General features: G+C 62.1%; 42 protein-coding genes, 2 tRNA genes and 3 pseudogenes (2 of these 47 only partly in view). 27 read left to right on the forward strand and 20 right to left on the reverse strand.

The window, feature by feature from the left end:
• The 3 genes from atpD to METAC_RS27090 form a co-directional block, all read right to left on the reverse strand.
• Positions 1-225: the 5' portion of a F0F1 ATP synthase subunit beta gene (gene atpD, locus METAC_RS0109255; RefSeq protein ID WP_026606801.1), read on the reverse strand. The gene continues 1200 nt to the left of window position 1, outside the view; only the first 225 of its 1425 coding nucleotides appear in the window; it begins with the start codon at positions 223-225; its stop codon lies beyond the left edge, outside the window.
• A 336-nt stretch (positions 226-561) separates the two neighbouring features.
• Entirely contained in the window at positions 562-1047 is a 486-nt protein-coding gene (locus tag METAC_RS27085; RefSeq protein WP_245257455.1) for a transposase, read from the reverse strand.
• 197 nt (positions 1048-1244) lie between these two features.
• A complete protein-coding gene (locus METAC_RS27090; protein ID WP_026606803.1) occupies positions 1245-1673 on the reverse strand; it encodes a transposase in 429 nt (142 codons plus the stop codon).
• On the opposite strand from METAC_RS27090, the pseudogene METAC_RS23045 reads away from it, so the two are divergent.
• Positions 1668-1994, forward strand: a pseudogene (locus METAC_RS23045) (DUF7146 domain-containing protein); the annotation flags it as partial. The gene METAC_RS27090 and the pseudogene METAC_RS23045 sit on opposite strands and share 6 nt — an antisense overlap.
• A gap of 424 nt (positions 1995-2418) precedes the next feature.
• Positions 2419-3314 (forward strand): annotated as a pseudogene (locus tag METAC_RS23050) (DUF2493 domain-containing protein); the annotation flags it as partial.
• A gap of 413 nt (positions 3315-3727) precedes the next feature.
• Here the strand turns inward: METAC_RS23050 and METAC_RS0109285 are convergent.
• Entirely contained in the window at positions 3728-5356 is a 1629-nt protein-coding gene (locus tag METAC_RS0109285; RefSeq protein ID WP_198017196.1) for a substrate-binding domain-containing protein, read from the reverse strand.
• Positions 5357-5647: 291 nt separating this feature from the next.
• Here METAC_RS0109285 and METAC_RS0109290 point away from each other — a divergent pair, with 291 nt between their 5' ends.
• Positions 5648-6352 (forward strand): hypothetical protein, encoded by a 705-nt coding sequence (locus METAC_RS0109290; protein ID WP_156898160.1) that lies wholly within the window; start codon positions 5648-5650, stop codon positions 6350-6352.
• 61 nt (positions 6353-6413) lie between these two features.
• Here the strand turns inward: METAC_RS0109290 and METAC_RS26415 are convergent, their stop codons facing one another.
• On the reverse strand, positions 6414-7844 hold the full coding sequence (locus METAC_RS26415; RefSeq protein ID WP_026606808.1) for a hypothetical protein: 1431 nt from the start codon (positions 7842-7844) through the stop codon (positions 6414-6416).
• Positions 7845-8072: 228 nt separating this feature from the next.
• Here METAC_RS26415 and METAC_RS0109300 point away from each other — a divergent pair, with 228 nt between their 5' ends.
• The 4 genes from METAC_RS0109300 to METAC_RS23055 are packed head-to-tail and all read left to right on the forward strand — an operon-like array spanning position 8073 to position 16877.
• A complete protein-coding gene (locus METAC_RS0109300) occupies positions 8073-9872 on the forward strand; it encodes a S1 family peptidase (RefSeq protein WP_026606809.1) in 1800 nt (599 codons plus the stop codon).
• A gap of 10 nt (positions 9873-9882) precedes the next feature.
• Complete coding sequence (locus METAC_RS0109305) at positions 9883-11121, forward strand: hypothetical protein (RefSeq protein WP_026606810.1); 1239 nt, start codon at positions 9883-9885, stop codon at positions 11119-11121.
• A gap of 33 nt (positions 11122-11154) precedes the next feature.
• Entirely contained in the window at positions 11155-14256 is a 3102-nt protein-coding gene (locus tag METAC_RS0109310; RefSeq protein WP_036255433.1) for a virulence factor SrfB, read from the forward strand.
• Between the two features lie 47 nt (positions 14257-14303).
• Positions 14304-16877, forward strand: a complete 2574-nt coding sequence (locus tag METAC_RS23055) for a virulence factor SrfC family protein (protein ID WP_051335484.1) — start codon at positions 14304-14306, stop codon at positions 16875-16877.
• 409 nt (positions 16878-17286) lie between these two features.
• Here the strand turns inward: METAC_RS23055 and METAC_RS23060 are convergent.
• The 3 genes and pseudogenes from METAC_RS23060 to METAC_RS0109330 form a co-directional block, all read right to left on the reverse strand.
• Positions 17287-17817 (reverse strand): annotated as a pseudogene (locus METAC_RS23060) (IS21 family transposase); the annotation flags it as partial.
• 164 nt (positions 17818-17981) lie between these two features.
• Positions 17982-18058, reverse strand: a tRNA-Met gene (locus METAC_RS0109325).
• Positions 18059-18161: 103 nt separating this feature from the next.
• Positions 18162-18545, reverse strand: a complete 384-nt coding sequence (locus METAC_RS0109330) for a DUF3574 domain-containing protein (RefSeq protein WP_084143958.1) — start codon at positions 18543-18545, stop codon at positions 18162-18164.
• Positions 18546-18802: 257 nt separating this feature from the next.
• Between METAC_RS0109330 and METAC_RS0109335 the strand changes: the two genes are divergently transcribed.
• The 5 genes from METAC_RS0109335 to METAC_RS0109360 all read left to right on the forward strand — a co-directional run bounded on the left by METAC_RS0109335 (position 18803) and on the right by METAC_RS0109360 (position 28281).
• Positions 18803-20107: an SGNH/GDSL hydrolase family protein gene (locus tag METAC_RS0109335; RefSeq protein WP_198017197.1), complete on the forward strand. Its 1305-nt coding sequence runs from the start codon at positions 18803-18805 to the stop codon at positions 20105-20107.
• Between the two features lie 367 nt (positions 20108-20474).
• Positions 20475-23798: a carbamoyl-phosphate synthase large subunit gene (carB, locus tag METAC_RS0109340; RefSeq protein ID WP_026606814.1), complete on the forward strand. Its 3324-nt coding sequence runs from the start codon at positions 20475-20477 to the stop codon at positions 23796-23798.
• A 281-nt stretch (positions 23799-24079) separates the two neighbouring features.
• Positions 24080-24553: a transcription elongation factor GreA gene (greA, locus tag METAC_RS0109345; RefSeq protein WP_026606815.1), complete on the forward strand. Its 474-nt coding sequence runs from the start codon at positions 24080-24082 to the stop codon at positions 24551-24553.
• A 505-nt stretch (positions 24554-25058) separates the two neighbouring features.
• Entirely contained in the window at positions 25059-26000 is a 942-nt protein-coding gene (locus METAC_RS0109355) for a family 2A encapsulin nanocompartment shell protein (protein ID WP_026606816.1), read from the forward strand.
• Positions 25987-28281 (forward strand): family 2A encapsulin nanocompartment cargo protein cysteine desulfurase, encoded by a 2295-nt coding sequence (locus METAC_RS0109360; protein WP_026606817.1) that lies wholly within the window; start codon positions 25987-25989, stop codon positions 28279-28281. The genes METAC_RS0109355 and METAC_RS0109360 overlap by 14 nt, the downstream gene beginning before the upstream one ends.
• A 43-nt stretch (positions 28282-28324) precedes the next feature.
• Here METAC_RS0109360 and METAC_RS23065 read toward each other — a convergent pair whose 3' ends face one another.
• Positions 28325-28888 carry a phospholipase D-like domain-containing protein gene (locus METAC_RS23065; protein WP_051335485.1) on the reverse strand — a complete coding sequence of 188 codons (564 nt, stop codon included), beginning with the start codon at positions 28886-28888 and terminating at the stop codon, positions 28325-28327.
• Between the two features lie 176 nt (positions 28889-29064).
• On the opposite strand from METAC_RS23065, the gene METAC_RS0109370 reads away from it, so the two are divergent.
• Positions 29065-29589, forward strand: coding sequence for a hypothetical protein (locus METAC_RS0109370; RefSeq protein WP_026606818.1), 525 nt, complete (start codon positions 29065-29067; stop codon positions 29587-29589).
• 60 nt (positions 29590-29649) lie between these two features.
• On the opposite strand, the gene METAC_RS0109375 is transcribed toward METAC_RS0109370, so the two are convergent.
• The 3 genes from METAC_RS0109375 to METAC_RS0109390 all read right to left on the reverse strand — a co-directional run bounded on the left by METAC_RS0109375 (position 29650) and on the right by METAC_RS0109390 (position 32722).
• On the reverse strand, positions 29650-30027 hold the full coding sequence (locus METAC_RS0109375; RefSeq protein ID WP_026606819.1) for a DUF779 domain-containing protein: 378 nt from the start codon (positions 30025-30027) through the stop codon (positions 29650-29652).
• A 21-nt stretch (positions 30028-30048) separates the two neighbouring features.
• Positions 30049-31569, reverse strand: coding sequence for an aldehyde dehydrogenase (gene adh, locus METAC_RS0109380; RefSeq protein ID WP_026606820.1), 1521 nt, complete (start codon positions 31567-31569; stop codon positions 30049-30051).
• A 184-nt stretch (positions 31570-31753) separates the two neighbouring features.
• Positions 31754-32722, reverse strand: coding sequence for a bifunctional enoyl-CoA hydratase/phosphate acetyltransferase (locus tag METAC_RS0109390; RefSeq protein WP_026606821.1), 969 nt, complete (start codon positions 32720-32722; stop codon positions 31754-31756).
• Positions 32723-33101: 379 nt separating this feature from the next.
• Here METAC_RS0109390 and METAC_RS23070 point away from each other — a divergent pair, with 379 nt between their 5' ends.
• The 3 genes from METAC_RS23070 (at position 33102) to METAC_RS26795 (ending at position 36419) form a co-directional block, all read left to right on the forward strand.
• The gene (locus METAC_RS23070) at positions 33102-34430 is read left to right on the forward strand and encodes a cytochrome-c peroxidase (RefSeq protein WP_198017198.1); all 1329 of its coding nucleotides are present in this window, start codon (positions 33102-33104) and stop codon (positions 34428-34430) included.
• Positions 34431-34440: 10 nt separating this feature from the next.
• A complete protein-coding gene (locus tag METAC_RS0109405) occupies positions 34441-35571 on the forward strand; it encodes a metallophosphoesterase family protein (RefSeq protein ID WP_026606823.1) in 1131 nt (376 codons plus the stop codon).
• Between the two features lie 170 nt (positions 35572-35741).
• Positions 35742-36419, forward strand: a complete 678-nt coding sequence (locus METAC_RS26795; RefSeq protein WP_198017199.1) for a c-type cytochrome — start codon at positions 35742-35744, stop codon at positions 36417-36419.
• Between the two features lie 278 nt (positions 36420-36697).
• On the opposite strand, the gene METAC_RS23075 is transcribed toward METAC_RS26795, so the two are convergent.
• A complete protein-coding gene (locus METAC_RS23075) occupies positions 36698-37327 on the reverse strand; it encodes a phosphatase PAP2 family protein (protein ID WP_245257456.1) in 630 nt (209 codons plus the stop codon).
• Between the two features lie 491 nt (positions 37328-37818).
• Between METAC_RS23075 and METAC_RS0109425 the strand changes: the two genes are divergently transcribed.
• Together METAC_RS0109425 and METAC_RS0109430 are read left to right on the forward strand one after the other, a co-directional pair.
• Positions 37819-38964, forward strand: a complete 1146-nt coding sequence (locus METAC_RS0109425; protein WP_026606826.1) for a hypothetical protein — start codon at positions 37819-37821, stop codon at positions 38962-38964.
• Positions 38965-39156: 192 nt separating this feature from the next.
• Entirely contained in the window at positions 39157-40053 is an 897-nt protein-coding gene (locus METAC_RS0109430; protein WP_026606827.1) for a helix-turn-helix transcriptional regulator, read from the forward strand.
• A gap of 98 nt (positions 40054-40151) precedes the next feature.
• Here METAC_RS0109430 and METAC_RS23080 read toward each other — a convergent pair whose 3' ends face one another.
• A complete protein-coding gene (locus METAC_RS23080) occupies positions 40152-41348 on the reverse strand; it encodes a transporter (protein WP_156898161.1) in 1197 nt (398 codons plus the stop codon).
• Between the two features lie 680 nt (positions 41349-42028).
• On the opposite strand from METAC_RS23080, the gene nifK reads away from it, so the two are divergent.
• From nifK to METAC_RS0109465, 5 genes are all read left to right on the forward strand, one after another.
• A complete protein-coding gene (gene nifK / locus METAC_RS0109445; RefSeq protein WP_026606828.1) occupies positions 42029-43588 on the forward strand; it encodes a nitrogenase molybdenum-iron protein subunit beta in 1560 nt (519 codons plus the stop codon).
• Between the two features lie 307 nt (positions 43589-43895).
• The gene (locus METAC_RS0109450; protein WP_026606829.1) at positions 43896-44879 is read left to right on the forward strand and encodes an LLM class flavin-dependent oxidoreductase; all 984 of its coding nucleotides are present in this window, start codon (positions 43896-43898) and stop codon (positions 44877-44879) included.
• A 243-nt stretch (positions 44880-45122) separates the two neighbouring features.
• Complete coding sequence (locus tag METAC_RS25175) at positions 45123-46130, forward strand: LLM class flavin-dependent oxidoreductase (RefSeq protein WP_026606830.1); 1008 nt, start codon at positions 45123-45125, stop codon at positions 46128-46130.
• A gap of 106 nt (positions 46131-46236) precedes the next feature.
• A complete protein-coding gene (locus tag METAC_RS23090; protein WP_026606831.1) occupies positions 46237-46548 on the forward strand; it encodes a hypothetical protein in 312 nt (103 codons plus the stop codon).
• 191 nt (positions 46549-46739) lie between these two features.
• Positions 46740-47492: a YkgJ family cysteine cluster protein gene (locus METAC_RS0109465; protein WP_026606832.1), complete on the forward strand. Its 753-nt coding sequence runs from the start codon at positions 46740-46742 to the stop codon at positions 47490-47492.
• A 122-nt stretch (positions 47493-47614) separates the two neighbouring features.
• On the opposite strand, the gene METAC_RS0109470 is transcribed toward METAC_RS0109465, so the two are convergent.
• The 3 genes from METAC_RS0109470 to modB form a co-directional block, all read right to left on the reverse strand.
• Positions 47615-48631 (reverse strand): TroA family protein, encoded by a 1017-nt coding sequence (locus tag METAC_RS0109470; RefSeq protein WP_026606833.1) that lies wholly within the window; start codon positions 48629-48631, stop codon positions 47615-47617.
• Positions 48632-48717: 86 nt separating this feature from the next.
• Positions 48718-49821: a molybdenum ABC transporter ATP-binding protein gene (gene modC / locus METAC_RS0109475; protein WP_026606834.1), complete on the reverse strand. Its 1104-nt coding sequence runs from the start codon at positions 49819-49821 to the stop codon at positions 48718-48720.
• Entirely contained in the window at positions 49818-50537 is a 720-nt protein-coding gene (modB, locus tag METAC_RS0109480; RefSeq protein WP_084143553.1) for a molybdate ABC transporter permease subunit, read from the reverse strand. The genes modC and modB overlap by 4 nt, the downstream gene beginning before the upstream one ends.
• Positions 50538-51086: 549 nt before the next feature.
• Here modB and METAC_RS0109485 point away from each other — a divergent pair.
• On the forward strand, positions 51087-51317 hold the full coding sequence (locus METAC_RS0109485; RefSeq protein ID WP_026606836.1) for a hypothetical protein: 231 nt from the start codon (positions 51087-51089) through the stop codon (positions 51315-51317).
• Between the two features lie 655 nt (positions 51318-51972).
• Positions 51973-53034 carry an Ntn hydrolase family protein gene (locus METAC_RS23095; protein ID WP_051335489.1) on the forward strand — a complete coding sequence of 354 codons (1062 nt, stop codon included), beginning with the start codon at positions 51973-51975 and terminating at the stop codon, positions 53032-53034.
• A gap of 136 nt (positions 53035-53170) precedes the next feature.
• Here METAC_RS23095 and METAC_RS0109495 read toward each other — a convergent pair.
• The 3 genes from METAC_RS0109495 to METAC_RS23100 all read right to left on the reverse strand — a co-directional run bounded on the left by METAC_RS0109495 (position 53171) and on the right by METAC_RS23100 (position 55454).
• Positions 53171-53246, reverse strand: a tRNA-Ile gene (locus tag METAC_RS0109495).
• Between the two features lie 140 nt (positions 53247-53386).
• Positions 53387-53983 (reverse strand): ActR/PrrA/RegA family redox response regulator transcription factor, encoded by a 597-nt coding sequence (locus tag METAC_RS0109500; RefSeq protein ID WP_026606837.1) that lies wholly within the window; start codon positions 53981-53983, stop codon positions 53387-53389.
• A gap of 124 nt (positions 53984-54107) precedes the next feature.
• The gene (locus tag METAC_RS23100) at positions 54108-55454 is read right to left on the reverse strand and encodes an ActS/PrrB/RegB family redox-sensitive histidine kinase (RefSeq protein ID WP_342446945.1); all 1347 of its coding nucleotides are present in this window, start codon (positions 55452-55454) and stop codon (positions 54108-54110) included.
• A 418-nt stretch (positions 55455-55872) separates the two neighbouring features.
• Between METAC_RS23100 and METAC_RS0109510 the strand changes: the two genes are divergently transcribed.
• Entirely contained in the window at positions 55873-57174 is a 1302-nt protein-coding gene (locus METAC_RS0109510) for a polyhydroxyalkanoate depolymerase (RefSeq protein WP_026606838.1), read from the forward strand.
• Positions 57175-57333: 159 nt separating this feature from the next.
• Positions 57334-57671, forward strand: partial view of a M48 family metallopeptidase gene (locus METAC_RS0109515; RefSeq protein WP_026606839.1) — the 5' end (the start) only. 457 nt of this gene lie beyond the right edge of the window; the window shows 338 of its 795 coding nt (coding positions 1-338); its start codon is at positions 57334-57336; its stop codon lies off the right edge, out of view.

Raw genomic sequence — 57671 nt, forward strand, 5'->3', positions numbered from 1 at the left:
CCGAACTTTCGTGTTGCGGGCAAGCCCCGCCGTCATTTGCATGGCGATGCTGCGGACGGTCTCGGGATCAACATGGCTATGCACTTCAAGAATCAGCGCTTTTGGCCGGTCCCATTCTACGACCAATGCTGTATTGATCGGCGGCAATACGCCCCCGTCAAAGTTCACGTCTACGACTGCGCCTCGGACCGAAACGACTGAACCCACTGACGCAATAGGATCCATCGCGTGTCCAAAATCATGTTCTCGAGTAGCGAATCCGATCCCAGCGAGGCGGATCATACCCTAAACCCAAAAATAGCATATTCGCGATGTCCGTTCACGACGCTGCTATCCTGACCCACTAGGTTCGTATTTTATACCAGCCCCCTAAAACGATATATTGATCCAGCTCAATCTTTGTTGACGCCTGCAACGTCCGACGGTTCGGCATGCGCCTTAGCCCATCTAAGTCTATCCGTCAGCTTAAGTACACGCGCCCGGATCTGGATCCTCGCATTTGTCAACAGGACTTCGCGGGCCATTTTTCGGCTCTGACGCATATTTGCTAAAGGCGATCAGCTACCCCGCGGCGATCAGTCGGGCTTGAAGCAGATCGATCTTGGCGCGCCCGTACGTCTGGCATTTGATGAGTTTCAGACGAGTGATCTTTCCCTCCGTCTGTCCATTGGACCAGGGCGAGATGATCGCATCTCGGATAGCGGCGCGATCTTTCTCAACACCATTGGCGAAAGATCCAACAAGGGTTCCCTTTCCAGCTTCGAGCCACGCATCCAGCTTGGCAGCCGCCTTTGATCGGATCATGGACTGGAACTCCATGATGTTCTCGTGAGCGACAACCAGATCCTGGACATTTCCTTCAATGGCCGCTGCCAGAATGGCTTCAGACTTTGTCAGGTCGTCACGGGCTGACGTCATTAGACGGGCGATGATCCGAGCTGACGGCGTTCGCGCCAGCGCGTTTTGACCCGCCTTTTCTGCAAGCCGTCGGCGCTGCGCCCATTGCGACACCACGCCGCTCCGCCCGGGAAAGCCCGCCGCACGCATGTCGCGCCAAAGCGCCAGCGCATTGCGCTCCCCTTGCTCCCAGCGATCTTTCAGCCAGGGCGACCAGCTATCCAGCGAACTGGGCCTTGTCCGGAAGACATCCGTCCGCTGGCCGCGCAGGACGTCCCGAACAAGCTTGCGGCTGTGTCCCGTCTCCCTCACGATTTGCCTGATGGCGGCGCCTTGCTTCGACATTTTCAGAATGGCCTCATTGTCTCCTGCCGACGCAGATATCCCTCGTACTGGAGGCGCTCAGCACAGGTGAGAAGCTTGGGGTCGATGACGCTGCTGCCAATGACCCTCCTGATCTGCCGCATAGATTTGCCGACCGCATCGAGAAAGGCTCGGCTCGAGTTCTCCAAGAGATGCCAACGATCCGCGACTTGCTCAGCATGCGGCAAGGCTTTGGCGATGGCCTCGCCGTAGCCGCCGCCCCGGTCTCGGGCGACCGTAACTATTGAAGGCCGCTCAGCCAGCCACGCCCGAGAGGTGTCCAGCGCGCGATCTGGCAATAACGTCACGGGGCGACGGCGCTCAAGATCGCAGACGATCGTTCCATAGGTCTGACCTCGACGAAACGCGAAGTCGTCAATGCCGAGGCCCGGCCCAAGGATCGTCCAACGCAAGCACCAGCCGGTTCGCCGGAATCGGCGCGGCGGCTTTTCGCCATGGCACAGGCGATCGCCGGCACAATCGTGGAAACCTATTTGCGCAAACGGGGCATCATGGCTTTACACGGAACCAAAAGCCTCCGCTTTCATCCCCGCTGCTACTATCGCCCGGACGCCTATTCATCGACCGAGACTTGGCCGGCAATGATCGCGGCGGTCACCGACCTTGATGGCAATACCACAGGGGCGCATCGCACCTGGCTCGACCCGTCGGGGCGGGATAAAGCTCCAATCGACACGCCGCGGCGCGCGATGGGCAATCTCCTGGGCAACGCGGGTGCAGATCGCTCCCGAAGACGTCGCCAGCTTCATGGAGCTGCCAGCAAAGGCCGGAACGGAGAGATGAGGCAAGCTGCGGCGCAGATCTCATGTCGCTTCGGATCGTGACGCAGCCTCCCTGTTTTGTCGGAGAGGACCGCGCCCACGGCCATCCCAGATGGCGATCGGGCGGCAAACGGCCCGGCCTGGCAATGGCTGCACCCGATTCTTTTCCGCCGCGCGGCGAGCCGCGCTTTGCATCGCAAAGCAAAACAATCGGGCTTCGCCATCCTACGCTGACGCTTCGGCCCTCCGCTTCGCTGCGGGTGCAGGTCTGGTCCGCCCACCGCCTTTCGTCGCCATGAAGGCCGCGATGGGCGAGGCCGATCCGACGAAGGAACGCACCCATGACCACAAACCACGACGATGCCGGCTTTGAGCCGCCGAATCCCCGACCGAACACGTCCTCTCTGAACTCCAGCTCTACGGCTATCGCCCTTTCCAGGACGAGCCCGACCCGAGGCCGCTGCCCGACGCGCAGGTGATCGCCGGCAGCATCGCCGATATTTTCGACGCCCTCGTTGTCGCCTTGGGCAACACGCGCCTCGAGCCTGACCTGGAAGATCTGCTCTGGTCGACCGTCAATCTCTTCCACCGCGCCGTGGGCCGGATCGAGCGCGAACTCGACGACAACGAGCAGGCGCAGCGGCGCAGCCAGAAAGAGCAGGACGGCTCGGAAATCCGCTCGATCGAGCTCGAGCGCCTTGCCGCCCAGGGCATGACGCTGATCGAACGCCGCGACGCCATGGAATTTTTCCGCGACCAGGCCGCCGACCAGTTCGAGCGGCACATCGGCTCATCCTGGCGGCCACGCTCGGGATCGATGGTCAATCGCCGCGCGCTCACTTCGGCGATGATCGACAGCCGGGATTTCCTCGTCGCTAGGCGCCGGGCCGAAAACGAGGTGCTATTGCCCGCAGGACCCAAGATCGCCTTCACCGGCGGGCTCGACTTCAACGATCATCGCGCGATCTGGGACAGACTCGACAAGGTCCTTGCCAAGCATCCCGACATGGCGCTGCTGCACGGCGGCAGCCCGAAAGGCGCCGAGCGCATCGCCGCCTGCTGGGCCGACAATCGCAAAGTCCCACAGATCGCCTTCAAGCCCGACTGGACCAAGCACTCCAAGGCCGCCCATTCAAATGAAACGACGCGATGCTCGAAGTCCTGCCGATCGGGGTCATGGTCTTCCCTGGCACGGGCATTCAGGAAAATCTCGCCGACAAGGCGAGGAAGCTAGGAATTCCAGTTTGGAAGTTCGCCGACGGCGGCGCGTGAGGGCCGCCAGCTCGCAAGTCAAACGGACTGATAGGCTCAAAGCCCGTCCCCCTTTTGGCGCTAGGGCAGGAGTTGAAACGAAGGGAAGCTTGGCTAAACACGCGATTGATGACTGCTCGGCGCCCATGTACGTCGTTCACGAGCCTAACTACCCCTTCTCAATACCGGTCGTTCGTTCAACGGGTTCCTGGCCTAATGGGACCCGCCTCAGAAGCCTCGCGATCGCCACGGTCGAAGGGCTCGGTTTGACCCGAAACGTACCGTGTGATTGCTAGATCGTGCTCTCCCCCGACGATTTTGCGCCTGAGGTCTTGAAATCGCCCATCGCCGAGAAATTTCGTTCGGGGACCGGCGGCGCGAGCCGATACGCCCACGTCCGTTGGCCGCGCTACATCATCAGCCAGGCAGCATTCCTACTCGATCCAGACCTCGACCCGACGGTTCTTGGCCTTGCCGGCGTCATCGTCGTTGCAAGCGACCGGCGCGAGATAGGACAGCGACTTGATATTTGCGCGGGGCACCGACACATTTTGCTGGACCAGAAGCCGCGCCACAGATTCGGCGCGCCGCGCCGCCAAATCGTCATTTGTAGCCCAGCCGCCATCTGAATCGGCGAAGCCGACCAGGAGGAATTTGCGCCGACTATTTTCCGGGGCGGTCAAATAACGCGCCAATCGTTCGATATCCTGGAGCGCGCGATTGTCGAGATCCGCGCTGGCGTGGCGGAAGCGGAACTCCATGGTCGTGCGGCGCATGTGCGTCATGGCTTGGGCGAAACCGCGCAACGGCGTCGATGGAATCGTCTTGTCTGTGCCAAGGCCGAGGGTCGGTTTGTCTTGAACGCTCTTGGCCCAGTCCTGTTGCGCCTGGGGAGGCTGAAATTCAATCGCCAGACTGACGAATTCATTGTCAGCGATGATCGGCTGCGCGTCGTCGGACAGGGCAAAACGCAGGATATTGGAGGCTTCCGCCACGCTTGGAGTTCCCGCCGTATAGAGGAACAGGCGGCGCGCCAGCGGATATTCTTCGCTCTTCACCGCGAATCGCGTGGCCGAACTGGTCAGGCCGCAGGCTGAGTCAATATCGAGCGCGCGATTGCCCTTGCCGACATAAGGCAAGGCGATGAAGCCGATGCCGCCAGGATCCTTGCCCGCGCCCTCCACAAGCAATTCGCTGGATTCGAATTTTTTCGCCTCGGGCGAAATTTTGAGATTGAGCGGATCGAGGACCAGGGATTTGAAAGTGTCGAACGTCCCGGATTTGTCGTCGCGCCGGTAGAGGACAATCGGCAGATCGGCGCCGCCGACATCGCGCCAATTGGTGATCTGGCCAGCGAAAACTCGCCCGATCTGCTCCAGCGTCAGTTTCCGCACCGGATTTTGCGGATTGACGATCACCGCCAGGCCGTCCAGCGCCAGAACATGCTCGTTTTCCTGAGCATAAGCGTCGATATTCAAGGTTTGCTTCAGCAAATCGGCTTCTTGTTGTTTGAGCTGGCGCGAAGCCATGCCGATCTGAGCCTTGCCCTCGGCCAAGCCTTTCGCCGCGGTGCCTGAGCCGTGCGATTGGAAATCGATCACCGCCTTGGCGGCGGAGCCGTTGACGAGAGTAATCTCCATTTCTTCCGGCTTGCCCAATTTGGTCACCGGCGCCGCGCCATAGGCCTTGCGCGCATAGGCTTCGATCAGGGAGGGCATGAGCCGCTCACCAATCGTGTTTGACCCGTGAATGCCGAATTGCGCCGCCGCGGAGATTGGCGCCGGCCCTGAATTGGGCGGAAGTTGCGGCGCCGGCACGCAATTGCAGGGATCGACATTGACGCTGCAGACCTTTGTCGCCGGATATTCGAGCGGCGACGCGGCCCCAGGCACATAGAGCAGGAATTTGCCGTCCTTGGTCTCGAAGCGTTCGGCGCCGACCTTCGTGCCGTCGGTGAAACAAAAAATTGTCTTGGCCGTCTGCGCCGCGCCCGGTGACAGCGCCATGGCGTAAACCGCGAAAGCCAGAACTGAGGCGCGGACGAAAAAGTAATTGGGCGTCATTTGCGCCTCCAAATACCGGGCGCTTCGCCCGACCATTCTGGGGATATTGCGAGTGGTTTCGTGAATGGCCAACGAAAAATTCTTCAGCGACGGTATTGGCCAATTACTACGTTTCGATGACGTCGATCATATCTTTAGCGCCACTACTCAAGGGGTCCGCAATAGCGTATCTATAGGGGAGAGCCGGGGCGGCGGCCGAGCGTGGCGCGGTGGCTTGATTTGTCCCCCGGCCAAGCCGTTTGCGACCGCCGCAGAGCCGAGGACGTCGATCGCGAGAGGGGGAGCCAGGCCGTGCCATCCGTCGCCTCCAGACGGTTCATTTGGGCGCTTGCCGCCGTTCTACTCTTAGCCGTCGGCTTCGTATTGTTGCGAGCCTGCGATCTCGAGATTTTCCCTCTTTACGGGCATAGATATTGCGCTGCTCCGCGCTCCGAGGCCCTTGCGGCGGAACGTTCACGCAATGCGGCCATGCAGGCGGAATTGCGCCAGGCGGAATTGACCTTAGCGCAAAAACCGAAATGCGCGCAGCCTCAGCCCCTGCCCCTGCCCCTGCCCCAACCCCAACCGCACCCGCTGGACCCGGAGAAACTGAAAGTGCCGAAGAAACTCTCCGAATTGCGCGGCTGTTGGGAATCCGTGCGCGGCGACATCTCGATCGTCTCCGATGACGCCGAACAACGGCCGATCGGCAAAGTCCGCGAGTGCTATTGTTTTGGCGGCAATGGCCGCGGCATCATCAAATTGCTCTACACCAACGGCGTGAAATGCCGGGCGCCGATCATGGCGCGGCTGGACAGCGACAAATTGCGCATGGCCTATCCGAAATTTAGCTGCCTGTTCGTTGGCAAGGACTGGGGCTTGGTGCCGGCCGACATCACCTGTGAAAACGGCGACGATCCGAACGGCGCCACATGCACCACCTATGGCCATGGCCAGACCCGGTCGGTGACGACGGAGCAATATCGGCGCGTCGAGCAAGATCATTGCGGAAATTGACGTCATGCCTTCGGTGTTTTGGATTGGCGTTTGATGGAGCGGGTTCAGTCTAATCGGGCCGCTAGCGGCCGGCGCATCCCGACGACAACTCGCGGGTGATAGTCAGCGAAATAGCTTCGCCGCAGCCCGGATATTGCATCTGAATCGCGCGCTCGGTCTCGGTGACGCGGCCATTGGCGACCAATTGCGCATTGCCGCCGACCGAAGCCACTACCGTGCCGGCGCCGTCCATGGCGCCTTCCCATTGCATCGTGACCGGGGGCATGCCGGCCGATAGCCGGCCCTCATGCACCCAGCGGATGCGTCCGGAGCAGACAGAGACATGGATCGCCCTCTGCCGCGTCATGCCGCAAGCCGCCGATTCCGACGCTATTGCGAGATATTCGCCATCCTTCAGGGGCGGCGGCCCGGAGCGGCGCAGATGGTCGGAATCCGGTGAGGGCGTGAGATTTTCGCACCGAATCCTGGCCTGGTTGAGATCGTCGCGCGCCTGTTGCGCATGGACCCCATTTGCGAATTTCTGAGTGTAGTCGACATAGCAGGTCGGGGCGACGCACGCCGCCGCCGCGGCGGCGCATTGCCGCGCGCGAAGAAAGGCTTGGCTCTCGGCGGCGCAGGCGGCGGCTGCCTTGTTTGCCAGCCCCTCGAGCTCCGCCCGCGCCGGCCCCTGGGGGAAACGGCGCCGGTAGGGCTCGAAACAGGCCATGTCCTCATCGCAGACCAGACCGGCGGCGGTCTCACTGGAATCGCATTCCTGCGCCTGGCGCGCCGCCTCCTTGTCCTCCGGCTCGACCGGCTGGTGGGCGGGATCGAGCTTCGGAATTGCCGGCGGCGGACAGTCGCGCACCAGAATGGAGCAGCGCAAATCGCGCGACAGCGTTAATCCGCCGGCCGCCGCCGCCAGGATCAGCGCCAAGCCTCCGGCCGCATACCAGCGCCAACGCTCGCGCGGCGCGGCTTCCCTTCCGTCCTTTTGCTCCGCCTTCGCCTCAGCCTCTCTCTCGAGGGTCTGATCGTCGATTTTGATCTCGTCCGCCTTCTGAGGCGCGGCCTGACCGGTCGGCGGCTTTGGCTCTGGCTTCGGCGTCTCGTCCGCCCCGCGCGCGGCCGGTTGCGAGACCAGGGGCGGCGACCGCGCGCCGGCCAATAGGGTCAAAGTCGCAGCCCGCCCGCTGGTCATCAGCGGCGTGGCGTTGGCCCAATAGCCGGTTTCGACCAGCCCGACGTCCTCCGCGCTGACCTCGATCTGATCGTCCTCCATGAGATGATTGACGACGTCCGGTCCGACCTGATAGCCGAAACCGCCTTTGGGCGCGGCGACCCGCACGGCATTGAAATAATGCGGCTCGCGCTCGAACGCGCCGCTCGGCCCGAGATAGGCGCCCTGCGCCACCTGCATCGAACGCACGGCCAGACTTAGGGACGGGCTTTCCATCTCCCGGTCGAACACAAGAATCGCATAGCCGGGTTGACCGCCCTCGAAAACACGCAAGACTTAAACTCCCTGCGACAGGCCGCCACGGTGCGCCGCCGAGGCGACCATCACGATTTCGCCATGTTTTATTCTGTTCATGCCGCTTGTGCGAAGCATTTTATTTGTCACGATACTTTCATAACCCAAAGGTCTGTATAATCCTGGGACGGAGACCGGAGCGCCGCGATTTGCTGCGCCATGGTCCCGGACCTCTATCAGGGCGGCGTCCCGTAGCGCCGGCGGCTCATGGCGCGCGAAAATCGGTTCTTCCTTCTCAGTTCGGATTTGACGGGCTGCGTCGCCGTGACTCATGGCGGCCGCGCGGCCGCCGCCCAATATGGCGATTTCATTGCGCGGCTCGAGGCGGTTTGCGGGCGCGACGCGGCCGAGCTTTTCGCTGAACCCATGCTGCCGCGCGGCTCCCCCGGCTCCGCCGCCATTTCCTGGTACGGGCCGTTAGAGGGCCGCCCGGTGGAAATTGACAGCATCGACGCTGTGGCGCGCAAGCCTGTCGCCGATATGCTGAGCCGCCGACTTGAGGCGCTGGCCTCGGCTTTCGCCGACGCTCAATTGGAGCCGTTGATCCTCGCCTGTCTCAATGTCGCATCGAGCCGCGACGTCGTTGCCGTCGGCGGCGAACCTATTCTGGTGAACTGGGGATATTTGCCGCAGGACATCGCCGACGATCCCGCCCGCCGGCTGGAGCATTTCAGCCGCACCTTGGGGCGTTTTGCGCCCAAGCTGATCCCGCTGGCGGCGGCCGGCCTTGGAGTTTCCTCGTCTGAAGCCGCGCCTGAGGCCGCGCCGCAGCCGCCGGCTACGGCCTCGACGGCGCCTCAGGCTGAGACGCCAGCCGCGCCGCTTCTCGCGCGCAAGGCGACGACGCCGGCGCCGATCGAATTTAACCAGCTCGAAACCGCGCCAGCCGGGCGCGCGCCTCTGGTCGCGGCCGCCATAGCGGCGGTCTTGTTACTGGTTTTGCTGCTGCCGGGCGTGCTGGCTTATCCGCATTTCGGCGACCAGGCCGCGCGCGACGAATTCGAGGCCCAGCGATTGCGCGCCTCCAACGAATCGCTGGAGGCGCAGCTCAAGGCGCTGCGGAAGGCCGATGAGACGGGGGTCTGTCGCGCCGACAACAGCGCGCCGGTGCCGGAAATGGGCGATCCCTCGAAGCCGGCTCCCAACATGGAGCTTTTGCCGAAGCCACCGGACAAGGCGGCGCTCCCCGCCAAGCCGGGAGAGCCGGCCCAGGCCGCGACCATCGCGCAATTGCTAGAAAAATCCGTCGTCTATGTGTTCGTGCTCGAGAAGGGCGATAAGGCCAGCACCGGCACCGGCTTTTTCATCTCGCCGACGCAGCTGATCACCAATCGCCATGTCGTGGAGGATGCGCTCGACGACCAATTCATTTTCATCGGCAGCAAGGCGCTGAACGGCGCCAGGCTCGCTCGCGTCGTCGCCAAGACGCCGCCGCGCCAGGAGGACGTCGGACCACAGTCTGATTTCGCCGTCTTGGAGCTGGCCAAACCGGCCGATGTCGAGGCGCTGAAACTCGGGCCGGCGCCGCCAAAGCTCTCCACCGCCTACATCGCCGGCTATCCAGGTTTCCTGGTGCACGCCGATTCCGACCGCATCAAATTCATCGAAGGTCTGAAGGAGGCCTTGCAACGCGGCGAAACCGACGAGCAATTGGCGGCGCGCCGCTTCAATGTGCCGAGCGTCGATCTGCGCTATGGCCGCATCAACAATGTCATGAGCAGCGGTCTGCATGAGACGCCGATCATCGTCCATGACATGCAGGTCGCCCATGGCAATTCCGGCGGCCCGCTGATCGACGGCTGCGGTCGCCTCGGCGGGGTCAACACTGCGTTTCTTGCCGACGAACATCAGGTCGGCAATGTCGCGCTCAGCGTGGTCGCATTGCGCAAATTCTTGACCGATCTGCACATTTCTTTCACCGCCGACGATACGTCGTGCGGCCCGACGACGACGGAGGCGCGGCCAGAAACGCCAACGCCGCCGGCTCCGTCGCCTAGCCCGAAGTGATGGAGCGGCGATGTACTCGATCCGCGTCGCGACCACCGACGACCGCGAAGCGCCGCCCGCGGAAGACTGGCCCGGCCTGAGCTGGGACCGGCTTTGCGACGTGCTGCGCATCGAGGTCTCGCCGGAGGCTGCGGCGCTGCTCGCCGAACCGGTCGCCGACCCGGCGCGCGGCCTCACCCATTGGCATATTGTCGCTCTGGAAGACCCCCAGGCGCTGCACGCCCTGTCGTCCGCGGATCGGGAAAAGCTGCTGGCGCGGTTCCAGGCGCTGCAGGGCCAAATTCGCGCCTATGCCGAAAGGCTGACGGCGGCGGGCGGCGAGAGCAATCTGCGCCTCGCCCAGGGCCTGCGCGCCGCGCTCGATCTCGACGCTGGCGTCGCGCAGCTGTGGTCCAGAAGCGGCGCGCCCTTGCTCACCGGATGGGGCCGCCGCCGCGCCCGCGAAACCGCCGCGCCGACCGGAATCATCGATGACATGAGGCCGGCGAGGCGCCAAGACGCCGCGCCGCGCGGCAAGGGCTTCATTCCCGGCCTCACCTGGATGCGGGGCGGCGCCGAGCGCCTTGGGCAATCCGGCGCCTCGCCGCAAAGCCGGTTGGCGCGCCTGCGCCTTAGCTGGCTGATGTGGTTGCCTTTCTGTCTGTTGGTCGCCGCCATTTTCTATCGCCTGCTGCCAGCCTGCGCCATCGATCTTCCGCTCGCGCGCAGGGTCAATTTTTGCTCGGTGGAATCCAATGCGGCGCTGGACGAATTGCTGAGCCGCAACGTTCAATTGCGCGATCAACTGCTCGATGCGGAAAAGCGCATAGCTGAGCTTTGCGCGGGGCCGCCTACCGCCCCGGCGCCGACGACCGATGAAACCCGCCGCCGCGCGGAGGACGCTCGCCTGCGCCAAGGCAAATTCGAGGTGACGCTCGCGTGGGAAGGCCGGCAGGACCTCGACCTCTACATTTATTGCCCCGGCGGCAAGCTCTATCATGGCGCGACTGCCGCCTGTGGCGGCGCGCTCGATCATGACGCCAACCGCACGCCGGACGCAGCCGAGGATCATCCGCTCGAACATGCGATCTGGGAACAGGATCCCCCGACGGGCGTCTATCGCATTGCTGTCAATTATTATGATCACGGTCAACCGGTTCGTCCCGTCGCCTTCACCGTGGTAGTGAAAAGCAGCGCAGAGGAAAAGACGTACAACGGAGTAGCGCGCGCCTATGGTCAGGAAGTGGAAGTCGTCCAACTGACGCGGTGAGACGCGACGCGGAGTTGAAAGGAAACGAGGTCGATGTCGCGGATTTCCAACGGCCAGAGCGGCAATGAATCTCTAAAACTGGCGCCGCATTCCGGCGTGCAGTTTCTCGTCTATGCGTTTGATCTGGACAAGACCGGCCGTTTTTCGCGCTCGTTCATCGAACACAGGCGGATGGACTTGCGCGCCGCCGATGGCGTGACGCCGATCGAATTGCGGCCAAACTGGAACGACGACGATCCGGAACTCGATCCGCCTTTTCCGCCGCAAGGAAACGACGAGGTTTACGAAATTTCCAAGCAAAAGGCGCTGGAGCCTTTCCTCGGCCGCTGGACGCCGGTTCCCTATCTCGCGGTTCAGGCGGCGCGCGACCAATATGGGCGGGAATTGTTGCAAACTGGGCCGAGCAATTGGGCGCGGGTCATGATCGCCGCCGAGCCCGACGCCGTGGCGGGAGTCAGCCACCGCGTCATCCTTGCCTTCGACACCGAATTAATGGAGCGCAGCCCCGGCCGCGCCTATGTCGCGCCCAGCCCTTCGGACGCGCGTGGCGAGCATGAATTCGTCTTCGCCAGCCTGTTCCGCGACATTGCCGCTTTTATTTCCGACTCCGGCGCCGGCGCCCATGGCGGTCAGGAATGGGTGAGTCGGTGGATCGACGAGGCCTTCGTCGAATTCAAGACGGCGCAACGCGGACGGGCGCCGCGGCCGGAGGACCGCCAGCCGCTCGAACATGCGGCCCGCTATGTCGCGTTCCTGCAGTTTCTCGCCGAGGCGCTGCCGCCGCCGCGCATAAAGTTGATCGACACCTTGTCCGCGGAGCCCTTGGTGCGGCCGGTCGACGTCGATCTGGTGCTCGACATCGGCAACAGCCGGACCTGCGGCATGTTGATCGAGAGTTTTCCGAACCAGGAAAAGGTCGAGTTCGGCAATTCCTTTATCCTGCAATTGCGCGATCTGGAGCAGCCCTGGCAGGTCTATGCCGAGCCTTTCGACAGCGACGTGCAACTCGCCCAAGCCCAGTTCGGCAAGGAATATCTGTCGCGCTTCTCCACCCGCACCCGCGCTTTTTTCTGGCCGAGCCTGGTGCGCGTCGGACCCGAGGCGGCGCGCTACCGCCAGAACGCCGAAGGCACGGAAGGCGCAAGCGGCATGTCGAGCCCCAAGCGCTATCTTTGCGACGTCGATCCGGTCAATCAGGAATGGCGCTTCCAGCCCGGCGATTACGGCGCCAATCGCGAGCCGCCGACCATCGACCTGAAAGTCCGGCGCTTCGTCAATTATCGGGGCGACGTGCTGCGCCAGGTCGCCGACGAGCAACGGTTCTACGAACGACTCTCCCATGTGCCCGACCGCGCCGAACTGGCCAAGCCCGCTGGGCGGTTGTCCTTCTCGCGCTCGTCCTTCTTCACCTTCCTGGTCGCGGAAATTCTCATCCAGACCCTGTCGCTGATCAATAATCCGCAATTGCGCGCCACACGCGGCGAGAAGGATACGCCGCGCCGGCTGCGCCGCATGATCCTGACGCTGCCGACCGCCATGCCGGTGCGCGAACAACGATTGCTGCGCAGCCGGGCCAGCGCCGCGGTGAAGCTGGTCTTCGACATGATGGGCTGGACCGAGTCGCCGCCGCCCGGCTTGCTGATCCCCGAAGTCCATGCCGCTTGGGATGAGGCGAGCTGCGTGCAATTCGTCTATTTCTACAGCGAAATCGCGCAAAAATTCGGCGGGGCCATCGGCGATTTTATGAAGCTCGCCGGTCGGCCCCGGCCTTTTGTCGAGCCGGAAAATCCGCCCGCGACGCCGCCTCCGCCGCAGCCGTCGATCCGCGTCGCCAGCCTCGACATCGGCGGCGGCACCACAGATCTGATGATCACAACCTATTACGTCGAGGACAATCGCGCTATCGTCCCCGTGCAAACTTTTCGCGAGGGCTTCCGCATCGCCGGCGAAGATATTCTGCACGAGACCATTCTGCAGGCGCTGTTGCCGGCGATCGAGGCCGATCTCAAGGCGCGCGGCCTGGCTCAGGCGCGCGAACTGCTGATTGATCGTTTCGGCGCCGATCGCGCCAATATGACCGAGCCGGAGAAGCATTTGCGTGGCCAACTGGTGGCTCGGGTGATGAAGCGGGCGGCGCTGGCTATGCTCTCGGCTTATGAAAACGCGCCGACCGCCTGGGCGATCTCCAAGGAAAGCGCAACGATCGGCGAATTGGTGGCGCGCGCCAATCCGCGTTCGGGAACGCCCGCCGGCGCCGCGCTCGCCTATTTCGACGCGGCCGCCGCGGCCTGGGGCGCCAAGGAGTTCCGCCTGGTGGACGTCTCCGTGCCGATCGATTTCGCGCGGCTGAAAAACGCGGTGGAGACCACGCTCGGCGCAATTTTCGACAACATTGCCGAAGCCCTGCATCATTTTGATTGCGATGTCGTGCTGCTTTCAGGCCGACCGTCGTGTTTGCCAGCGACGGTCGATCTGCTGGTCAACAAGCTGGCCTTGTCGCCCGACCGCATTCTGCCGCTCAGCAGTTATTCCGCCGGCAATTGGTATCCGTTCGGCGGGCGCTCCCGCTTCCGCATCGAGGACCCGAAGACCGCCACTGTGGTCGGCTGCATGCTGTGCGCCTTGGCGGAAAGCCAGATCACCAATTTCACTCTCTACACCCATCGCCTCGCCATGCGCTCCACGGCCAACTACATCGGCATGATGGAGCGCGACGGCAAAATCCGCGCGGAAAACGTGTTCTTCTCCGCGCCAGATCTGGCGCGCGGCGGCGCGCTTGGGCCGCAGAGCGGCGAAGTGGTCTGGTATGCGCCGACGCTACTCGGCGCGCGGCAATTGCCGATCGAGCGCTGGGTGGCCTCGCCGCTCTATCGGGTGAAGCTCACCGCGGGCGCCGGCGGGCGCGCCATCCAGCGCCCGGTGACGGTGACGCTGGAGCGCGAACTGCCGGAGGAACTGGCTGACTACGAAAGCCGCGAATTCTCTTCCAAGGAGGCGCAGAAGGAGGAGTTGCGCATCGCCGACGCCACTGCCCGCGATGGCGCCCTGGTCACGCGCTCATTCACGCTGACCTTCGACACTTTGGGCAATGAGCAAGGCTATTGGCTCGACACGGGCATTTTGGCGCTGGCCTGACGCTGGCGGGACGAAGCTTCGGCAAGGATTTGGGGAGTTGACCCAACATGGTTGATACGGAACTCGTCAACGCTTGCGATGGCGCCATTGTGGCCGCCAAGGACGCGCTCGCCTGGATCGCCGAACCGAAGAACGATCCGATCCTGCGCCAGGAGCGCGCCTTTCTCGAACATACCTTGCGCAACGAGGCCTATCGGCTCGGCCGTCTCGCTCGCTCGCTGAACCGGCCGATGTGCGTCGGCGTGTTCGGCCCCAGCCAGGCGGGCAAATCCTATCTGGTGTCCGTGCTCGGCCGCAAAGGGAATACGCTGATCGTTCTGTTTGACGATCCGGCGCGGCCGGAAGTGGATTTCATCAGAGAGATAAATCCCTATGGCGAAAAGGAGGCGACCGGTCTCGTCACCCGCTTCTCCATCGAGCGGCCCAAGACGCCGCCAGGGTTTCCCGTTGCGCTGCGACTGCTCACCCAGACGGACGTCCTCAAAATACTTTGCAATTCCTATTTCTTCGACGGCGATCTGAGCATGGAGCCGGCCGTCGCGGCCGAGGATATCGAGCGCCATATCGCCCAGTTTGATGCGCGCCGGACTGCGACCTACGTCGACGTGCTGCGCGAGGAGGACATCTGGGACGTCGAGGATTATTTCCAGCGTCAGCTGCGTCGAGCCGAGGCGCGCGTTTTCGCGCCCTTCTGGCCGCGTTTCGCCGCTCTTGCGCCATGCCTGTCGTTGGAGGATCGCGCCGAGCTTTTTTCCATTCTGTGGAGCCGGCACAAGCCGCTGACGGCTTTGTTCCTCGATCTGCTGCGCAGCCTGGAGCAAATCGATTTCGCCGAGGAGGCGTTCTGCCCGCTAGCTGCGCTCGTTCCCGCCGCCACCGGCATTCTCAATGTCGAAACCCTGGCCGGGCTCGACCAGAGCGGCGGGGAAACGCTGGAGGTTTCGACCTGTTCCAAGACCGCGAAATTGCCACGCCCGGTGATCACAGCGCTTGCGGCGGAATTGCGCATGACCATGAAGGAGGCGCCGTGGCCCTTCTTCCAACACACCGATCTGCTCGACTTCCCCGGCTATCGCTCGCGCGACCCGCAAAATCTCGCCAAATTTCTCGAACAGGCCAAGGGCGGGGCGCTGAAGGAATTGTTCCTGCGCGGCAAGGTCGATTATCTGTTCCAGCGCTATACGGCGGAGCAGGAGTTGACCAGCATGCTGCTCTGCATCAAGCCCAGCAATCTCGAAGTGCCGACCCTTCGCGTCGCCATCGAGGATTGGGTCGCCGCCACCCATGGCGCGACTCCCGAGGCGCGGCGCGGCCGACCGCAATTGCTGTTCTTCGTCCTCACCATGTTCGATCAGCATTTGTCGGAAAAGGTTACCGACCCTGGCGTCGATCCCGTGGTGCGCTTTCAGGCGCGGCTCGACGCCTCGCTGCTCAAACCCTTCGCCAAAGTCGGCAACGCCTGGCCGCTGCAATGGACCCCCGGCGTGCCCTTCCAGAATTGTTTCTGGATTCGCAATCCAAATTACAAATCCGAGGGGGTGATCCAATATGAAGGGGATGTCGAAATCGCCATCCTGCCGCAAAAGGTCGAGCGCATCGCGCAATTGCGCGAGGCGCATAATCGCGCGCCAGAAGTGCTCGCCCATTTCCGCGAACCGGCCCGCGCCTTCGACGAAGTGATGCGCCTCAACGACGGCGGCGTTTCCTATCTCGCCGTCACTTTGGAGAAGGTATGCCGGCCGGGCATGAAGGAGGCGCAGGCGCGCAACAGGCTCAACGACCTCAAACAGCGAATCCTCGAGGCCTTGACGCCGCATTATGTCCCAACCAACCTGGATCAGCGCGTCGCCGAGCGCACCCGAGTCGCGGAAGCGGTGATCGCTGATTTCGAGGAATGTCTCGGCCGGCAGATGTTTGGCTCCTTCCTGCGCGGACTGTGCGTCGACCGCGGCCAATTGACCGAAGTTTTCTATGAGGCGCGGCTCAAAGGCGAAAACGGCGAGGCCAAGCCGGAGGAGGCCAAGCCGGCGGTGCCGGCGCGGCGCGGCGGACTGCTCGACGTGATCAAGACGGGCGCCAAGCCGCAGGCGGGCGTGGGCTTGACAACCGCGAGCGCCCGATCGCGTCATGGCCGCAACCTCGGCTATGCCCGCGCCGCATTGCAGCTCTGGTCGAAAATCCTGCACGAGAACTGCGATGATCCAGCCTTCGCCGATGCTGTGGGCATTTCACGGGAATCGTTGAAGGAGACCGCCAGCGAATTGATCGCCACCGCGCGCCGCCGGGCGCTGGAGGCGGAGATCAAGGAGGCGATCGCGGAGGTGACCCATATCGAAACCACCGACAAGGCCGCCGCCAAGGCGACCATTGTCGCCGAGCGCCACATCAACCGTTTCGTCATGTCGCTGGGAACGGCTGCGGCGCCACGTGAGACCGCTTTCGACGCCGCCGGATTTGGCGCGAGACCCGCGGAATTTCAGCAGGAATTCGTCCTCGGTTGGGTCAGGGGCTTTTACGAACAGGCGTTGGCCAACGCCCAATCCTCCGACGGGCTGATCCATGATGCGGAACAGAATGCCCGTCTTGGCGACATTCTGGCATGTCTCAATATCGGAAGTTGATCCATTTCGACCGAAGCAAAACGATTGTCTTCCCAGAAGCGATTATCCCTCATCGGCGCAAGGCGGCCGAGGTTGGGAATAGTAAGGATCGCTCTTCTCCAAACGCACGAGACTCGCGACGCGAATGTCCAAAACTTCGTTCTCGGACCCGGAACCGGACCTTCTCCTTCCGGCCCAATTCCAGTCTTTTCGTGGCGCCGCTCGGACACCTGCTCATGACGCGAACCTGCCGACCAGCACAGAGTTACAGGCGCCTGGTTGCGCCCTCGGCAGCGGCATCACCATCCATGGCGCGGCATCGTGCTTTTTCTTCCGCTCGAAATCAATCGCCCTTCCCACGGAATTTGATGCCTTCTTTTCCGGCCCACAGCAGTTGGTCCCTTGCGCGGCCCATTTGGCGTGCGCCACGTTTCCTCTGTTTGTCAAACAGCATCGAATAGGCGCGCGCAAACAGCATGCGGCTGTGGCAGAGCCGCATGTGCGCGACTTTCACGGTCGTCGTCACGCCGTTCAGCACGACGATTTCGTGGCCCCAGTCAAACTGGTAGGCCTCGCCAGGAGCAAAGGCGAGCGGCACATAGGCTTGCGCCAACGCCGCGCCGCGCTCCTTGCGCCAGCTTATCGCGTAGCGCCGAACCGCGTCATAGCTGCCGTCATAACCAAAGCCGCGCAGGTCTTCGAACAGCCGAACAAGCGTCAATCGCTCGCGCGCCGGTTTCGCTTCGTTCTCCAGCAGCAGGGCATCCAGCCGCTCGCGCCACGGCCCGATCTTGGGAATCGGCTGCATCGAGCGCTCGTAATGGAACTCGGTCGCTTCAGAACGAATGACCTTCCGAACGACCTTGCGGGACACATGCAGCTCCCGGCAGATCTCCTTGATCGGCTTCTTCTGAACAAAATACGCCCGACGAATTTTGGCGATCGTCTCCACAACAAGCATTCCAATCTCGGCCTCCCAAAATCCAGGAGGCCAGTGTGGACCCTCAGCTCCGGGGCCCCGATTGGACGCAAATCACCCCAAAACTGGCGTCCTTATTCCATGCTTATTCACACTTCTCGGCGAACACGCCTACCCCAATCGGGTCAAAAGAGTGTGGGGAAAGATGGTAGCGGAGGAGGGACTCGAACCCCCGACACAAGGATTATGATTCCTCTGCTCTAGCCGGCTGAGCTACTCCGCCCCGCATGACGCGAAGGACGCGCAGAGGCGCTGGCGATATAGGCATGGGGAGAATTTGTGTCAAGGATCGCCGCCAAGAACGCGGCCGCGGCGGCGGGGCCGACTCAAAATGAAACGCATGACGTTCCGTCGACGCGCATCACCGATTGCTGCTTGAATTTCACCTTATAAGCCGAGCGGATCGCTTCTATCTTGGCATCCGCCGCGGGATCTTGCTCATACAATATGAGAACCAGGCGCGACGGCTCACGCAGCAAGGCCCCTGACCCGTCGCGCCATTGGCCAAAAGCTTCGAGCACGCTCAACCCGTCGGGAAATCTCGGCGTGATCTCCCGCGCGACAAAACGCGCAAAGGCCCGCGGCGGAACCTTGGCGCCGCCCGCGCCAGAGCCAAAAAGCAGCTCCAATCTTGCCATGGGCTTTGATCGCGCCTGACAGAGCGCGGGCTGCGCCGCGGCCTCAGCATGCGCCCAAGGGGGAGCAAGCATCAGCAACATCGCCGCCATGGAACCAAAGAAGGGATGCGATCGATCCCGCACAAACTCTCTACTCGACATTCTCGGGATAGACTTCATTCTTACGATATTCGTCGAGATTTTTTCCCCAAAATCGTTTAGGCGCGGCGCGCCGGCCTCGAGCCGATGTCTATCGACCAATCGATCTAGTTCGAAAAACGTAGCGGCGGCTTTGCGATAAGTCGGGGATGCGTCCGGCATCGGGCGCGTCTATATTGGCGTACATGAACATGAAGATCAAACCGAGACATCCCGGTCAGCCTCGGCGGCGCTGGTCCCTTTGGCGCGGCCTAAGGTCGGGGTCTACGGCGCGCCCGATCGCGCTTGCGATTTTGCTGAGCCTCGTCGGGGGAACTTCGGCGCTGGCGCAAGCCGATCCATTCGCTTGGTTCACCCATTTGTTCCAGCCCAACCCGCCTCCGAGCCATGTAATGAAGCCGATCCGGCCGAGGTCGGAAATTCATCGCGCGGCGCCTAAGCATTATTCGGCGCGGCCGAAGCCGAGCTCCCGCTCCGGCGAGAAGGCGATCGAGAAAGCCGACGACAAGACCGCGGCCAAGCCGAGCGAGAAAGCGGCGGTCGCGCCGACCTATTTCGTCGCCGTTCTCGGCGACAGCCTTGCGCAAATGCTGGCGCAAGGCTTGACCGAAGCTTTCGCCGACCGCCCCGAGGTCGCGATCCTGCATAAGGCGAAAGAAAACAGCGGCCTGGTGCGCGACGATTTCTACGATTGGACGAAGGCTGCGCAAGACCTGCTCGCGAGCGGCGAAAAAATCGACTTCGCCGTCATGCTGATCGGCAGCAATGATCGGCAGACCTTGCGCGACGCCAATGGCGCCTATGAGCCGCGATCGCCGCAATGGGAAGATGCTTACGCGCGCCGGATCGAAACCATCGCCGCGATGTTTCGCGATAAGAAGATCCCGCTCATATGGGTTGGGCTCCCCGTGCTGAAAAGCGAGCGGCTGTCCGCCGACGCCTCCGCCTTCAACGAGCTCTATCGCGAAAACGCAGCCAAGGCCGGCGCGACCTTTGTCGACGTGTGGGAGGCCTTCGCCGACGATTCCGGCCAATACAACGCCAATGGTCCGGACATCAATGGCCAGATTGTGCGCTTGCGCGCGTCAGACGGCATTCATTTCACCAGAGCGGGCGCGCGCAAGCTCGCCCATTTCATCGAGCCGGACATTCGCCGAAACCTCGACGAGGTCTCGCCCCCCGCGCCCCCCGAAATCACCAATGCGCCGGCGCCGAGCGACGCCGAAGCGCCGGCGAGCGAGCCCCCAGCCGAAACGCAAGGCGAGGCCGCTGTCGAGCCCGTCCCGCCGGCCCCGCCCCCTCCGAAGCCCATCGCCGGGCCGATCCTGCCGTTGACGGGACCGGCGCTGGCGCCGGGCGCGGCGCTCGCGACCAAAATGGACGCGCAGCGACCGCCCGCCGATAAAGCGCGCTTGCGGACGGACCAAACTCCGCAGGAAAGCACGGGCGGTCCTCCCCCCGGACGGGCGGATGATTTCGCTTGGCCCAGGCCTTGACCGCTGCACTCTCGAACGAATAGGCGAAAGCGACCCTTAACGAAACTGCTCGGCCGCCGCCCGGTCTCGGCGGCGATCCCATGGAGACCCGAGCCGGGTTCACAACCGCATGATTCTCGTCTAGAGCATTCGCGACTTCCATGAAACCACCCTCGGCTCGGCGCCAGAACGGCCGGCGAAGCAAAAGCAAAGCCGAAGCCGAGGGCGCCGACCGGAAGACCGGAAGACGCTCGAGGGGGCCGCCTCGAACGCGAAACGACTGTTTCGGACCCTTTAAACGCATGGACGCGCTCCGGCTTCCGCTGGCGCGGCCTATTTTTGCGCGCCACAGCCGCTCCACGCCTGCCGCGACCGGGAAAAGGACGAAATGCCCAAGCGGACCGACATAGAGACGATCCTCATCATTGGCGCCGGCCCGATCATCATCGGCCAAGCCTGCGAATTCGATTATTCTGGAACCCAGGCCTGCAAGGCGCTGCGCGCGGAAGGCTATCGGATCGTTCTCGTCAATTCCAATCCGGCGACGATCATGACGGATCCGGATATGGCCGACCGGACTTATGTCGAGCCGATCACGTCGGAAATCGTCGCCAAGATCATCGCCAAGGAGCGCTACGCCCGGCCCGGCGGCTTCGCACTGCTGCCGACGATGGGCGGCCAGACCGCCCTGAATTGCGCCCTCTCCCTCAAGCGCATGGGCGTGCTGGAAAAATTCGACGTCGAACTGATCGGGGCAAGCGCCGAGGCGATCGACAAGGCCGAGGATCGCGAGCTGTTCCGCGAAGCCATGACGCGCATCGGCCTTTCGACGCCGCGCTCGCAACAGATCAAGACCTTGAGCCAGGCCTTGTCGGCGCTCGAAGACATCGGCCTGCCCGCTATCATTCGTCCCTCGTTCACCATGGGAGGAACCGGCGGCGGCATCGCCTATAACAAGGCCGAGTTCATCGACATCATCGAGCGCGGAATCGACGCCTCGCCGACGAGCGAGGTCCTCGTCGAGGAGAGCGTGCTCGGCTGGAAGGAATTCGAGATGGAGGTCGTCCGCGACAAGGCGGACAATTGCATCATCGTCTGCTCGATCGAGAACATCGATCCGATGGGCGTCCACACCGGCGATTCGATCACTGTGGCGCCGGCCCTGACCTTGACCGACAAGGAATATCAGATCATGCGCGACGCCTCTTTGGCGGTGCTGCGCGAGATCGGAGTCGAGACCGGCGGCTCCAACGTGCAATTTGCGGTCAATCCCGCCGACGGGCGGATGATCGTGATCGAGATGAATCCTCGGGTCTCCCGCTCCTCGGCCCTGGCTTCCAAGGCGACGGGCTTTCCGATCGCGAAGGTCGCCGCCAAACTCGCGGTCGGCTACACGCTGGACGAGATCGCCAACGACATCACCGGAGGCGCGACGCCGGCGTCGTTCGAGCCGACAATCGACTATGTCGTCACTAAAATTCCGCGCTTCGCCTTCGAGAAATTCCCCGGCGCCGACCAGATCCTCACCACCGCGATGAAGTCGGTCGGCGAAACGATGGCGATTGGACGCACATTCGCGGAAAGTCTGCAAAAGGCGCTGCGCTCGCTCGACACCGGCCTCGACGGGCTCGACGAAGTCGAGATCGAAGGGCTCGGCCTCGGCGACGACAAGAACGTGCTGCGCGCGGCCCTGGGGCGCCCGACGCCCGACCGCCTGCTCGTTATCGCCCAAGCGCTTCGGCATGGCATGACGCCTGAAGAAATTCACGAAGCCTGCAGCGTCGACCCTTGGTTCATCGCGCGGCTGCGGGAAATTCTCGATCTCGAGGGAAAAGTTCGCGCCCATGGCCTGCCGAACGATCCCGACAATCTCCGCATGCTGAAGGCCGCTGGCTTCTCCGACGCCCGCCTGGCTTCGCTCGCGCATGTGAAGCGCTCCGATGTGGCGGCCTTGCGCAAAAGGCAGGGCGTGCATCCGGCGTTCAAGCGAATCGACACTTGCGCGGCGGAGTTCGCCTCGCCTACCGCCTATATGTACTCGACCTATGCCCCGCCTTTCGGCGAAGAGCCATCTTGCGAGGCCCGGCCTTCGGCGCGCGAGAAAATCGTGATTCTGGGCGGCGGCCCGAACCGGATCGGGCAAGGGATCGAATTCGACTATTGCTGCTGCCATGCGAGCTTCGCCTTGCGAGAGGCCGGCTTCGAAACGATCATGGTCAACTGCAACCCAGAGACGGTGTCGACCGATTACGACACCTCGGACCGCCTCTATTTTGAGCCGCTGACCACGGAAGATGTGCTTGAGATCCTGGCCGTCGAGAACGCCGCCGGGCGGCTGAAGGGCGCGATCGTCCAATTCGGCGGCCAAACGCCATTGAAACTCGCCCATGCCCTCGAGCGGGCGGGGATTCCGATCCTAGGCACGTCGGTCGATTCGATCGACCTCGCCGAGGACCGCGACCGGTTCAAGCGCCTGCTCGACCGGATCGGCCTGAAGCAACCCTTGAACGGAATCGCCTATTCAGTCGAGCAATCGCGCATCGTCGCGGGCGAACTCGGCCTGCCGCTCGTCGTCCGCCCCTCCTATGTGCTCGGCGGGCGCGCCATGGCGATCATTCGCGACGCCGCGGCCTTCGACGATTATTTGCTCGGCACCTTGCCCGGCCTCGTGCCCTCCGAGGTGAAGGCCCGCTACCCGAACGACAAGACGGGCCAGATCAACACCGTGCTCGGCAAGAACCCTCTGCTTTTCGACCGCTATCTGACCGATGCGGTCGAGATCGACGTCGACGCCCTTTGCGACGGAGCGGACGTGTTCATTTGCGGGATCATGGAGCATATCGAGGAAGCCGGCATTCATTCGGGCGACAGCGCCTGCTCGCTGCCGCCGCGCTCCCTGTCGCCGGAAAAGATCGCCGCGCTCGAGCGCCAGACGCGGGAACTCGCCCTCGCGCTCGGCGTCGGCGGGCTGATGAATGTCCAATACGCCCTCAAGGACGGCGAGATCTACGTCCTCGAAGTCAATCCCCGCGCCGCGCGGACCGTACCCTTCGTCGCCAAGGTCATCGGCGCGCCGATCGCCAAGATCGCGGCGCGGATCATGGCCGGCGAAAAATTGCGCGATTTTTCTTTGACGCCGGCGTCCGGCGATCATGTCGGGGTCAAGGAATCCGTCTTTCCCTTCGCCCGCTTTCCAGGCGTCGACACCGTGCTCGGCCCGGAAATGCGTTCGACCGGCGAGGTCATGGGCCTCGACCGCTCCTTCGCGGTCGCCTTCGCCAAGAGCCAGCTCGGCGGCGGCACCAAGGTTCCGACCAAAGGGGCGGTCTTCGTCTCGGTCCGCGACGCCGACAAGCCGCGCATGCTGGAAACGGTCAAACTGCTCGCCGGCCTCGGCTTCATGATTCGCGCGACCGGGGGCACCTCGCGCTACCTCGAAAGCGAGGGGGTTCCAGCGCAAAGGATCAACAAGGTTTCCGAGGGACGGCCGCATGTCGTCGACGCGATCAAGAACGGCGGAATCCAGCTCGTCCTGAATACGACCGAAGGGGCGCAAGCTTTGGCCGATTCGCGATCCTTGCGCCGGGCGGCGCTCTTGCACAAAGTGCCCTATTATACGACGCTGGCCGGCGCGATCGCCGCCTGCGAGGGAATCAAGGCCTATTTGGCGGGCGATCTAGAAGTCCGCGCTTTGCAGGACTATTTCGCCTAAGGCCCAATCCAACCGCTCGAGGCTGCGGACGCGTCGGATCGGCGCCGAGGGCTCGCCTTTGTGAAACCAGAGGCACTTGCAGTCGGTTTCATGAAGGTGTCTTCTACTTACCCCGGAGCCGGCTTTGGGCGCTTTCCTTGTCGGCAGGCCGTTCGGAACCGGAACCGACGCAACGAGATAGGCCAAGCGAAGTCGAGAAGCCCGGAAGGACCGAAAAGCGGCGCCGGGCGCCTCGGCTTATTCACTAGTCAAGACGAACGAAGACGTGAAAGAGAATCAGCATGGACAAGTTCCCCATGACGGCGGCCGGCCATAGCGCTCTCGAAGAAGAGTTGAAGCGGCGACAGCAAGTCGAGCGGCCACGGATCATCCAGGCGATCGCCGAGGCCCGCTCCCATGGCGACTTGTCCGAGAACGCCGAATATCACGCCGCCAAAGAAGCCCAATCCCTGAACGAAGGCCGCATCGCCGAACTCGAGGACAAGCTCTCCCGCGCCGAAGTCATCGACGTGTCCAAGCTCTCCGGCACCACCATCATGTTCGGCGCCACGGTGACGCTCGTCGACGAAGACACCGAGGAGAAGAAGACCTATCAGATCGTCGGCGAGACCGAGGCGGACGTGAAGGCCGGACGGGTCTCGATCACCTCGCCGACGGCGCGCGCCCTGATCGGCAAGAAGATCGGCGATTCTGTCGAGGTCAACACGCCTGGCGGCGGCAAAAGCTATGAAATCTTGAACGTCGCCTTTCAATAGAGTTCGCCCGCCTTCATTGCTGAAGTGGTCTCGATCGGCCGGCAGGAATTCAACTCTAAATCAATCGCTCAAGCGGTCTCGACCGCTTGAGCCGAACGGCCGCCGCGAATGCGTGTGCTGAAGCGCGATCGCCGCCAGTCGAACCACGATAAAATTGCAGGGATCGGCTCGATCAACTCGTCGCAACCTCGCGATCGAGCAGGCCCAAGCGCGCCCGCAACCCAACCGTCCTCAATCTCGCGGAGATCACCTCGCTCGAGACAGGAAGCGCGTCGAATCTTATCTCGCGGGCCGATTTCGTCGTCAAATAGATTAAGACCATAAAATATATGTATTACGCTGTATACATGAAGCCGTTAGGTATTCGATATTTTTTATAGAATTACAAAGTATATCCATAAATAAATTCAAAAAAGAAAAATATTCTCCTTAAACGATGCTACAGCGCCTTCAGCGTCACGTCGCGGATTGGTTGCCGCGCAAGTCGAGGCATGGAGGCTTTGGAATGGCAGATGAAGTCGAGGTCCGTAATACATTAGGCGAGCCGGCCGCGCGCCAACTCGCAAATGCGACGAAAACCCGCGCGCAAATGCTGACGATCACGCCGCGCTGGCTGATCTCGTTTCTGCCCTGGGTTCCGGTCGAAGCCGGCATTTACCGCTTGAACAGGGTCAAAGAGAGGGAAGGCCTCGGCGACGTCGAATGTAGCCCGAGCTGGGAGCGGGACGCCGACCTGCCAGAAACCTTCGTCGACTATGACACCGAGCCGCGCGAATATTTCCTCAATGCGGTGACCACCGTTCTCGACGTCCAGACTCGCGTTTCCGACCTCTACAATCAGCCCTATGACCAGATTCAGGAGCAGCTCCGCCTGCTCATCGAAAAGGTCAAGGAGCGTCAGGAAAGCGAGCTCATCTACAACGCCAATTACGGCATTCTCACCAATACCGCGCCGTCAATGCAGATCAGCACGCGGCGCGGTCCGCCTACGCCCGACGATCTCGACGAATTGATCGCGCGCGTCTGGAAAGAGCCGGCGTTTTTCCTCGCGCACCCACGCGCGATCGCCGCCTTCGGCCGCGAATGCACCCGTCGCGGCGTTCCCCCGCCAACCATCAATCTCTTCGGCACGCCCTTCCTCACCTGGCGCGGCATTCCGCTGGTTCCCAGCGACAAGCTGAAGATCACGGATTCCGGCAGTGGAACCGGCAAGACTTCCATCCTCCTCCTCCGCACGGGCGAAAAGAAGCAGGGCGTCGTCGGCCTGTTCCAGCCCGGCGTTCCCGGCGAAGTGACGCCGAGCCTTTCGGTTCGCTTCATGGGGATCAACCGCAAGGCGATCGCCTCTTACCTGATCTCGCTCTACTGCTCCTCGGCGATCCTTTGCGAGGATGCCGTCGGCGTGCTCGAGAATGTCGAGGTTGGCCACTATCATGAATATTCCTGATCCCCGCCACGCGGCGGCCACCGCGCCGGTCGCAACTCCGCCGGCCCCCCAATGGGGGGGCCAAGCGCCCAGCGTCATCGATCCCGGGATGATCGCGCATCTGGCGAACGCCTTTCTCAATGCGACGCCCGGAGAGACCGTCGATCCGCAGGCCTTGGCGAATTTCGCCGCCGCCCTCGAACGGCCTCCGACGCCGCCGACCTCGGGCCCAGGCGCCGTCGGCGCCGCCGCCGCCGCGCCGGGAACCAGTCTTCCCGGAGTTCAATCGGTTCCCTTCGTCACCGAATTACCGAGCCGGCCGACGCAAGCCGCTCGGGCCCCTGCCCAACACATTCCTGCGGCCGCGCTCGTCACCGGCGTGACCGGCTTTCCCGCAGGCGCCGCATCCTCCCCTCCTCCGGTCGAGGGATTCACGAGCCCAGCGCCAGAAAAAGGTCAGAGCGCGCCGCGCGGCTTCCTGAGCGAAGCGGATCTTCGCGCCCTGCCGCAGAGCCTCGGGCCCCTGGTCTCGAACGCGCCGACGAGCTCTCCTTCCGCGGTTTCGCCTGCAAGCCTCTCGCACGGCGGACCGTCCGGCCTCGGGCTTTCTCCCGCCGCTCAAACGGACTCTCTCTATTTTCTGAGCGAAGCCGCCGCAGCGCAGCCCGGCTCCGCCGCGCCGGCGCCGGCGATCGGACTTGGAAACTGGTTCATTCCCGAGCCGCCGAGCCAAAGCCTTGCCTTCGGCGCGCCGGCCGCCGCGCCGCTCTCGATCGAGCAGAGTCCGAGTTTTCCCGCAAATTTCCCCTCCGAAAGGGAACTCCGCCCGCAGGGCCTGAGCGAATCCGGCGCTTTAGGACCGGCTCTCGCGCCGGAAGGATTTTCGCACGCCTCGACGCCGCTGGCCACGCCCGCCGGCGCCGGCGAATCCCTCTATTTCCTCAACGAGGCGCAATCCGCAGCTGCGGCGGGACCCGCCATAAGCAGCCCAGCCGCCACGCCCGCCCCTTCCGCCGCCGTCGCGCCGGAACTTTCGCCTCTGCTGGAGCCCGGCGTTCTGTCCGGCACACGCGCGTTCAACGCTCCGTCGTTCAAGCAGGATTTTCCGATCCTGCGCCAGCATGTTCATGGCAAGCCGCTGATCTGGCTGGATAATGCCGCGACGACACAAAAGCCGCAGGCGGTGATCGACCGACTCGCCACTTTTTATGAGACTGAGAATTCCAACATTCACCGGGCCGCGCATGCTCTCGCGGCGCGCGCCACCGACGCCTATGAGGCCGCGCGCGAAAAGGTTCGGCGCTTCCTTGGCGCCGGCTCGCCGAACGACATCGTGTTCGCGCGCGGCGCGACCGAGGCGATCAATCTCGTCGCCAAGGCCTGGGGCCGCCGCAATGTCCGGGAAGGCGACGAGATCGTCGTCACCTGGCTCGAGCATCACGCCAATATCGTGCCTTGGCAGATGCTCTGCGCCGAGACGGGCGCGGTCCTGCGCGTCGCCCCCGTCGACGACAGCGGCCAGATCCTGCTCGACGAATACGCCAAGCTGCTCGGACCGAAGACGCGGCTCGTCTCTCTAACCCAAGTCTCGAATGCGCTCGGCACGGTGACGCCAGCGCAGGAAATGGTCGCGATCGCCCATCGCCACGGCGCTTGCGTCCTCGTCGACGGCGCTCAGGCCGTGTCGCACATGCCGGTCGACGTGCAGGCGCTCGACTGCGACTTCTATGTCTTTTCCGGCCATAAGGTTTTCGGCCCGACCGGGATCGGCGTTCTTTATGGGAAGCCCGAGGTTCTGGAGGCCATGCCGCCCTGGCAGGGCGGCGGCAATATGATCGCCGACGTCACGTTCGAGAAGACGATCTACCAGCCGCCGCCAGGCCGATTCGAAGCGGGAACCGGCAATATCGGCGACGCGGTCGGACTCGGCGCCGCGATCGATTACGTCGAGCGAATCGGGATGGCCAATATCGCCGCTTACGAGCATGAACTGCTCGCCTATGCGACGGACGGACTTCTCGGCGTGCCAGGCCTCACGATCATCGGCACAGCGAAGGAAAAGGCGGGCGTGATTTCCTTCGTCCTCGACGGCTGCCGCAGCGAGGACGTCGGCGCGGCCCTCGATCGGGAGGGCATCGCCGTGCGCTCCGGTCATCATTGCGCCCAGCCGATCCTGCGCCGATTCGGGCTCGAGACCACAGTGCGTCCGTCGCTCGCCCTCTACAACACCCATGAGGACATAGACGCGCTGGTCACGGCGCTGCATCGCATCCAGACGCAGAAAACCTATCGGTCGCGATAACCGCCCGCAGGCGCGCGTCTTCCCTGGATGCGCGCCGCTTCGCTCAGCGCCGCGCTTGCGCCAAGGCCTGGCTCGAAGCGGCGTTTTGCGCATAGATCGTCTCGAAGCGCCGCTCGAAGGCCGCGGCGGCCGCCCGGCTCTCGATGACGATGAGGTCATTGTCCTGCCGCTTCAGGCCGGAAGCGGAGAAATTGGCGGCGCCAGACCGCACCAATCGCCCGTCAATCTGATAGCTTTTCAAATGCATCAAGGGCGCGCCTGGCCGCTTATAGCGGATTTCGACCCCCGGATCGGCCATCAAATCCGCAAAGGGAACCGTAGGGTCGCGCTCTCCGATCCGCCCGCCGTCCATATAGATACGGACGCGGACGCCGCGGTCGGCGGCGCGCGCGAGCGCCTCCATCACCGGCCAATCGGTCAGAACATAGGCCGCGAGATCAATGCTGCTTTGCGCCTGATTGATCAATGCGACGTCTATGCGCTCCAAATTCTCCGCCGGCGCATAGTGAATGATCGGCGCCGGATCGGCGAGGCCACCGGCGAGCGAAGCGAGGAGAAGCCCTATGCCTAGGGCAAGGCGGCCGAGAGAAGTGCGAAGCTGGAGCATGCGCGTATTTCGTGTTATATGTAAAAAATACAACTACTGCGCGGCTCTTTCCAAACTCCTAACGCCAAAACCGCGCGATTGCCGGTTCCGCCTGCGCCGCGCTTGCCGGCGGAACCAAAGAGCTTGATACTCGAAGCCCTGCCAAATGCTTGTTTGAACAAGAAAGTCATCACGCCATGGCCCGCAGCCTCCGCCACGAACGTCGCGTGCTCAACGTCGAAGAAGCCTCTCTCGTCGAAAACACGCATCACCCGATTTTAGCGTCGCTATCCGACGCCGATCTTGCCGAGCTCCGCAAGCGCGTGCGCGAGCGGCGCGAGCGCGCCACGCAGCTTGCCGCAAGGCAGCGCCGCGAATTGCGCGGCAAGGCCGATCCCAGGGGAGCGCATGCCGCCTCCGACGATTCCGGCATGCGCATGAAACGGGATTTGCTCGCCGCAGCTGTGCGGAGGCTGAACAAAGAGGCCGCCCGACGCGAATCGAAAGCCGCCCGCGAAGCCTTGATCGACAGCGCCAAGCGCGCGCTCACGCTGCGCCGCGCCAACGCCGCCAAGGCGACGAGGCCCTCGGCGGGCCGCACGCCCAATGAGGGGTTCCAACCGAAAGGCGAGCCCGCGGGCCGCTCGCTGCGCAATCCGGCGAAAATCGGCGAAATCAGCCAACACACAAAAAACATGCAGGCCAAACACGACGCGCGATAAGCCTATGGCCTTCGATTGGCTGTTGTCCCCTTGCCTGCGCGCCCAAAGCGGCACGCGGGGTCAGGAAACTTGCGAACCCTCCCCCGGCGCCAGAGCGGAGCGCTCGGATTCGCTGAACACGCGACTACGCGTCAGGAAGCGGACCCCTTCCGGCGCCTCGATGGAAAAGCCGGCACCGCGCCCAGCGACCACGTCGAGGATGAGCTGGGTGTGCGACCAAAGCTCGAATTGCGCGGCGCCGATATAGACGGGGCAACCGTCGATCTCCCCGAGCAAAACATCGCTCGGTCCAGTGCGAAACTCGCCCTGCGGAAAGCACATGGGCGAGCTGCCGTCGCAACAGCCTCCGGACTGATGGAACAGCAAAGGCCCATGCGCCGCCTTGAGCCGCTCGATGAGCCGCAATGCCTCCTCCGTGGCGCCGACGCGCTCCACCATCAATCGCCTCCCGGCCGGCGCTCAGAAGAAGCCCAGCGCCTTCGGGCTGTAGCTCACCAGCATGTTCTTGGTCTGCTGATAATGGTCGAGCATCATCTTGTGGTTCTCGCGGCCGATGCCGGACTGCTTATAGCCTCCAAAGGCCGCATGGGCGGGATAAAGGTGATAGCAATTGACCCAGACGCGGCCAGCTTGGATCGCGCGGCCGAAGCGATAGGCGCGCGTCCCGTCGCGCGTCCAGACGCCCGCGCCGAGCCCATACAGCGTGTCATTGGCGATCGAAAGCGCCTCTTCGTCGTCCTTGAATTTGGTCACGGAAAGGACCGGCCCGAATATCTCCTCCTGGAAGATCCGCATCCTGTTGTGGCCTTCGAGGATCGTTGGCTGAACATAATAGCCGCCGGAGAGATCTTGCCCGAGATCCGCCCGCGCGCCGCCGGTCAGGACCTTCGCCCCCTCCTGCCGGCCAATGTCCATATAGGATAGGATTTTCTCGAGCTGATCGTTCGAGGCCTGCGCGCCGACCATGGTCGCAGGGTCAAGCGGATTGCCTTGCTTGATCGCCTTCACCCGCGCGACGGCGCGCTCGATGAAACGATCGTAAATTTTCTCATGCACCAAGGCGCGCGAGGGACAAGTGCAAACCTCGCCCTGGTTCAGCGCGAACATCGCGAAGCCTTCGAGCGCCTTGTCGAAAAACTCGTCGTCTTGCGCCGCGACATCCTCGAAGAAAATATTGGGCGATTTGCCGCCGAGCTCCAGCGTCACCGGAATGATGTTGTCGGACGCATATTGCATGATGAGCCGGCCGGTCGTCGTCTCGCCCGTGAAGGCGACCTTAGCGATCCGCTTGCTCTGCGCCAAAGGCTTGCCGGCTTCGACGCCGAAGCCATTGATGACGTTGAGCACGCCCGGCGGCAGGAGGTCTCCGATCATGTCGACCAGGACCATGATGCTCATCGGGGTCTGCTCGGCAGGCTTCAAGATGACGCAATTGCCCGCGGCCAGCGCCGGCGCGAGCTTCCACACCGCCATCAGAAGCGGAAAGTTCCACGGGATGATCTGCGCCACGACGCCGAGCGGCTCGTGGAAATGATAGGCCACCGTGTCATGGTCGATCTCGCTGAGGCCGCCTTCCTGCGCGCGCAGGCAGCCTGCGAAATAGCGGAAATGGTCAACCGCGAGAGGGAGGTCGGCGGCCTTTGTCTCGCGGATCGGCTTGCCGTTGTCGATCGTCTCGACAAGGGCCAGAGTGTCGAGCTTCTGCTCGATCCGATCGGCGATCCGCAGCAAGGCCAGCGAGCGCTCCGCCGGCGAGGTGCGTCCCCACGCGGCCCGCGCGGCATGAGCCGCATCGAGCGCAAGCTCGACATCCTCGGCGCTCGAACGGGCGACCGTGCAAATGACATTGCCGTCGATCGGCGAAATATTCTCAAAGGTGCGCCCATTGACCGCGGGCGTCCATTTCCCACCGATGTAATTGTCGTAATGCGGCCGGATGGCGATCTGATGGGCGATGTCGGCAAGAATCTTATCGACCATTATTGTCCTCCTTGGGCGTTTTCTCCTCGAGGCATGCTTGTGCTCGCCTTCACGTTTCTATCTGGCGCGCGCTCGGCGGAAAGGCGGGACTTCAACCAAGCGAAACAGGCTTCAAGCAATTTGGTTCCATCGCGGCATTGAACCACGCCGAAGCCGTTCCAAGTCCTCCCAGTCGCGGCCTCTATCACGGTTGAGGGACGAGCGCGAGCTTGGCTGAGCGCGCAGCCGCCGCCCGGATGGCGTGCGCGTAGAGCGCAGCCACGGCGCAGCTCGCCATGCGCGCGCGCAGGCTATCCGCGCGGCTCGTCAAGATGATCGGCGCGCGCGCCCCCAGCACAATGCCGGCCGCATCGGCATTCGCCAGAAAGATGAGAACCTTGGCGAGCATATTGCCGGCTTCGAGATCAGGAACGACCAGAATGTCCGCGTCGCCCGCGACGGCCGATTTTATGCCCTTGGTCGCGGCGGCGGAAGCGCTGATCGCATTGTCGAAGGCGAGCGGGCCGTCGAGTATGCCGCCGGCAATCTGGCCGCGATCGGCCATTTTACAGAGCGCCGCCGCGTCGATGGTCGAAGGAATCTTCGCGCTGACCGTTTCCGCAGCGGAAAGAATGGCGACTTTGGGATTCTCTATCTGCAATGCGTTGGCGAGATCGATGGCGTTTTGAACAATATCGGCCTTGTCGTCGAGCGTCGGGAAAATATTAACCGCGGCGTCGGTGACGAACAAAGGTTTGTGATAGGTTGGCACGTCCATGATGAACACATGGCTAATGCGCCGATCCGTCCTGATTCCGGTATCCTTGCGCACAACCTCGGCCATCAACTCGTCGGTATGTAGGCTCCCCTTCATGAGCGCGTCGGCCTCGCCCGCGCGAACGAGCTCGACCGCCCTGGCCGCCGCTGCATGGCTGTGCGGCGCATCAATTAATTTGAAATTCGAAATGTCGAGGCCGAGCGACGCGGCGAGCGATTGGATTTTCGACTTGGGACCGACCAATATCGGATGGATGATGCGCGCCTTCGCGGCCTCGCAGGCCCCCCGGAGCGAGGATTCGTCGCAAGGATGCGCGACCGCGGTGCGAACCGGCGCCAATCCATGACAAAGGAAAATCAGAGCGTCGTATTTTTGATGCGCGCGATCCTTCGACATGGGCGACGCTTTATTCCCCTATATTCGAGGCTCGGCCGCGACAAGAAGCTGTTTCGCGTTTACGCCGCCGTCCTGCGCTATCGCCGCGAAGAACGGCGGTCGGGACGCAGAAGCAGGCAATCTAGACGCCCCCTGAAGGCCGAAGCGCTATACTTTATCAGCACGCATCGCCTTCGCATAGACGAAGGCGCGTGGCGGCCCCGGAGTCTCGCGATGCGCGAGATTGCTCCTAGCGCGAGATCGAAAAATCAGCTTTAATAATTTCGAGTTCGGCGCCAACCTGAAACGAGAGATCGCTTCACGTTGAATGACCGCAAAAGTCCAGCGAAAGACTGGAATATCGACGAACAAAGTGACGCATTAAGCAAGGATGGCGGCGATGCTGACTTCGCGCGGAATGTTGATCGTCGCCTTCGCGGTTGTGGCCGCGCTCATCGGCGTTCTCGCGGTGTCAATCAACATCCCCGACGGCTCCCGTCCTCCAACGCCGCAGGCCGCCCAGCCTGTCGCTCTGAGGCAGGCCGCCGAAAAGCCGAACCTGCCCGCCGGCATATCGACGCAACTCTACGCGATCGCCGTGCCGCGTGGCCGCGAACCCACGCCCGACCTGATCGCCCTCGGCGAAAAGCTGTTCAAGGACAAGCGCCTTTCCATCGACGACTCGGTCGCATGCGAGACCTGCCATGATCCGGCCAAAGGATTCTCGGACCATCGCGGCGATAGCGCGACCTCGGCCGGGGTGAAGGGTCAACACGGACAGCGCAACGCCCCGACCGTCCTGAACGCAATGTTCCAAGCCTCGCAATTCTGGGACGGCCGCGCGGCGACGCTTGAGGACCAGGCCAAGCTTCCGATCCTCAATCCTGTCGAGATGGGACAAAAAGATCCCGCGGACGTCGTCGCTAAAGTGCGCAAAATCCCCGAATATGTGCTGGCCTTCAACGCGATCAATGGCGGCGACGTCACCTATGACGGCATCGCCGCCGCGATCGCCGCCTTCGAGCGGACGCAATATTCCGGCAATTCTCCGTTCGACCACTTTCTCGCGGGAGATCAACAGGCTCTAAGCGATGCGGCGAAACGCGGCTGGGCCTTATTCCAAGGCAAGGGACGCTGCAGCGCCTGCCACGCCTTCAACTCTGTCTCGTCGCTTTTCTCGGATCAGAAGTTCCACAACATCGGGATCGCCGCGCATAAGCAGAATTTCGCGGAGCTCGCCGGCAAGGCCGCCGCGATCTTGCGGAGCGGAGATGAGAAGCAACTCGACGAACTCGCCTTGCAGACATCCTATTCGGAGCTCGGCCGCTTCCTCGTGACGAAGAATGAGGCCGACATAGGCGCCTTCAAGAGCGAGACCCTGCGCAATATCGGCGTCACCGCGCCCTATATGCACGACGGCTCTCTCGCGACCTTGTGGGATGTGATGGACCATTACAACAAGGGCGGCGTTCCGAACCCCTATCTCGACGGCGGCATGCAGCGGCTCGGCCTTAGCGAAGCGGAGATCGACGACGTCGTCGCCTTTCTCTTCAGCCTCACGGACGACCGCTACGCGGAATTCAACAAGGCCGAGATCGCGCGGCAGACAGGCCTGAAAACCACCCGGCCGCAGCGCGAGACCGACATCGCGGAGGGGCGGAAGGGAGACCTCGGCGACATCGGAACCAATCCCGATTTGCGGAACCCGGCGACGATCGGCGCCTTTTAGGAGCAAAGCCATGACGGGCTCGCATAAAAGCATCGAGACCAAGCATTGCGAGGAGCGGGCCTCCTTCTTCGGCGATCTCGCCCGGCTCGGCGCCCTTTCCCGTCGCGGCTTTATGAAGGTCGCCGGCGCCTCGGCGGGAATAGCCGCAGCGAAAGGCCTAATTACGCCGCAGAGCTTTCAACTCGTCGAGGTGGCCCAGGCGCAGGAGACAGGCGCTCCGAGCTTCACCTTCGCCTATATATCAGACAGCCATCTCTACACGCGCGATGTGAATGATCGTTTCATTAGATCGGCCGTGAAGGCCGTCGAGGACGTCAACGCGCTCGATCCGCAGCCCGATTTCGTCCTCTTCGGCGGCGACCTCGCTCAGCTCGGCAAGAAAGAGGAGCTCGATCTCGGCCTCCAAATCTTGAAAGGCCTCAAGGCGCCTCTGAAGATCATGGTCGGCGAGCACGATTGGTTTCTCGACATGGGCGAGCATTGGCGGACCTTGTTCGGCGCGCCGCAATATTCCTTCGACCACAAGGGCGTGCATTTCGTCACGCTGATGAGCGTTCAGGAAAAGGACTTCTGGACCGCCCATGGCATGTCGCCGGCGGAACGGATGCAAACAGTCGCGGGGCTCGACAATGGCCTGCAGTCGCGCTTTGAGGTCGGCTCCGAGGGCCGCGCCTGGCTGAAGAACGATTTGGCGAAGATCGACAAGAAGACGCCGATCGTCGTCTTCTCGCATTCGCCGCTCTACAAATATTACCGCAATTGGAACTTCTGGACCGACGACGCCGAAGAAGTGCAAGCCCTCCTTTCCGGTTTCGATACCGTGACCGTAATCCACGGTCACACCCACCAGATGTTGCTCAATCGCATCGGCAACATCAATTTCTACGGATTGCTTTCGACGGCTTGGCCTTGGCCCTACGCGCCCGAAGGCCTGCCCAAGCTGACGGTCCAGATGAATCGCGCCGACCCGTTCAACGCCTTCGACGGTTGCGGCGACGGCCGCATGGATGTGCTCACATCGGGAATGGTCGACAAGGTCTACAACCTGTGGAACCGCAATCCGGTCACCATCCGCTCGAGCTACCTGGTCTCTGGGGGCGAAAAGCACCGCCCGCCCGCGACTGCGCTCGCCAGTTATTGAAGCGGAGCCGCGACTTTTGCGCTCTCGAATTTCAGACTACTCGCTCTGATTTCGGCATGTCCGGAATGACCGCGATCACGAATAGGACCGCGGAAGGCGAAACGGCTTCTTGACCAAAAAGGCTTCAGCGCCATGCCGACGCGCCGAGGCGGTCCAAGGGAGACACGGGTATGCGCTTATATTGCACTGTCGCGCTTGCGCTGGGATTAGGCTCGGTCGGCGCCGCTTCGGCCAGCGAAGATCTTCCGCGCCATGTCTTGCCGCCATCCTCGAACGGAGATTTGGTGATCGGCCTTTGCGACGGCGAGACTTCGATCGAGGTCGCGGGCGTCAAGCCCGGCGATCCGGTGTCCGGCGATCAGGCGCAAAAAATCGCCGACGCTCTCATGCAGGAATGGCGGCGCAAGCATCCTGACGGGGCCTGGCGGGTCGCCGCGGCCGACACCGCTGGCAACCCCGCCAATCCGGGGCCGGCTCCCGCGACGAAGGATCAGTTTCAGACCTATGGCGCCTTCACGGACCGAGACCGGCAGATCTGGCAGGAGTCGACGGACAAGCTCGTGGCCGAGGGCAAGCGCATCTTTCACGACGCCAAAGCGCTCGGCGGCACGGTCGCGATCTCATGCGACATGTGCCATCCGGACGGCTCCAATACGCATCCGGAAACCTATCCGAAATTCCAAGTCCAGCTCGGCCGCGTCGCGCTGCTTCGCGACATGATCAATTGGTGCATCGAGAATCCGGTGCGCGGCAAGCCCTTCGCGGACGACGATCCCCGCCTGAAGGCGCTCGAGGCCTATATTCTGGCGCAACGCAAAGGCTTCGCTCTGGATTACGGCAAGCATTGAGGCGACGCCCTTGCGAGGCGTCAGACGACCCTACCACGAAGCTAGGTCCCGAAAGCGTGGCGGTGCGAGACAGCCTTTCAAAGGCAGTCCTGGCCAATTTTGAACGATTTTAGAAATCTGATCTCAACGAAGAGCCGAGTTCAGTGAGCTTCATCACGCCATGAGGGCTCTTTTGAAAAGCTACGCGGCGTGAGGCGCTGAACTCCGAGCCCAAGCATAAGGCAGACATTTGCAACAGGCCCCGCGACACGCCGAAGGGCGTGGGGCCTAGCCGGCCGTCACCACAAATCAAGAAAGTAAACCGAGAACGGACTGGCGAGCGCGATGCCGAGAAAGGCCCCACCGAGAATGTCGCTTGGATAGTGATGGGCGGTGGCGATGCGCGACCAAGCCATGACAAGCAAAAGCGCCGCAGCCGAGATCACGGCGGCGGGCCAAGCGAGAACGATCGGCACGAGCACGCCGGACAAAGTCATCACATGGCCGCTTGGAAATGAATGCTCGTCCAGGACGCTCAGAAGGGAGCGTAGACGCGGGTCGGCCCGAAACGGCCTCGGCCTGCCGATGCGGCGTTTGATATAAGGGTAAAGGCAGTGCAGCAGCACGGCGTTCACGCCGCCGAGCAGGGCGACCCGAAGCGCGGCGGTGCCCAAATATCCGAAAATAATCAATCCCAAAATCGGATAGAGCCAGCCATTGCCAAGCTTGCTGATGATGACTGCCGAAGCTCTGCCGACGGTCGACTGCGCCGATCGAGAAATGAGCTGAACCGCTGCAAGATCGGCCGCGAGCATACGTCCGACCCAGATCGATCCATCGCGCTTGACCACAGGAGGATGAGCAGAATGTTCCAGCATGGTTCGATTATTGCGCAAGAGATCCATTCTGAACAGAAAGAATATTCTCACGACACTATCGTGACAATATATCAGCTCCACTCCTGACATGCACTTCCATAATGCGATAAGTCGAATAATATATTTGTGCGTTGCAATTCGACGTGATCGGATTGTCATATACAAAATGTATTATCTTAGGCTCACATCGCGAACCCAACGAGACCGAGGTAGAAAGTCGAAGCGAGTAAATATCATATAATCGGCAACAATATCAACAATATTCCTGAATAATGCCGCGAGTACAATTTTTCCGGTCAGCCTGCGCCAATGCTGCGCTTCGTGTTTTTTCGTCCCCTGCGGCATTCAGTTGGACCAAGCGCAAAGATCTCAATCTCGGGCGAAATAATTTTCGGAAAACCCGACGGCCGATCAGTCGGCGCGCCGCCTGCGGCGCCGGCGCTTGCAACCCGAGAAGGCCTGCCTTCGGAACGACGGCCGGCTCGTCGAAAGAATAATGCGTCCTGCGCGGAACCAAAGCGCTTCGAGACCTTTATTTAAGCATGAATATAGTTGCATCTCCATCAAGCCTGGATCGGGCCGAAATTCTCGGAAAGGAAGAATATTCCTTTTCCGAAGACGAAAGGTTGACCCTGCTTCTCGACGAGGCGGAACGCTTTTGCCGCCAATTCGACGTCGCCGAAGACATCATTCTCGAAACCTACACGGAGACGTCGGATTGGGCGTTTTTCATTAAGGTCGACGCCCTCCATGAGACCGCCTGCCGCGACCTTATGGCCCGCGCGTTGAACAGGCCCCAAAGCCGTGGCGCCGGCGAGGAAAGCATTTCCGCGTTCCTCGACGACATCGACTTCCACGGCCGAGGATCGGTGCTTCGCCTGATCGAACTTACGCAACGGCCGGCGCAATATGTCCGCTTTTTGAAAAGCGTGCGGCGCGTTCGCGAGGCCTTCGCACATGACCTGCGCTCCATCAACACCAATCTGGCGGAGTTGATCGCGCCGCTTGCTGATCGCGCGCAATTGTTGCTCGCACTCTCTGGAATGGCGGACGAGGCCTATGACGAGACGCGCTACATGCGCCTTATCCGCAATGACCCTGGACTTCTTCGATTTGGAATATTGCGCCAGTCCATGGCGCTTCTTAGCCAGTTAAACGCCGATCTTCCCGGGATGAAGGACGAACGCGCGGCCACTCCGAGAGTCGAGGCGGAAAGCAACAGCGCCGAGGCAAAATCCGGCGCAAACCTCGACAGCGCCCAGCTGCCGGATCCGCGAGTGGGCTTGACGGATCGCAAGATCGCAGCCGCGGCCAGTTCCGATCGCCCCGCGACTCCCGCCGTCTATTCTCGCCATCTTTTCATAAATTCCGCGCGACCGAACGAGACCCGTTCTCTTTGGGCTTATCTTTGGGTTTTTTCCGGGAAGGCGCTTTTGGCGATCGGCGGGTTCTGCGCGGCTGCCGCGGCCTTTGCGTATTTTGGAATTTGGCCGGCGATCGCCATCGCCCTGCTGGGGCTGATCCCCATCGCCCTCGACAAATGGACGCCCGGCGCATGGCAAGGGGCTTGCCCACTCTGCGATTCGCAGATCTCCGTCGGCGCCAATAAGAAGGCTGCGCTCGGGTTCGCATGTCCCAAATGCGCTCAGCGCATTAGCGTGCGCGACGGACGCTTCACCGCACTTTGAATTTTGAACCTTTCGCAGCGGCGCGTCCCGGCGTGATTGGCGCACGGCTCTTTTGCGCGCGCTTGTTTTTGGCATCTCCTCCAGCTTTTTTCAAACAGTTTCCGCGCCATTCCAAGGCCCGGAACCTATCCTGGCCCTTTTGCTCCTATGTGAATTTGTGTATTTTTTCCGAATCATGGCGGGAAAAAACACATGTCGGAATTCCTGACGACTCGAGAACTCGCCGCGATGCTCCGCGTCAAGGAGCGCAAGGTTTACGACCTGGCCGGCAAGGGCCTGCTCCCGGTGCGGCGCGTCACCGGCAAGCTTTTGTTCCCACGTGACGAGATCAACGAATGGATTGTCTCGAGCGGCGGGCTCGATAAGGCCGCGCCGCGAGAGCTTGCGGAGTCCCCCACCGCTCTGCCGGTCGTCATCGCTGGCGGCCATGACCCTCTCCTCGAATGGGCGTTGCGCGAGTCGCGATCGGAAATCGCCGCCTTGTTCGATGGCGCGCTCGATGGGCTGCGCCGCGGCGCCGGCGAAGGTTGCATCGCCGCCGGGCTTCACATCCCCGAAAGCGGATTGAATTCATGGAATGTGGCGACGGTCGCGAAACTCTTCGGCGACAAGCCTGTCGTGCTGATCGAATGGGCTAAACGCACGCGCGGGCTCATGTATAGGAGCGACCTCGGCCGGTCGATCAAGTCCCTGGCGGATGTCCGCGACCTGCGCTTTCAACCGCGTCAGCCGGAGTCCGGCAGCGAATTGGCGCTCGCCGGACTGCTCCAACGGGAAGGGCTTCAAAAAAAGGACCTGCGCTGCGTGGACGCTATTGAGCGTTCCGAGACGGATCTCGCCATGGCGATCGCCGCGGGGAGAGCCGACGTCGGACTCGGCGTCGAAGCCAGCGCCCGTCAATTTCAGCTCGAATTCTCGGCGCTCGTGGTGGAGCGTTTCGATCTTCTGATTTGGCGCAAGCCCTATTTCGATCCGCCCTTTCAAAAGCTCATCCGCTTTTGCGCCAGCGAATCGTTCCGGCGGCGCGCGCATGAACTCGGCGGCTACGACATTACAGAGCTCGGCGCGGTGCATTTCAACGGGCCCTGAGCGCCCCACCGAATCCGCGTTGAAGATCGCCGAAGCGTCGCAAGGAAAAACCACCTGACGCGCTTCAACTTTTCGAACGATTCTTCACCCAGCCTGTGTCAAAAGCGCATCCCGAGCGCGGCGTTGAATTGCCAACTCTCGCCCATTTGAGGGCCGTTGAGGCGTTGGTAAACCGGCGCACCCGCCTCAACGGCGACCCGGATTGGCGGCAGGCCCCAAGACCTCGCGATATATTCGACGCCGCCCAGAAGCTTGATGCGCTCGCCGCCATAAAAATATGGATTGTTGCCCTGCATCGGTCCGGAGATCAGCGGATCAAATCCGTGAATGCGATCCCATGCGGCGGCCGCGGCGCGCCCAGTAATGTTCAGGCCGTCCGCCAATTCATAGCCGCCCCAGACGCTGACTTCGTTGGAAGGCCCCCAATGATAGCCTTCGCCATTGTCGCCGAATGCGGCCCGTCCGCGATAGACGGCGCCCCAAGACCAAACGTTCGACTTGCCTGTATAGGTGACGCCGTAGAGGCCATCATAGGTCCCGGTGCCGATCTGCATGCCGTAATTGGCTCGCTTGGTCATATATTTGTTCATCGGGCTCAACATCGTGATCTGTTCATCGTTGGAGCCGGTCGGCAAGCTCATCCCGAGATTCAAATGCACATGGTGAACTTGGTCTTGATAGAGCCGGACAAGGCCCGTGACCGCGGTGTCGCTCCAACCACGGGTCGAGGCGGTGGTGACGCCAAGCTGCGTCGCGCCTTTCATGCCGGCATAGGTCACCATGGTCATGCTCTTATCGACCAATGCGCCCATGGCCATGACATTCAACCAATCCGTCACGCCGTACATCGCGTGGAACATATTCATCTCTACGGTCATCGATGTCGGCGCGATGCGCAAGGTTGGAGGCTTCATGGTGGAGACGCCCAGCGGGACATAGGGAACCGTCGTCACGACGGCCGTTGGAGAGATGGTCGACGAGCCTACATAGTTTTGCTGCATCGACATGACCATGGGCGTATAGGTGATCATCGCGGCGCCGCCCGTGACCATATGGGCGCCGAATACTCCCGCGGGGATCGCGGCGTGACCGCCGCTCGCCTCTCCCTGGTCCACGCCATGCGCCGTGCTCAGCACGCCGTGTGGCGCGAAGGGGTCGCCCGATCCGCCCATGTGAAGCGCCGGCGGCGTCCCGTCATCGCTGGCGTAAGCGGCGCATTGCGACGCCAAAGCCGAGAGTAGGGCCGCTGCGCGGACTAGCCACGCGTTTCGAAGAATTGCTATGGGTCGACGCATTTTCGCACCTTAAATATGTTCGAACTGTACAGGAGATCGTTCGACGGCTGCAGGACGCCTTCGAAGGACATGGAGTATTTCGAAGGACGCTCTGTACGGGCGGCCTTCTCACGTTATATATTTGATAGTTATATCGTAGCCTGAACTGGGCTAGGTGCGCCAGACCTCTGTCGACCCATAGGAAGTCGATCTCGCGGCTTGTTGCATTTAAGTCGCAATGCGGAGAGGCTCCCCGCCGCCGGCAACGAAAGAAATCCTGCGCAGCATTTAGCGCGGCGCCCGCGAATTTTCCTTTGCGCCGGATCGCGCCGCCGCGAGCCCGGCGAGAACGGAACGACCTCACGCCGCGCCAGGAGCGGTCCATGGCCAGCAAGAGCGCACCGCCTCCTTCCCGGCTTGCTTCGAGCGCGAATGCTCCACAGGCGCGCACGCGCCTGCACGCTGATTTGAGTGTCCGCCTGCTCGCCCGATCTGACCCGGGCGAGCAGGCGGACCTCTCCGTCAGCTTGACTGCGCGGCGGCGCCGTGCATTATGTATTACGTTTACATAACATAATTGCCGCCATAGAGCTTCGGCGCCGCTTCGGAGCGAGCCCGGCCGTCGGTCTCCAATGCTCGGACTGACGAGCCATGCCCGCCTCCTACTTCGGCCTCCGCGAAATCCAACAGGGACCCAGAACATGCCGCAAAATGCCAACTCGGTTCTCGACCATTTCGATCTTTTTCGTCAGCCCGAATATCGCGAGATGTTCGAGAAAAAGAGAATGTCCTTCGAGAACGCGGTGGACGACGTCGAGGTTCAGCGCATCCGCGAATGGCTCACGACGCCGGAATATCGCGAGTTGAATTTCGGCCGCGAGGCGCTTGTGGTGAATCCCTCCAAGGCCTGCCAGCCCTTGGGCGCCGTGTTTTGCTCGAGCGGCTTCGCCGGCAGCATCGCCTTTGTCCATGGCTCGCAAGGCTGCGTCGCCTATTACCGCAGCCATCTCTCTCGTCATTTCAAGGAGCCCTGCTCCTGCGTCTCCTCCTCAATGACCGAGGACGCCGCGGTGTTCGGCGGGATGACCAATATGGTCGACGGGCTCGCCAACACCTATAATCTCTACAAGCCGACCATGATCTCGGTCTCGACCACATGCATGGCGGAAGTCATCGGAGACGACCTCAACGCCTTCATCAAGAACGCGCGGGAAAAGGGCTCCGTGCCCATGGACTATGACGTCCCCTTCTCGCATACGCCCGCCTTCGTCGGCAGCCATGTGACCGGCTATGACAATATGCTGAAAGGCGTTCTCGAATATTTCTGGGACGGCAAGGCCGGCATGGCCGAAAAGCTTGTCCGCGTCCCGAACGAGAGGCTGAACTTCATCGGCGGATTCGATCCCTACACAGTCGGCAATCTGCGCGAGCTGAAGCGCATATTGGATCTAATGGGCGCGGAATATACGATCATTTCCGACAATAGCGACGTGTGGGACACGCCGACCGACGGAACCTTCCGTATGTTCGACGGCGGCACAACGACAGCAGAAACCGCCGAGGCGGTGAATTCAAAGGCGACGATCTCGTTGCAGGAATTCTCCACCCAAAAGACCCTCCCCTTCATCGCGGCGCATGGGCAGGAGGTCATAGCCTTCAACCATCCGCTCGGCGTGCAGGCGACGGACCGCCTCATTCTGGAAATCGCGCGCCACACAGGCAAGCCCGTCCCGGACAGCTTGCGCATCGAGCGCGGCAGGCTTCTCGACGCGATCGCCGATTCCCATGCTCACATTCACGGCAAGAAATTCGCCATCTATGGCGATCCCGATCTTTGCCTCGGCCTCACAGGATTCCTGCTCGAGCTCGGCGCCGAGCCTACGCATGTCCTCTCCACCAATGGCGGCAAGGATTGGGCGGACAAGGTCGAGGCTTTGTTGGCAAGCTCACCCTTCGGCGCAAATTGCCATGCCTATCCGAACCGCGACCTTTGGCACATGCGCTCGCTCCTATTCACGGAGCCGGTCGACTTTCTGATCGGCAACACCTATGGAAAATACCTCGAACGCGACACCGGAACGCCGCTGATCCGGATCGGCTTTCCCATCTTCGATCGGCACCACCATCATCGCTTTCCGCTTTGGGGATATCAGGGCGGCCTCAACGTCCTCAGAACGCTGCTCGACGCGATCTTCGCCTATATCGACAGCAACTCGAACGTTCCTGCGAAAAGCGACTACAGCTTCGACATCATTCGATAGCCGTAGGCGCGGCCCGAAGCGGGACAAAGGCGCGCGGCAATATTCCGCCCGCAACCGACCCCTGCTCGGAACATTGACGACAATGACTTTGGTCGTTCCAAAGTCATTGTCGCCTCGAGGCGGCCAACCGGGCTCGGAGGCGGCAGGCGCGCCGTCGAGACGATCGGATGATCCACCGCGTCGATTGCCATCTTATATATAATACTATACTGCTCAGGTGCGCATCTGAAGCGGCTCCCAGTCCTGGGGACTGCGATTGACCCTTGCGCGCGCCGAGATACGCTTGGCTGACCCCTTGGACAAAGGCATGAGGACGGGGCTCTTCTGCACCTACGAAAATCCCCAGTCTGACTATGGCTCTGCCTATGCGGACCAGGCTCAGCTCGTTCAGCTCGTTGAGCAGCTCGGGTTCGACGACGCGTGGGTGGCCGAGCATCATTTCAATCCGAATGCGGCGAGCCCGTCTTGCCTGTCGATCCTCAGCCATCTCGCTGCGCTCACTTCGCGGATCAGGCTTGGCTCTGCGGCGGTTCTTCTTCCTTTCCGCAATCCGATCCTCGTCGCCGAAGACGTCGCGACGCTCGATATTCTTTCGCGCGGGAGGTTTGATTTCGGCGCCGCGAAGGGCGGTCCCTTTCCTATCCAGAACAAGCATTTCGGCGTCGCCGCCGAAACCAGCCGAGGGATGGCGATCGAGGCCCTGAGCCTTATCGAGAGGCTCCTTTCCGAGGACGAAGTGAATTTCGCCGGGCAATATTTCAAAGCGGAGGGGATAAGCCTCTCGCCCAAGCCGTTACAATCGCCGGTGCCGATTTTCTTCGCGACGTCTAGCGCGGAGGCCGTCGCGCGCGCGGCTCGCCATGGCTATGGACTCATGGGCGGCCCGCCCTTTCCCTTCGTCAACCTACGCGCCAGTCTCAACATCTATCGCGAGACGGCGCCGCAAGGCGACGCCAAGCTCGTGCTCATCCGCTTTTATCATGTGGCCGCGACCGGAGAGCAGGCGCGCGCGGAGGCCGCGACATTCCTTCAGTCTTTCGTCGAGCGGCTGCAGGCGACCACGGCGTGCATGCAGCCGGATTGGACGTCGTGGCTCAAGCTAGAACGTATGATTGACGATTCTCTGATCGGCTCGGCCTCGGAGATTCACGACAAGGTCCTGCGGATTCAACATGATTTGGCGCCGCGAAGCTTGATCCTCAAACCATTGAGTCCGAGCCTCGCCAAGCGGCGCGCCGATCTTGAGCTTTTCGCGGCGGAGATTCAGCCTTCGCTTCGGATCGCTGCCTGACAGCGCGATTCGCGCTACGGCGCCTTTGGATCCAAAATAAAAGTAGCGCAGCCCGGACTGTTATGTAATATTTATATATAGTGCTGCGAGCAAAATCACAGCACGGCATGTCGGAGGCGCTCCTCCTCGCCGCGGTCTGGGGCGCCGCGGATAAGGGAGCGTCCGCCCGGGGGCGGCGCGCGGGCTCGGTTTCCTCCTCGATCCCACCCGCGCGCCCACTTCCATTTCCCGTCGGCGGTGTCCATGCGGACAGGTCTTTTATCGATTTGCGGAGATCAAAGGATCGGCCTAGACGCCAATTTCCTCGAGCAGGCGGCGTTGATTCAATATGCCGAGGAACTCGGCTTCGGCGAGGCATGGGTCACGGATTCCCATTCGACAACGGATCGGGCGGCGCGGCTCTGTTTTTCGATTCTCTCAGAAGCCGCGGCGCGCACCAGCCAGATCAAGCTTCGGGCGTCGATTAGCCTCTCTTCGCAAGAACTGGCCAGGTTCGCCGACGAACTCGCCCTGCTCGACGCGCGCTCCGGCGGTCGGTTCGATTTGGGCGTGGCGACGGAATTCGCCAAATGCACCGCGGCCGACCAAGGCCGAAATCCAGAATGCCTTCAGTCCGGGGAACGGACCCGGCGCCTCCAAAAGCAGATCCCCAACGCCGGATCATGGACGGCCTTGTGCTTTGGCGCCCGCTCGGGCGACGCGAACCGAACCGCGCCTGCGCCGAATTGGATCAAGCCCGAGCATCCCTGCCTCGCCGATAAATTGTCGCAAGCGCGCCTAGACGCAAGCGGACGCGATCCTGCGCAATTTGCGATGGAGCAGAAAAGCTGCGTGATCGCCGAGCCCTCGGCCTTTCTCGACGAATTAAGCGAGATCGTTCGCAATTTTAGCGAGCTTCGGCCAATCCGCGGCGGCGACTTCGTCGCGATCCGCTTTTTCCATCTCGCCGCAACGCATGATCAGGCGATTGAAGAGGCCGCCTATCTACTCATGCCATTGTTCGAGAGGGAGAGCCGCGACCATTTTGACGCGCGATCGCCTTGGGTCCCCTGGTTCAAGCTCGGCCAAATGATCGGCGACCAATTGATCGGCACGGGCGACGAAATCCGCGCGAAGCTTCGCCACATCAAGCAGAGAGCCGCGCCCACGAGCCTCATTCTCGCGCCGATTAGTCCCGATCTAGACAAATGGAAGGCCGACCTCTCCTCGTTCGCCCATGAGATTTGGCCCGCGACGGCGGACGTCGCCTGACAGGCGCGCGGCCTCCTGATTCCTGATTGCTTGTTATATAGTTTTATTACATAATGCTTTTTAGAGCCGGTTAGGCGGTATTTTATGACAGACGATGGAGGGTTTTATGACCGAGGGATTTGACGCCGCGTCGGCGCAACTCGAACCACAAGCCGCCAGCGAGCCAATGGCTTCCCCAAAGGCCGCGCGCTCGCGCGGCGCCGGGCCAAACGAGGTCATCATTCACGCCCGGTTTCATCCGAACGGGCTCATCAACACGATCAACCACCGGCCAGAGCCTCTCAGCCCGCAGGAATGGTTCGATCGGCTGTGCCACGCCGCGCCGGACACATACCAACCGCTCTCAGGAGGGCGCGGCGCTTTCCGCATTCCAAACGATCTTTTCGCTCTCATCTGGGAAACTTACGCGGAGGGCTGACAAAGACCTCGCGCCGCGCGACAGGCCCCGGACCGAAGCCCCGCCAGGCCCAAAAAGGCAACGCGGCGGCGATGGCGGCGTCGAACCTTCAAATCAACGCGCGCAATGCTCTCCGCTTCCCGGTTTCCCCATGTCGCGGCCATAAAGACGTTCTTTGACCTTCCGCCGTGACGCTCTCAGCGAGCGCATCCATGTCCGTTCTCGAAGTCCTCGATCCTCAAGCCGAGCCGCTCGCCTATTTCAATTCCCTGCATCGCGCATTCGAACGGAGTCTTGGAGGCCAACAGGCGAACCGAGACCCGCTCGAGCCTTTGTTGGACGTGGCTTTCGAGAATTTCGAGCACGGCGTCGCGCAATCCGCCGAAAATCCTTATCGGGTCGCTTGCCATGGCGGCTGCGCCAGCTGCTGCACGATTCGAGTGGTCGCGACCGCGCCAGAAATTCTATTGATCGCGCGCATGATCCGCGCCGCTCCGAAAACAATGGAGTTCGAGCTGAAACGGCGGATCGAAAAGGCCTATGAAGCGACAAAATTGCTGAGCGAAGCCCAGCGAATGGAGCATGGCTTCCCCTGCCCTTTCATCGATCGCGATCTCTGCGTCGTCTACTCGGCGCGCCCGCTAGCGTGCCGCGGCCACGCCTCCTACGACGTGCAGGCTTGCATCGACGCCTTGGCCGGCCGCGCCTGCGAGACGCCGATCTCGTCGCTGCATTTGACGGTTCGCAGCCTGGTGCAAAACGCCATGCAGTCGGCATTGCGCGACTCCGGCCGCGCCTGGGCGACCTATGAGCTCAATCAGGCCTTGCACATCGCCCTGAGCGACGACGATTGCGAGACGGCCTGGCTCAAGGGCGAGGACGTCTTCGCCTCCGCATTGATCGCCGATGTGAGCCGTGAGGAGATGGCCGCGACCTTCGACGCCATCAAAGCGCATTGCGCGTGAACGCTCGCTGTCCGGCGGCTTCTCGACGCTAGCAGGACCCGCCCCCCTTCTTGATCGCAGCCGGCCCTTGTGATTGGCCCCTGTCCATCGGCGCCGAGCTCCGATGGATTCGGAGGTCGATCTCAGCGCACCCTTTCAAGGGGAATAATCGCCGCCCCTTCTGGCAACGGACCGAAGAAGCGCTCCCGCAATTCGCGCATCAAGCGGGCGTCGGCTGGCGCGAGATCCGGATGGAGAATCGTGGCCAAGGCCAATGCGCCGACAAGCCTATTGACTGAAGGGGGCGCCTCCATAGCGCCGAAGGGTCCACCGCGATCGACCAGGATGATCGTTTTGGGGTCGAGCGTTTTCGCCAGCGGACCAGCGGCCGCCGCCGGATCCTCGAAGATCGCCACGGCCGGACGGAGGGCTACGACGTCAAGGAGGCTCAATTTGGTGAAGGCGCCGGCGCCGGGCGGAGTCACATTGGCGCCGCCGGCTTCCTCGATCGCCTCGCCCGCGAGCCCACCGGGCCGCACGCCGAGGAGACCGTCCGCGCCGCGCCCTAAATAGACGGAGACGCGTTTCTCCGGCTCGACGCTCGCCGCCGGATGCAATCGCTCGATGATTTGTTCGGCGAGCGCAGCCAGTTCGTCGCCACGATCGCGGCGTCCGAGCATGACGCCGAGGCGGTGTAGGACGCCAGGGATCTCGGCCATTCGGCCGTCGAGCAAAATGCAAGGAATGCCGAGCGCCGCCTGCGCCCGATCGGCCGCGAGAGCATAGGCGCCGCCGACATCGCCATAATCAACGATGAGATCGGCTTGCACGCGGCGCAGGGCGTCTAAATCCGCCTCGCTTATCGACCGGGTGAGGCGGGGAAGGATTGGAAGGCTCCGATAGGCGTCGGGTGCGAAAGGGCGGCGCGCATCAGGCCAAGGCTCCAGGAGTCCCGCGAGTTTTTCCGGCGCAAGCGCGGCGATGAGCGCGACCGCGGGCGGCCCCGCCGGAATGACGCGCGCGACGTCAGTCGGCGGTTCGACCTTGCGTCCCGCAGCGTCGACGAATGTCGACGCCTGCGGCGGCTTGCCCGCCCCTGACGCCAGAGCCGGCGCGAGCGCGAGCGCCGCCGCGACCAAGACCATTTTTGCAAGGCTCATCTGGCCTCCTTCCGCATCGGCGTGTCAGAAGCCGCATCGCTTGGGCGCCGGCGGAGGGCCGCGCGCGGATTACGGCCGCGCGACGTTCAAGACGCCGCTTGCGGCGCCATCGCGACGTTTCGCTCGTCGAGAGCGGTCGTCTTGAATAGAGCGAAAACACGGGCGCCCGGCGCCAGCTCCAGCTGGTCTATCGCGCCTTTCGTCGCCGTGGCGAACAAGCGGCCGTCGCCGTCGAGCGCAATCTCGACAGTCGCAAGCGGTCCATCGAACTGAATCTCCTCGACCGCGCCCGACAGCACGCTTCGGGCGCTGATGTCGCGCGGCTGCGACAGCGAAAGCACCACATCGGTCGCTTTGACGACAATCCGCGCTGTGCTTCCAACCGGCCCAGCCGGCCCCGCAAGCCAGACCGTTCCCGATGGATGCTCCAGTTCCGTCAACCCGACCAACGGGCTTTCGCCGCGCACGACGCCGGTCAAAACCGAGGATCGATCGAACCGCGCTTCGGACGTCTGGCTTTCCATCGTGCCGAAAACTTCGGCGGGATCGCCGATCGCCTTCACCCTGCCCGCGTCGATCATGACGACACAGGCGGCGAGCCGCACGACCTCCTCGACCGCATGCGAGACATAGACGATCGGCACCTTGAATTCGTCGCGCACCCGCTCGATCAAGGGCATAATCTCGAGCTTACGGCGCATGTCGAGCGCGGCGAGCGGTTCATCGAACAAGAGGAGCTTTGGGCAGGACAGAAGCGCGCGCCCAATCGCCACCCGTTGCCTTTCGCCGCCGGATAAGCGGGCGGGAGGGCGGCCGAGCAATTTGCCGATTCCCAAAGTCTCGACCACCGCGTCGAAATCGATCTCGCGCTCGCGGCGCGGCGCGAACCAGCGACCATAGAGGAGATTCTGCTTGACGCTCATATGCGGGAAAAGATTCGAATCCTGGAAGACGAGCCCGATGCGGCGGCGGTGCGTCGGCAGGAAAATCCGCTTCTCCGTATCGACGAGAGTCTTGCCGCCGACCCGGACATATCCTTCATCCGGGCGCATCAGTCCGGCGATCAGATTGAGCGTCAGGGATTTGCCGGAGCCCGACTGGCCAAAGAGCGCGGTGACCCCGGCCCCATTCGCGAAGGCGACTTCGAGCGAGAAGGTCCCGACTTTGAGTTTGACATTGACCTCGATCATTCGATGCTCGCAAGACGCTTTTCGGCCTGCCACTGAATGATCTCAGAAGCGATGAGCGCGACGAGCGCGATGATGATCGCCACGACGGTCAGGCGCAGCGCGCCTTCATCGCCGCCCGGGACCTGGGTGAAGGTGTAAATCGCCGCGGAAATCGTCTGCGTCTCTCCGGGAATGTTCGAGACGAAAGTGATCGTCGCGCCAAACTCCCCCAAAGCCTTGGCGAAGGCGAGAATGGCGCCGACGATGATGCCGGGAAGCGCGAGCGGCAAAGTGACGAGAAAGAAGGTCCACAGGCGGCTCGCGCCCAATGTGCCCGACGCCAACTCGAGCCGCCGGTCGATCGCCTCGAAGGATAGGCGCATGGCGCGAACCATGAGCGGAAACCCCATGACCGCGCAAGCCACGGCGGCGCCCGTCCAGCGAAACGAAAGCACAATGCCGATGCTGGCGAGAAAGGGGCCGAAGACTCCTCTGCGGCCGAGCATGATCAGCAACATGAAGCCGGTGACCACCGGCGGCAAGACCAAGGGCAGATGCACGATTCCGTTCACGAGCGTCTTGCCGGGAAAATGCCAGCGCGCGAGCGCATAGGCCGTGAAAATCCCGAACGGGAGGCTGATGAGAGTCGCGACGACGGCGATGCGCAGGGATAGCCAAATCGCGGTCCATTCGGCGGGCGATAAATCAGCCAGGACGGAAGGAGACAAATTGAGCAAGACGGCGTCCTTCGAGAAGCCTTGAAAGACCCGCCTAGCATATGCACGCTATGATCGACAAGGAATAGATCGCAAGCGTGAAGTGGATTAGCGAGCGCGGCGAAGCCCGTACGCGACAGGTTCATCTGATCTATGCCCGCCGCCCGTTAGCGATTTGAGCAGAAAAATCGGTAGGCGCGGGCCATCTCGAATGTTCGCGACCCGCTTTAGCGCCGTCGTCCCGCCCGAACCGGTCACTGCACTGCGGGAGCTTAAGCCAAGCAAATCATCGCGGCTCAAGGTGTTTGCAAAAGCTTATGAGACCGCGCGTCAAAGGGCGCGCAAATTTAGCTACACGCAACCTGTTGTAGGCTTCGTATTGCGTTAGCATAACGGCGCTGCCCACATTGCGATCGCGCCGTAAAGCCGGCTGAGAATCGGCGCTGATTGCTCTATCGAAGCGGAAACAACCAACTCATTTTCGTTCATTTGGGTTGCCCATTGCATCTGAATTTCTTAAGTATTGTAGCAGCCGACAATTGCTCGGCGCTAAGCTAAAGGGAGGGGATAATGGGGAATTCGTTCAAGGTTATGGTCCTGGCCGGCATGACTTCCGTTTTCATAGTCGGCGCGGCCTGGTCTGAGAGCGCGGATCGCGACGCAACGGTCCAAGCGTGCTGGGCGGTGGCTCATAAAGAATATCCGACCGACAGCGGCAGCGATGTCAACACTAGCGCTCTGGCTAAAGGCGCTTATTTCCTTTATGCCGAATGCATGGAGAAACACGGCCTTAAACCATAATCTTTGGCCTTGGCCTGTCTTTCGGCCATCGGAGGCGAGGCAGGCGTCTGCATCAACGAGCCGAGGCTCTGCTCGGCTCCAAAAAGGCGGAGCAGAGCAAACTGTTGGAGCGCACCAACGGCCCAGTTCGAGGCCGGGAATGGGCCAGCTTAAAGTTAACCTGGCCCAATATCCGTTGTTGTTGGCCTCGATCAATCTGAATTGTCATAATTACTTTTTTACTACATGTTGTCGATAGACTTCCGGGCAATCTCGGCTGCCCCACTGCAAGCGTCGCCTACCTCCCGAAAAGGACGCCGCCTTGTCCTGGTTTGCTCTATCATGCAGTTTCCATAACTGACCGAATCGAAGCGCTCGTGGGGCGAAACTCACTTCGGACCGTCTTCGGTAGGCAAGGCGCAATTCGCTTAGATCATCTCCGCAGTCCCCGAGGGACGCCTAATGCGCGGTTCGTCGATGGGAGATTCTTCGCCTACGAAATTCGAAGCAGCCGAGGCACGGCATTGAAAAGTTTGACAGGAGGCTCGATCTTAGAGACGGGTAGCTCCATCGCAAGCTCATGAACCAGCTTGAAGAAGCTTGCCCGCGGCAGATGGCGCCCTTGCCGTCCCGAGCGGAACGGTTCAAACGCCCTGATGACGCGAAAGCTTAGTTCATGAAAGCGCTTCCAGAAATTCCCTTCATCGACATTCGCGAAGGCGGCGCTCTGCGGCACGCGGCGCAGAATCCGGCCAGGGCCCGCGCCCTGCGCGACGCCTGTTTCGCATTTTTCCCGCGCGCCGCCGCGCCGCTGCTGCCCGCGATGGATGGAGCGGCGCGGCGTTGGCTCACGCGATCGTGCTCCCCTTATGTATCGGAGATCGAGGAGATCGCCTCTTCGCTCGGCTTTCCCGGCGTATGGACGCTCAACGCCTCTTATCTTTGGGGATGCACGGCGCTGGCGCGCGAAGAAGATGGGGCCCCTTGGCTGGTCCGCACGCTTGACTGGCCATTTCGTGGGCTCGGACGCCATGCCGATCTGGTCCATGGCCGAGGCGCGGCCGGCGACTATTTCAGCGTCACCTGGCCAGGCTACGCCGGCGCACTGACGGCAATGGCGCCGGGGCGCTTCGCCGCCTGCGTGAATCAAGCTCCGATGCGGCGCCGCTCGCGTCACACTTGGCTGCGCGCTTATGATCTTGCCGCCAACGCCCGCCATACCTGGGCGAATATTCGCTACATCCCGCCCGATCAGCTGTTGCGCCTCACATTTGAGACCTGCGAGACCTACGACGACGCTAAGCGCATGTTGGAGCAAACTCCGGTGGCGCGGCCAGTGATCTACACGCTCATAGGTTGTGAACCTGGGGAAAGATGCGTGATCGAGCGGACCGACGTCGGCTACAAAACACGCGAAACCGACACGAGCGCGGCGAATGACTGGGAGCCGAACCGTCCGCAATGGGAGGCCCGCATCGGCGGCGCCAGCTTTCTCACGCGATCTTCGGCCGAAGCGACCGCTCGATGCCGCGCCCGCCGCGACGCGCTCGCCGGATGGCCCGGCCGACTGTCAAGTGCAGATTTCGATTGGGTGGCGCCGCCTGTCCTCAATCCCTGCACGCGTCTCGCCGTCGCGATGAGTCCGGCGCGCGGAACCCTTCGCGTCGTCGGCTATGAAAAGACCGACGCTGAAATGCCGGAACGCGCGACGCAGGTTCGCGAAATCGCCATTGATTGACCGAATTGCACAGAGTTCAGGCTCGCCCCAAAGCTTGCGATGAGATCATGCGCCTCGGCGATGTCGTTGGGCTGACCCTGCACGAACCGCGGGCGGACAGGCGTGCTGAGCGCGTCGGTCGCGGCCTGGAAAAATTTGGTGGGCCGGGAGGGACTCGAACCCCCAACCAGACCGTTATGAGCGGCCGGCTCTAACCATTGAGCTACCGGCCCCGGCGCCGCGTCGAGGCGGCAAAACAGCCGAGGAAGCGCGCATTACACCGGTTTCAGGCCGCGACGCAATGGTCGGCGCCACGCATTTCACATCCGCGTCAAGCGTGCCCCGTCCGGTCGCCCAGCACTTCAGTCCGCCGTCAGCGCGGCGCGCGCTTGGCTAGTATGCGCTGGAGCGTGCGGCGGTGCATGTTGAGGCGGCGCGCCGTCTCCGAGACGTTGCGGCCGCAAAGCTCGTAAATCCTCTGGATATGCTCCCAGCGCACGCGGTCGGCCGACATCGGATTTTCCGGCAGCTCCGCCTTGTCATGGTTCGTCGCCATGAGCGCGTGAAAAATCTCATCGGCGTCTGCGGGCTTCGCCAAATAGTCGAAAGCGCCGAGCTTAACCGCAGTCACGGCGGTGACGATATTGCCATAGCCGGTCAAGATGACGCCGCGGGCGTCCGGACGTTTCGCCTTCAATTCGCTGATCACGTCGAGCCCGTTGCCGTCGGCGAGGCGCATGTCGATCACGGCGTAAGCGGGCGGGCTCTGCGCGATCTCCGCAAGCCCTTCCGCCACGGATTGCGCCGTCGTCACGATAAATCCATGCGTCTCCATGCTCCGCGCAAGGCGCGTCAAGAAAGATTTGTCGTCGTCGACGATCAAGAGCGAACGATCCGGCCCGATGGCGGACAGGTCGCTCTCAATCGTCTCCTGCGCGGCCTTCGGTGAATCGAAACTGTCGTCCGCCATCGCCAAAATCTCATTTGGTGCGTTTACGCGCGTCGTTGGCCGATTCGCAGCCGAAGACGTGATCTTTGCGAGCAATCTAGCGCCATTGAACGCGCTTGTCGCGCGTTTCCGTCCCGGCTCGGACTCAGCTCGCCGCGATGGCCGCTTCCCTGAAGTGGCCGCCGACGCCCCGTTCGAACGCCTCTCTCGGCCATGAGATGGTGACCAGTGCCCCGCTTTTCGGGGGGCCGAAATTGGCGGTGGACACTTTCGCTCCCGAACGTTCGAGCAAGGTCTTGGCGATGAACAATCCAAGGCCCAAGCCAGACCCTTCCTCGGATTTGGCGCGCCGGTCGAAACGCGTCGTCACATAAGGCTCGCCGACTCGGCCGACGATGTCCGGCGAAAATCCCGGACCATCGTCCTCCACGACCACGCTGACGACGGCGCCGTTCCATTGCGCCGAGATGCGCACTTCCGTGGCGGCGAAATCGATGGCGTTCTCGACCAGATTGCCGAGCCCGTAGAGAATGCCAGGATTGCGTCGGCAGATCGGCTCCTTGCCCTCGCCGTCCTTGGCGATGGTGATGAGGACTCCGAAATCCCGCTGTGGGCCGACGACTTCTTCCAGCAATAGGCTCAACGTCATTTCGTCAAGAATGGTGCCGCGGTCGTCGCCGAGAGAGGTCAGCTTGCCGAGAATGGTTCGGCAGCGGGCGACTTCCTGCGCGAGCAGCGCCAGATCCTCCTCGAAAGCGCCCCGCGAAGGAAGCTGCTTTTCGAGATCCCTGACGATCAGCGTTATAGTGGCGAGCGGCGTGCCGAGCTCATGCGCCGCCGCCGCCGCGAGCCCGTCGAGCTGGGTCAAATGCTGCTCGCGGGCGATCACCAGCTCCGTCGCGGCCAGAGCGTCGGCGAGCTTGCGCGCCTCCACCGCGACGCGGGAAGCGTAAACGGCGATAAAGGCGGCGCTGACGACATTAGCCGTCCACATGCCGGCGCTATACACAAAAGGAAGCTGTAAAGTCTCGTCCGGTCGCCAGGGCAGCGGGTAATGCTGGAGGGTCAAGGCCGAAGCGGCGGCGATCATCAGCAAGGTCAAGACCAAGGTGATCCGACCGGAGAGCGAGACCGCCGAGATCATGATCGGAGCCAGATAGAGCATCGAAAACGGATTCTCGATGCCGCCGGTCAGATAAAGCAGAGCCGTGAGCTGAAGAATGTCATAGGCGAGCATCGCCGCGGCCGGCAGGTTCTCGAGGCGATCGGTGCGGCGAAACCGCAACCGCAAGCCGATATTCAGCCAAGCCGACAGGGCGACGACGAGGAGGCAAGGACCGAGAGGAAGAGAAAAGCCCAGCCCGAAACGGGTCACGACCAAGGCGATCGCTTGGCCGAAAAGCGCGAACCAGCGCAATTTGACGAGCGTGTCGACGCGCAGCCGCCGCGAGCGCCGCCCGAGGTCTATGTCGATGAAATCAGCCATGCTCATGCAGGTAGCCCGCGGGCCGGAAGACCGCCGCCAGTCGCCGCCGCCTGTGGCGATGGAGCCGATCGAGCCCTGAAAATTGATCGCTCCCCGAAATTGGTCATGTTCTGTTCAGCCGCGCCTGCATTTATGGGTAGGCCTAGCTGTCCGCAGATGGTTTTTCGCAAATGCGAAGGAGAGAGACGACTGCGACCATGTGTCCATGATATAGATCCTAATTCGACCATGGAAACTTTCTATCCATATGTTTCGAATCGGCGGCCGGATATTTTACGAGGGCGGAATACGAAAGTTCTATGAATACGGGAGCGCCGAGGTTATCTTTTTCGATACGGTCGCTTCAACTAGGCGCGTTAGATTCAAATACAAGTCCGCAGCATGGCCGTTCCAGCAAGCGGCCAGAGGCGCGAGGACAACAGGAATGCCTCCATTTTCATATGAATTGCACGAAATCGCGCATCTCGCCGTGGCTCCGGTCCGGATCGCGACGCATGTCGCGCATAGTTGGTGGAAAAGCCCAGTCAATCCTTTGTCCTATACGCCCTTCGCCCGCAATCTCGTGGCTTCCGCGGAAGTTTTCGAGCGGCTGACGCGGCGCTACCACAAGCCTGGCTTCGGCCTTAGTTCGACCATCGTCGCGGGAAAAACGGTTCCGATCGTCGAGAGGATCGTCTGGGAGCGGCCATTCTGCCAGCTTCGCCACTTTCAACGGCAGTTCGACGGCCCGATCGGCGAGGCCCAGCAAAAGCTGCTGATCGTCGCGCCTATGTCCGGCCATCACGCCACCTTGCTGCGCGGCACCGTCGAGGCTTTTCTTCCCTATTATGACGTCTATATCACCGATTGGATCGACGCCCGGACGATTCCGGTCGCGCAAGACGGCTTCGACCTCGACGACTATATCGATTATCTGATCGCCATTTGCGCTTATCTCAGCAAGGCGCATGACGGCGTCAGCCTGCATACGCTCGGCGTCTGCCAGCCTTCGGTCCCACTTATAGCCGCAATCGCGCTCATGGAAGCGGCCGAGAGCCCGCACGCGCCGGCGTCGATGACTTTGATGGGCGGACCTATCGACACGCGGCGCAGCCCGACCAAGGTCAATCTTTTAGCGCAGGAGCGCGGCAGCGCCTGGTTCCGCCGCCATTGCATCTGCCGGGTGCCTTATGGCTATCGCGGCGTCGGGCGGGAGGTCTATCCGGGCTTTCTGCAACTCGCCGGCTTCATGGCGATGAACGTCGACCGCCATGTGAATGCTCATGTCGACCTGTTCAACCATCTCGTCGAAGGCGACGGCGATTCGGCTGAAAAGCACCGCGATTTCTATGACGAATATCTTTCGGTCATGGATCTCACGGCGGAATTCTACTTGCAGACCGTCGACACGGTCTTCGTCCGCCATGCACTTCCCGACGGCCACATGAGGCACCGGGGTGAAAGAGTCGACCTTGCGGCCATCCACCGCGTCGGCCTTTTGACCGTCGAAGGCGAGAACGACGACATTTCGGGCATCGGCCAAACCGCCGCCGCGCATGAGCTTTGCCGCAACATTCCGCAATCCATGAAGGCCGATCATCTCCAAAATAAGGTCGGTCATTACGGCGTGTTCAACGGCTCGCGGTTCCGCAATGAGATCGCCCCAAGGATCCGCGAATTCCACCAGTCGATCGCGCCGCCGGCCCGGGCGTTTGGGCCGACCTTGACCCTCGTTCAGTCGAATTAGGATTGTTCCGATCAAAAACCGTGGGATCGGGAGCGCATTTGCCATCCAATCGGGACCGGGTCCCGGCCGCCAGCAACCTGAAGCCCGTTCCTGGTGAAAACTTGATCGAGCCGCCTCGGCTCGATGGCGACCCGGGGCGCATGTTGGTAAGCTGCGGTTATGTTGCGACTCTTGCGACGTGACCCCTCAATCGGCGAAATCGCCTATTTCGATATTTCGCATGCTGGCGAGACCTATCGGATCAAGCTCAAGCGCGTAGCCGCCGCCCGCCGCTTCACCTTGCGCGTCCGCGCCGGAACGCATGAAGTCGTTCTGACGATGCCAACGCGCGGCAGCCTCGCGGAGGCCAAGTCCTTCGCTGGGCGCAATGCGGCCTGGATCGGCGCGCGCCTCCGCCGGCTCCCCGCGAAAATCGGCCTTCTGCCCGGGGACTGCGTTCCGCTGCGTGGGGTTCTGCATCAGATCGCCCATCGCGCCGTGGGGCGGGGAACGATCTG

Source organism: Methylocapsa acidiphila B2 (assembly GCF_000427445.1).
GTDB lineage: Bacteria > Pseudomonadota > Alphaproteobacteria > Rhizobiales > Beijerinckiaceae > Methylocapsa > Methylocapsa acidiphila.

Excerpts from the sequence above, each read along its gene's own strand:
- METAC_RS0109470 (WP_026606833.1), bottom strand. The coding sequence starts at position 48,631 with ATGAGCCTTGCAAAAATGGTCTTGGTCGCGGCGGCGCTCGCGCTCGCG.
- METAC_RS23095 (WP_051335489.1), top strand. The coding sequence starts at position 51,973 with ATGAAAGCGCTTCCAGAAATTCCCTTCATCGACATTCGCGAAGGCGGC.
- METAC_RS23065 (WP_051335485.1), bottom strand. The coding sequence starts at position 28,888 with ATGCTCCAGCTTCGCACTTCTCTCGGCCGCCTTGCCCTAGGCATAGGG.
- METAC_RS0109305 (WP_026606810.1), top strand. The coding sequence starts at position 9,883 with ATGTACTCGATCCGCGTCGCGACCACCGACGACCGCGAAGCGCCGCCC.
- METAC_RS0109465 (WP_026606832.1), top strand. The coding sequence starts at position 46,740 with ATGTCCGTTCTCGAAGTCCTCGATCCTCAAGCCGAGCCGCTCGCCTAT.
- greA (WP_026606815.1), top strand. The coding sequence starts at position 24,080 with ATGGACAAGTTCCCCATGACGGCGGCCGGCCATAGCGCTCTCGAAGAA.
- modC (WP_026606834.1), bottom strand. The coding sequence starts at position 49,821 with ATGATCGAGGTCAATGTCAAACTCAAAGTCGGGACCTTCTCGCTCGAA.
- METAC_RS0109335 (WP_198017197.1), top strand. The coding sequence starts at position 18,803 with ATGAAGATCAAACCGAGACATCCCGGTCAGCCTCGGCGGCGCTGGTCC.
- METAC_RS23100 (WP_342446945.1), bottom strand. The coding sequence starts at position 55,454 with ATGAGCATGGCTGATTTCATCGACATAGACCTCGGGCGGCGCTCGCGG.
- METAC_RS23070 (WP_198017198.1), top strand. The coding sequence starts at position 33,102 with ATGCTGACTTCGCGCGGAATGTTGATCGTCGCCTTCGCGGTTGTGGCC.
- METAC_RS0109500 (WP_026606837.1), bottom strand. The coding sequence starts at position 53,983 with ATGGCGGACGACAGTTTCGATTCACCGAAGGCCGCGCAGGAGACGATT.
- METAC_RS27085 (WP_245257455.1), bottom strand. The coding sequence starts at position 1,047 with ATGCGTGCGGCGGGCTTTCCCGGGCGGAGCGGCGTGGTGTCGCAATGG.
- carB (WP_026606814.1), top strand. The coding sequence starts at position 20,475 with ATGCCCAAGCGGACCGACATAGAGACGATCCTCATCATTGGCGCCGGC.
- METAC_RS0109390 (WP_026606821.1), bottom strand. The coding sequence starts at position 32,722 with ATGTCGAAGGATCGCGCGCATCAAAAATACGACGCTCTGATTTTCCTT.
- METAC_RS0109360 (WP_026606817.1), top strand. The coding sequence starts at position 25,987 with ATGAATATTCCTGATCCCCGCCACGCGGCGGCCACCGCGCCGGTCGCA.
- adh (WP_026606820.1), bottom strand. The coding sequence starts at position 31,569 with ATGGTCGATAAGATTCTTGCCGACATCGCCCATCAGATCGCCATCCGG.
- METAC_RS25175 (WP_026606830.1), top strand. The coding sequence starts at position 45,123 with ATGCGGACAGGTCTTTTATCGATTTGCGGAGATCAAAGGATCGGCCTA.
- METAC_RS0109375 (WP_026606819.1), bottom strand. The coding sequence starts at position 30,027 with ATGGTGGAGCGCGTCGGCGCCACGGAGGAGGCATTGCGGCTCATCGAG.
- METAC_RS0109370 (WP_026606818.1), top strand. The coding sequence starts at position 29,065 with ATGGCCCGCAGCCTCCGCCACGAACGTCGCGTGCTCAACGTCGAAGAA.
- METAC_RS0109425 (WP_026606826.1), top strand. The coding sequence starts at position 37,819 with ATGAATATAGTTGCATCTCCATCAAGCCTGGATCGGGCCGAAATTCTC.
- METAC_RS23090 (WP_026606831.1), top strand. The coding sequence starts at position 46,237 with ATGACCGAGGGATTTGACGCCGCGTCGGCGCAACTCGAACCACAAGCC.
- METAC_RS0109430 (WP_026606827.1), top strand. The coding sequence starts at position 39,157 with ATGTCGGAATTCCTGACGACTCGAGAACTCGCCGCGATGCTCCGCGTC.
- METAC_RS0109355 (WP_026606816.1), top strand. The coding sequence starts at position 25,059 with ATGGCAGATGAAGTCGAGGTCCGTAATACATTAGGCGAGCCGGCCGCG.
- METAC_RS0109285 (WP_198017196.1), bottom strand. The coding sequence starts at position 5,356 with ATGACGCCCAATTACTTTTTCGTCCGCGCCTCAGTTCTGGCTTTCGCG.
- METAC_RS23080 (WP_156898161.1), bottom strand. The coding sequence starts at position 41,348 with ATGCGTCGACCCATAGCAATTCTTCGAAACGCGTGGCTAGTCCGCGCA.
- METAC_RS23055 (WP_051335484.1), top strand. The coding sequence starts at position 14,304 with ATGGTTGATACGGAACTCGTCAACGCTTGCGATGGCGCCATTGTGGCC.
- METAC_RS0109310 (WP_036255433.1), top strand. The coding sequence starts at position 11,155 with ATGTCGCGGATTTCCAACGGCCAGAGCGGCAATGAATCTCTAAAACTG.
- METAC_RS0109300 (WP_026606809.1), top strand. The coding sequence starts at position 8,073 with ATGGCGCGCGAAAATCGGTTCTTCCTTCTCAGTTCGGATTTGACGGGC.
- METAC_RS0109450 (WP_026606829.1), top strand. The coding sequence starts at position 43,896 with ATGAGGACGGGGCTCTTCTGCACCTACGAAAATCCCCAGTCTGACTAT.
- nifK (WP_026606828.1), top strand. The coding sequence starts at position 42,029 with ATGCCGCAAAATGCCAACTCGGTTCTCGACCATTTCGATCTTTTTCGT.
- METAC_RS0109330 (WP_084143958.1), bottom strand. The coding sequence starts at position 18,545 with ATGCTTGCTCCCCCTTGGGCGCATGCTGAGGCCGCGGCGCAGCCCGCG.
- METAC_RS26795 (WP_198017199.1), top strand. The coding sequence starts at position 35,742 with ATGCGCTTATATTGCACTGTCGCGCTTGCGCTGGGATTAGGCTCGGTC.
- METAC_RS0109485 (WP_026606836.1), top strand. The coding sequence starts at position 51,087 with ATGGGGAATTCGTTCAAGGTTATGGTCCTGGCCGGCATGACTTCCGTT.
- METAC_RS0109510 (WP_026606838.1), top strand. The coding sequence starts at position 55,873 with ATGCCTCCATTTTCATATGAATTGCACGAAATCGCGCATCTCGCCGTG.
- METAC_RS0109405 (WP_026606823.1), top strand. The coding sequence starts at position 34,441 with ATGACGGGCTCGCATAAAAGCATCGAGACCAAGCATTGCGAGGAGCGG.